This window comes from Roseovarius sp. MBR-51 (genome assembly GCF_053628575.1).
Genome location: NZ_JBRJGQ010000015.1, coordinates 1 through 55,075 on the forward strand (window position 1 = coordinate 1; position 55,075 = coordinate 55,075).

The following is a 55,075-nucleotide window of genomic DNA, read 5'->3' on the forward strand; positions in this document are numbered from 1 at the left end:
GAGGTCGGTTCGAAGCCCTATTGTTGCGGTTTCCGTCGGGGTGCCATCATTTTGCCACAGGTGCGGTGAGGGGCGGGAAGGGGGACTCACATGTCGCAGAATTTGAAACAATTACACGCTATGCGTGTGGTGTGTGGCGGGTGCGATGGTGGTTGTTCGGGTTTTCTCATATTTTTAGAAATCAGCCTAATCGGCTTGGGAAACAGTATATTACCATAGGGTGAGTGCTGTGTGGCAAAAACAAGGCACGCGTTAACAAGCGTGACGTAATTTTGGCGCTTTTGCGCCAGATTTCCCTTGGGCCAGCCTATTCAAATGGATAATGTCTAGTCAGCCCAACTGGGGGGTTATGTCTGTAGGTCGCGGGGGCGGCCGCACAAAACCATCGCGTTTATCCGTACTGCGCTCGCGCTGCCTACGGATCTGCCTAAACGCGATATTTGGAAGTTTTGGGCTGTCTTGCCCCTAAGTGTAGTGCCATGTTGGTATTGCTTCCCCTTTGGTTCTGTGCTGGCCGCTCCTGTCTTGCATCGTCAGGAATGGCGCAGGCGTTTTTGAACAGGGTCGCAAGCATGTGCTTTTGAAGCACGGGAGATGGAACATGGCAATTAATAGAATTGACGGTGATAACACCGAAAACCGCATTGATATAGCTTACGCGGCTGATCCCGAGGGGGATCGTATTGACGCGAATGATGCACCGGATGGTTCCAACGATGATGTGGTCGATGGCCTGGGTGGGGATGATACGATCCTGTCCGGCGATGGTGATGATCGGGTTTTTGCCGGATCCGGCAGCGATTCTGTCGAGGGCGGTGCGGGAAATGACCTGCTCGTCGGCGACACGCCCGATCCTGCAGCGGGCGGACGGGAGGTGTTTCAGTGGAGCGAGGCACCCGATCCCAACGATGCAGACCCGATTGATGCGGGCGATCCGATCACAGGGTTCACGCAGAATACCGGCTCTGTTGATGTCACGTTCTCGGTGCTCAAGACCTCGGTGACAAATGATACGACCTTTGGGGCGAACACGCAGGACGTTTCGGGCGTCGTGACGGGTGGCGCATCAGCGGATGCCAACAGTTCGCTCTCGGCGGACCTCACTGCGGCGGGAAAAACCGATCTCAAACTTCAGTTCTCGTCAGAGGTGGAGAATGTGTCGTTCAAGATCAACGATCTGGATGGCACTGAGCATGTCCAGATCTTTGCCCTCGATGCCGATGACAATCTCATCCCGGTGACATTCACGGCGGGATCAGCTGTGACCGTCCTGAGTCCGGAAGAGGCGCTCGGTGCCGGGTCCGGTTCAGACGATAATCCGACGCATGGTTTGTTGGTTGAAATCGCGGGCCCCGTGTCACAGCTTGTCATTCGGTATTCCGATGAGGCCGGAACTTCGGACGGCATTAACGTGACGGATGTTTATTTCGGCTTGCCGGGCAGCGTGATCGACACCGGGCTTCCGGGCGATGACACGCTGATCGGGGGCGACGGTGATGATACGCTCCTCGGTGAGATCGGAGACGACTCCCTGATTGGTGGCGATGGGGCGGACAGCATCCTTGGCGGCGCGGGAAATGACACGATCGACTCCGGGTCTCCGGTATCGACAGGTCCGCTTCCCGATCTGGGCTTTGGCACAATTGTTCCGGCTGATCCTGATCCTGAAAACGACCGGGATTTCGTATCCGGTGGAGATGGCGATGACGTGATCCTGACCGGCGACGATGCCGATACGATCACAGGCGGCACGGGTGCGGATATCATCGACGGTGGTATTGATGCTGACCTGATTGATGGTGACGAGGGGAATGACACCCTCATCGGGGGCGAGGGATCGGATACGATCAATGGCGGCGCCGGTGATGATGTGATCTATGGCGGTCTTGATCCGAGATTTCCCGATGAGTTGAACATTCCCGACGCGACCGATCCCGAGCCTGACAATGGTCGGGACTTGATTGACGGTGGCGACGGAAATGACACGATCTTTGGTCAGGATGATGACGACACGATCTTTGGTGGGGCCGGAGATGATGTGATCGACGGCGGCATCGACAATGACTCGATTGATGGCGGGGCTGGGGCGGATGTCCTGACCGGTGGTCAGGGCGACGACACGGTCACGGGAGGCACCGGCAACGACACGCTAAGCGGTGGCGATGGCGCCGATAGTCTGAGCGGTGGTGATGATCGCGATGTATTCCTCGCGGCTGGTGCGGGCGATGTGATTGACGGCGGCACCGGTGACAGCACGGATGACGGGGTCAATGACGATTTCGATACGCTCGACCTGCGCGGTCTTGGGCGCTTCGACATTGTTGGGCAAACTGTTGATCCGGATGGTGATTCGACCTCGGGGACTGTCAATTTCCTTGGCAATGACGGCGCGGTCACAGGGTCGCTGCAATTCACCGAGATCGAGAACCTCATTCCTTGCTTTACCCCCGGCACGGCGATTGCCACGCCGCGTGGCGAAAAGCTGGTGGAAGAGTTGAAGGTCGGCGACAAGGTGATCACCCGCGACAACGGCTTGCAGGAGATCCGCTGGATCGGTCAACGTGTTCTCAGCGGGGATGACTTGATGCGCTCGCCGCATCTGCGCCCGATCCTGATCCGTGCTGGTTCTCTTGGGCATGGTCTGCCCGAGCGGGATATGCTGCTCAGCCCGCAGCACCGGATTTTGCTCAATTCAGACCGGGCCGCGCTTTATTTCGAAGAGCGTGAGGTTTTGGCGGCGGCCAAGCATCTGATGGGAATTGAGGGTGTCGAACAGGTCGAGACGCGGGCGGCCACCTATATCCACTTCATGTGCGATCAGCATGAGGTGGTTCTGTCCAACGGCACCTGGACCGAGAGTTTCCAGCCCGGTGAGCAAGTGTTGGACGGGATGGGGGCTGCACAGCGGAACGAGATCTTTGATCTCTTCCCGGAGCTGCGTGCGATTGAGGGGATTGACGCCTATCAGGCAGCGCGGCGCTCGCTCAAGCGGCATGAGGCACAGTTGCTGGTGCGCTGAACGGCGGGCGTGATTGCTGTGAAAACGTGGACAATCCCGGTGTAGTGCCGGGATTGTTTCGTTTGATGGGGCGTTGCGTCTGATCGGCTTCACCCTAGCTTGGGTGTCCACGCTGCCTCGGCGAGGTCCCGGGTCAAGCCCGGGACGGGTGTGGTTTCGATGGGGCGCAACACGCTCAAGGCTGCCAGAAACCGGGCGTTTGCGCGGGCAGAGTCACCCCTTCGCGGACGCCGCGCAGCAGATCAGTGATGTTGGGGAATGTCAGCAGGATCAAGGGGGTAAATGGCGGACCGAGGAGGATTCGAACCCCCGACCCCTTGATTCGTAGTCAAGTACTCTATCCAGCTGAGCTATCGGTCCGTGGAGGCAGCAATTAGACTCTGGCGCAGAGCATTGCAAGGGCGTTTTGGCAGAAATCAGGCGGAGAGGTCGAAATTTCCCTTGGGAAAGGTGATGCAAAAGGCGGTGCCGGTCTGATCGCTGCGTTCGAGCGTGAGGGTGCCGCCATGACCGCGCACCAGCTCTGCGGCGATGGTCAGACCAAGGCCACTGCCGCCCTTAGTGGTGCCGCCCTGAAACGGTTTGAAGAGATGCTCGCGCGCGCGCGCGGGCAGGCCGGGGCCGGTATCGGCGACGCGGATATACCATTCGCCTGCATCCTCATCGGCCATGACGCTGATTTCGCCGGGGCGACCGCTGTTCACGATGGCCTGACGGGCATTGCGCACCAGATTGCCGATGATCCGGTAGAGTTGTTCGGCATCGGCCAGCAAGATCAAGGTGTTGGGAACGTCCTCGGCAAAGCTGACATTGGCCTCGCCTGCGGCCAAGCGTTCGCTGTCGATCACATCGGCCACGACATCCGCCAGATGCAGGCGAGCCAAGGTCGGTCCGGGCTCTTCGGCCTTGCCATAGGCGAGGGTCGCTTCGCAGAGATGCACGGCGCGGGTCAGGGAGTTCAACAGTTTGGGGGCGAGGCGCTTGACGGTCGGATCTTCGCTGGTCTCGATCCGATCGGTAAAAAGCTGGGCGGAGGTGAGGATATTGCGCAGGTCGTGATTGACCTTGGCGACGGCACCGCCAAGTTGGGCGAGGTGCTCCTTTTGTTTGAGCGCGCTGGTGAGCTGGGTTTGCAGCGATTGCAGCGTTTCCTCAGCCTCACGCAGTTCTATGACGCTCGACCTGGGGCGGATCACGAGCCTGGCATCTTCTGGGGAGGCGGCATAGGCCTGCATCGTGCTGACCACGCGTTTGATCGGTTTGACCAGAGTGACGCGCACCGCCAGAAAGAGCAGGACGGCGGTGAAGATGGAAATGACCAGCGAGAGCCAGAGGATGCGCAGACCATAGTCGATCATCGCGGCGCGCAGGCCGGTGGTGTCGAGCGTGATTTCGATCAGCAGCCCGCCCATGCGCACGGGCTGGCCTATGATGCGGATCACTTGTGGTTCGGGGGTGGCGAGGCGCAACATGGCGTCACGGATCAGGGTAAAGGCGGGGGCATTGCGCAGGTCGAAGGTCTTTGTGATCGGTTGCGGGACGGGCGACGAGAGCATGAGTTGCCGGGCATCGTCGCGACGCAGAACAACGTTGAACACCTCGGCGTTGCGCAGGAGTTCTTCTTGCAATTCGGGTGTCACCTCTTCGGAGGCGAGCAGGACGAGCGAGGCGATCTGTGCCCGCTCCAGTCGGGTCATCAGATAATCTTCGCGAAAGCGTGCGATGGAGGGCACAAAGATCAGCACCTCGGCCAGCATCACAAAGATGGCCGTCAGGATCAGAAAGCGTCCTGAAAGTGAGTTGAGCAAAATGTCCCCTCCCGAGGATGGCTGCGATCAGGGCAGCCAGCGTTGCACGAAGCCGACGATACGTTTCACGCCTGCGCTGTCAAATAGGCGTGGTGAAAAATAGGCCCCGGCGGCGCGTTTGTTGATCTCGCCTATCGTCGGGTAGGGGGCGACCATATTGGCCACATGTTTCATCTTGAGCTTGTTCGCGAGCACCAGCGCCCAGAGGTTGATCAACTCGCCCGCCTGCGCGCCTGCGATGGACACACCGACGGGACGCCCGCGCACGACCATGACCTTGATCAGACCGGCGGTCTTGCGTTCGGCGATGGCGCGGTCGTTGTGGGTATAATGGAAGCGGACGACCTCGAGATTGCCACCGTGTTCCTTGCGCGCCTGTGCCTCGGTCTGACCGACCTGCGCCAGTTCAGGATCGGTATAGGTGGCCCATGGGATATGGTCGGTGCGATTTTTCGCGGGCAGGCCCAAGAGCGCCTGACGGATGATGAGGCCCGCGTGATAGCCTGCCACATGGGTGAATTGCAGCCCGCCTGCGACGTCGCCTATGGCATAAACGCGTTTGTTTGTGGTGCGCAGTGATGCGTCCACCTTGATGCCGCGTTTGGTGGTCTCTATCCCCGCAACCTCAAGATTGAGGCGTTGGGTATTGGCCTTGCGACCGACAGCCATGAGCAAATGGGTGCCTTTGAAAATGCGCCCGTCCTTGGTCTCGATCTCGATCGCCCCGGCAGTGCCACGAATTTCGGCAGCAAGCGCGTCTTCGGCAATGTCGATGCCTTCGGCCCGGAATTGGTCGATCACCACGGCGGCCATTTCGGGATCGTCATTGCCCAGCACCTTAGCCCCTTCGATCACCGTCACGCTGCAGCCCAAGCGACGATGGGCCTGTGCCATTTCCATGCCGATGGGACCACCGCCGATGATCAGAAGATGCCCCGGCTTTTCTCGGAGATCAAAAAGAGTTTCGTTGGTCTCAAAGGGCACGGAGTCGAGCCCCGGAATAGGGGGGACCAGGGGGGACGAGCCGGTGGCGATGACGATGCGGCGGGCGGTAATGATGTGCTCGCCGGCCTTGACCTCTGTCGGGGAAAGGAATTCGCCATACTCACGGATGACGCGCACGCCCAAGCCTTCGAAGCGCTCTTGGCTGTCGACCGGTTCGATCTGGGCGATCACATCGGCCACATGATCCTTGGCTGCGGCGTAATCCACTTGCGGTGTTTGATCCGCGACGCCGTATTGCACGGCATGGGATTGGGCATAGGCGGCCTTGCCGCTGGCAATGAGCGCCTTGGACGGCACGCAGCCGAAGTTGAGGCAGTCTCCGCCCATCTTGTGGCCTTCGAGCATGATGACGCTGGCGCCCATCTGCACGGCCCCCGCTGCGAGGGATAATCCGCCCGAGCCAGCCCCAATGACCAGCAGATCGGTTTTCAATCGTGTCATGTTCAAAGTTCCTTCTTGCCACGAATGGCCTTGATGATCATTGGAAGGGCCGCAAGGGCGCATAGACCAAGGATAGGCCCGATGATCTGGGGTTCCCACAAGAGGGAAAGATCGGGGGTTTCGCCCCGGTCGAACACTTCGCCCAAGCCCACGCCGATCCAAGTAAACACAATGGCGCCGGGAATGATGCCCAGCACGGTGGTGAAGGCGAAGTTGACGAATTTGACGCCAACCAGCGCAGGCAGCAGATTGGCGACGAAGAACGGCACCGCAGGCACGAGGCGCATGAGAAAGAGGACGCTGATTTCGTTGTCGTGCAGCCCCTCCTTGAGGCGCTTGAGCGTGCCGTCGGAGGTTTCGATCTTGGCGGCAAGGGTCTTGCCCAGCCCGGCGCGCGCCGCGAGAAAGATGGCGCACGCACCCAGCGAGGCGGCGATGACATTGAAGCCGGTGCCCAGCACGAGGCCGAAGAGAAAGCCGCCCGTGACCGAGGCCACCGCCGCACCGGGCAGGGAAAAGGCCACGATGACGAAATAGATCGCGATGAAGGCCAGTGCCATCAGCGCAATATTGGCATCCCGATAGGCAATCAGCGCCTCGCGATTGTCGCGCAGCGTGTCAAAGGTGATGTAATCGCGCAAGGTGACAAAGCCCACCACCGCCACGATCAGAATGATCGCCAAAGGCACGTGGCGCGTCCAGGAGGAAGGTGTCGTCGATTTTGTCTCACGGGTGCTCTGATCCATGGTCTCGCTCTGTTTCAGGACGGTTGTGCTCTAGGTGCCCTGTCCGAGGTGCTTGCGCCAGTGGCCTCACGCGGGGGTGATCAAGGGTGATGGTTTGCGTCGCGTCACAGCCGTGATACAAGCGACTTGTAACATTGACTGCGCAGGCGTGCAGGTTTTTGTTGCAAAAGCCGGGGCTGGGGTTTGACTTGTGAAATAGGGGCCTCTATAGACCGGGCTTCGGATACACATAAATGCGGCGCGATTCCTGATATGCGCGGCCAATTAAGTCGGAGACGGAGCGATGAAACGCACCTTTCAACCCTCGAACCTCGTTCGCAAGCATCGCCACGGGTTTCGTGCGCGCATGGCCACCAAGGCCGGTCGCAAGATCCTGAACGCGCGTCGCGCACGTGGCCGCAAGTCTCTCTGCGCGTAAGCGCTGAGGCAAGGTGACGAAAATGACACCGCCGGAGGCCCCGCGCAGCGATGCAGGGAGGATGCCACCGGCGGTTTCGTCATGTCCGGGGATCAAGACCTCGCCCAAGATGAGCGTGTTGCGCAAACGGTCTGATTTTCTGGCAGCGGCGCGGGCGCAGCGTCAAGGCACCGGGTCGATGATGGTGCAGGGGCGCGACCGACGGGATGGCGATGGGGCGATCCGGGTGGGGTTCACCTGTTCCAAGAAAGTGGGCAATGCGGTGGCGCGCAACCGTGCCAAACGGCGGCTCCGGGCCGTGGCGCGGGAGCTGCTGGCCGCAGAAGGCAAGTCTGGTTGGGATTATGTGCTGATCGGACGCGCAGACGAGACGGTCGCGCGCCCCTTTGAGGCGTTGAGACGTGATCTTTGCTATGCGCTGCGCAAGCTGGCGGGGCAGGGATGAGCCCGCTGGCGCATGTGCTGGCGTTGCCAATTCGCGCCTATCGTCTGGTCCTGAGCCCCTGGGTGGGCTGGCATTGCCGCTATCATCCGACATGCAGTCACTATGCGCTCGAGGCGCTGGAAAAGCACGGCGCGTTGCGCGGGGGGGCGCTGGCGGCATGGCGCATCCTGCGCTGCAACCCCTGGGGGCAATGTGGACATGACCCGGTGCCCGAACCGGGACACCGCCGCGACCCTTTGGAATAAAAGGTCGAATCGCCCTTTTACCTCGGGGGCATCCATGCAATAGGGAAGCGCCAAACGAGCTGTCCATGGAGATGTGAAATGGAGATTCGCGAGGCCCTCACCTTTGATGATGTTCTGCTGGTACCGGCGGCGTCCAATGTCTTGCCGAACACGGCGGATACGCGCACGCGGGTGACCCAATCTATCCTGCTGAACATCCCGCTGCTGAGCTCTGCCATGGACACGGTGACCGAGGCGCGCATGGCCATTTCCATGGCGCAGTCGGGCGGCATGGGGGTGATCCACCGCAACCTGACCATCGAGGAACAGGCCCGCGAGGTGCGCCGCGTCAAGCGGTTCGAAAGCGGGATCGTCTATAATCCCATCACGCTCACACCCGATCAGACGCTGGCGGATGCCAAGGCCTTGCAAGAGCGTTACAATGTCACCGGCTTTCCGGTGGTGGATGAGACCGGCCGCGTGGTGGGGATCGTGACAAATCGCGACATGCGCTTTGCCGAGGATGACCGCACACCGGTGCGGGTGATGATGACGAGCAACGATCTGGCGATCCTGCAAGAGCCTGCGGATCGGGACGAGGCCAAGAGCCTGATGAAAGCGCGGCGGATCGAGAAATTGCTGGTGACGGACAAGGCGGGCAAGCTGACCGGCCTCTTGACGCTGCGCGACACCGAACAGGCGGTGCTCAATCCGACGGCCTGCAAGGATGACCTGGGTCGGCTGCGGGTGGCGGCGGCGTCGACCGTGGGCGATGCCGGGTTCGAGCGGTCGCAGGCGCTGATTGATGCCGGCGTGGATATGGTGGTGATCGACACCGCGCATGGCCATTCCGAGGGCGTGGCGCGCGCCGTGGAGCGGATAAAGGCGCTGTCCAATGCCGTGCAGGTGGTGGCAGGCAATGTCGCCACTGCCGAGGCCACGCGCGCCCTCATTGGGGCCGGGGCCGATGCGGTCAAGGTCGGGATTGGACCCGGCAGCATCTGCACCACGCGGATGGTGGCGGGCGTTGGCGTGCCACAGCTGACGGCCGTAATGGACAGTGCGCGCGCGGCGGGCGATGTGCCGGTTATCGCCGATGGGGGGATCAAGTTCTCGGGCGATTTCGCCAAGGCGATTGCGGCGGGTGCCTCTTGTGCGATGGTCGGCAGCATGTTGGCGGGCACGGATGAAAGCCCCGGTGAGGTGATCCTCTATCAGGGGCGGACATTTAAGGCCTATCGCGGCATGGGGAGCCTCGGCGCCATGGCGCGCGGCTCTGCGGATCGGTATTTCCAGAAGGATGCGGCGAGCGACAAGCTGGTGCCCGAGGGCGTTGAGGGACAGGTGCCCTACAAAGGGGCTGCGGGTAGCGTGATCCATCAGCTTGTGGGCGGTCTGCGGGCCGCGATGGGCTATACCGGCTGTGCCACGGTCGAAGAGATGCGGCACAATTGCCAATTCGTGCGGATCACCGGCGCGGGACTCAAGGAAAGCCATGTGCATGATGTGCAGATCACCCGTGAGAGCCCGAACTATCGGATTGGCTAGGGTTTTCATGCTGTTGTGCGGTGCTCTTGAGGTGGTGCGATGACGCCCGGCGCGCGGGTTTCGGCCGCGATCGAGGTGTTGGACCGTATCAGCGCGGGCGAGCCTGCGGAAAAGGCGCTGACCAACTGGGCGCGGGGCGCACGCTATGCCGGGTCCAAGGATCGGGCGGCGTTGCGCGACCATGTGTTTTCTGTGCTGCGCTGCTGGCAGTCCTGCGCCGCGCGCGGTGGCGGTGCGACGGGGCGTGCCTTGATGCTGGGGGCGCTACGGGATCAAGGGATTGATCCTGATGAGTTGTTTACTGGAGATGGGCATGCACCGGAGCCTTTGACAGAGGCGGAGCGTGTCTTGGGTGAACCGGATGCCGCGGCGATGCGGGATCTGCCAGAGTGGCTCTGGGAGCGGTTTCAGGCGTCGCTCGGAGCGGACGCGGAGGCCGCAGCGCGCGCGCTGCGCGCGCGCGCACCGATCATGCTTCGCGTGAACTTGCGCCGTGCCGCGCGGGATGAGATCATTGCGCGACTGGTGAATGAGGGCATTGTCGCGCGACCCGTGGGGATTGCGAAGAGTGCTCTGCAAGTTATTGAAGGCGAGCGAAAAATAGCGGGATCACACTGCTATTCCGAGGGCTGGATTGAGCTTCAGGATGGCAGCAGCCAAGCGGCGATGGAAGCGGTCGAGGTGCCGGAAGGGGCGCGTGTGCTGGATTATTGTGCCGGAGGTGGAGGCAAGGTTCTGGCCCTTGCGGCGCGCATCGACGCTGAGTTTTTCGCCCATGACGCTGCCCCTTCGCGGATGCGCGACCTGCCCGCGCGGGCAACACGTGCCGGCGCCAAGGTGCGGTGCGTTGATCGACCCGACGGACGGTTCGACCTCGTTCTCTGCGATGCGCCCTGTTCTGGCAGCGGCACGTGGCGACGCGCGCCCGAGGCAAAATGGGCGCTGACGCCGGGCAGGCTGACGGAACTGACCGAGATTCAGGCGCAGATTTTAACGGATGCCGCGCCGCTTGTGACCGTCGGAGGACAGTTGGTCTATGCAACGTGTTCGGTCTTAAATGAAGAAAATCAATTTATTATTGAGAGTTATTCAAGTAAACATCCTGACTGGTCTCTCGTTGGGATGCAGCACTGGCCGATTTCCGACGAAGGGGACGGATTCTTTCTCGCGCAACTTCGGCGTGATTGCTAAAATTTGAGCAACCTTGACGTGATTTCCGCCCCGTCGTTAAGTCTCACTTAAGGCTTTCACCCGATAAAGAGGTGGAAGAAGTGTAAAGTGAGGGACCGACGTGGCGTTCATCCCCTATTCGGGTGGTCCCTTTCATCAGGCCGCTCAGCGGCTTGGGCCGCGTGCAGGTTTCATGATGCTGGCGGCGGTTCTTTTTGGGGCGACTGCTCTCATTGTCCCGCGGGGGCAGGCGCAATGGCTCTTGTGGCTGGTCGGCGCAACCTTGGGTCTCGTGGCGCTTTGGGTTGTGATGATCAACCGCTATGCGCAGGGGCATCGGCGTGATACCTCAGATCAAGCGGCGCTGATGCTGGAGGCAGACCCGGTGCCCTCGGTTCTGGCAGAGGTTGAGGGGCGTGTGCTTTACGTCAATGCCGCGGCGCGCCGGACATTGGATGCGGAGCGGGCAACGACGCTGACGAGCGCCTTGCGACAGTTTTTGGCAAATCCGGGAGCCATTCTATTTCGGATGGAAACCCGCGCTTTGGCCAAGGGGGCGGCGGTCGAGGATCTTGTGACGCGCGCGGGACATGTGCGGATCAGTGTGCACCGCAGCGGCGAGTCGCATTTCCTGTGGCGGATCGAGAGATCGGCGGATCATGCACACCGAGAGGCCGAGGGGCATCCTTTGCCGATGCTGACGGTGGGGCGCAACGATGCCGTCCTTTACATGAACTCTGCCGCTCGTGATCTGGTAGGTGAGCGGGCGCGCGCGCTCAGCCGGATTTGCGTAAACCTGCCTCTGAAGTCCGGACAGATCAATGACATCGCGACGCCGGACGGGCCGATGCCCTGTCTTGTGGTCGAACGCGAAGGCATGGCCGGGCGGCGAGAGGTGTTCCTGTTGCCCGGCGTGCAGGGACCAGAGCGGCCACCGGATGGCTGGGCGTTCTTTGACGACCTGCCGGTGCCCCTTCTGAAACTGGCTGCAGATGGCACGATCCAGTTGTCCAACCGACCAGCCCGAGAGGTATTGGGGGTCGAGAGTATTGCTGGGCTTGCCTTGGGCGATATGTTGGAGGGCTTGGGCCGGTCGATCACGGATTGGCTGAGTGATGTGGCCACGGGACGCGGCTCTGTTCATTCCGAGTTTTTGAGGGTTCGGCGCGAAGACCGAGAGATGTTCGTGCAGGTGACGCTGAACCGGGCGATGGACGCCGGTGCAGTTGTGCTGATTGCGGTGTTGACTGACGCGACGGCCTTGAAATCGCTCGAGGCGCAGTTTGTACAGAGTCAGAAAATGCAGGCAATTGGGCAACTCGCCGGCGGCATTGCGCATGATTTCAACAATCTTTTGACGGCTATTTCCGGGCATTGTGACCTGTTGCTCCTGCGCCATGATCAGGGTGATCCGGATTACAGCGATCTCATGCAGGTCAATCAGAATGCCAATCGCGCGGCGGCGTTGGTGAGTCAATTGCTGGCCTATTCCCGCAAACAGACGCTGCGGCCGCAGGTGATCGACCTGCGCGATACCCTGTCGGATCTCACGCATCTGCTCAACCGATTGGTGGGGGAAAAGGTATCACTCTCGCTCAGCCATGATCCGACCTTGTCGCCGATTCGCGCGGACAAGCGGCAATTGGAGCAGGTCCTGATGAACTTGGTGGTCAATTCGCGTGATGCGATGCCAATGGGGGGGGAAATTCGCATTGTGACTCGGAATCTGGTGCTGACGGAACCGATGATGCGGGACCGGGCGGTGGTGTTGCCAGGAAGCTATGTGTCTGTCCAGGTCAGTGATGCAGGGGTCGGCATTGCCCCGGACAAGTTGCAAAAGGTGTTTGAACCTTTTTTTACAACCAAGCGCACCGGAGAGGGGACGGGCCTCGGTTTGTCTACGGCCTATGGCATCGTGAAGCAAACTGGTGGGTTTATCTTTGTTGACAGCAAGCAGGGGGAAGGCACCTGTTTTCAACTGCTCTTTCCGGCGCATGTGGGCGCGGAAAAGGTTGTGATGCAAGCCTCTCCGCCGTTGGCGTCCGAGTCGCAAGGCAGCGGGGTGGTTCTGTTGGTTGAGGACGAGGCCCCGGTACGCGCCTTTGCCAGCCGGGCGCTACAATTGCGCGGTTTCACGGTGATGGAGGCCGAATCCGCCGAAGATGCGCTCGAGATTCTCGAGGATGCGACCCTTCATGTGGATGTGTTTGTCACCGACGTGGTCATGCCCGGGATTGACGGACCGGGCTGGGTGCGCCGCGCTTTGACCTCACGGCCAGAGGCGCGCGTTGTCTTCATGTCCGGCTATGCTGAGGAAACCTTTGGTGACACGCAGGCGCGCATTCCCAATTCCGTCTTCCTGCCGAAACCGTTCTCTCTCAATGAGCTAACGGAAATCGTGCTGCGCCAAATGATGTGAGTGAGCGCGTCTCGCTCTTGTTGGACCAGGCGCAGACGACCGAAGCAGCTGTGGCGCAGCGGGCGTCAGGCGGGCGTATCCGGCTTTGATCTGGCACGCATCGGCGTATAGGCTCCGGCTGAGCCAATCCCATCCCAAAGTGAGAAATCATCAGAAAATTTGCAGCGCAACCGTGCCTCAATGTCAGGAGAGAGCGATAGCGGCACTTTGGGAGAGAGATTGAGGGTCTGGGGCGCAATGCTTGTGCCTAGTCGCGTATCAAGAAAGTGGCGCAGACCCGATTGGTCCTCGTAGCGGAACAGATGTGTGACACAAGCACCGTTGCGCTGTGGTTCAAGAAACTTGGCCTGGCTGCCGACGCGCGCGAAATCGGGCTGATCGCTGGAGCAATAAGCGCTAACGAAATCGTCAAAGGAGAGCCCTTGGGTGCAGTTGGGATGGCCTGTCATTTCGGGCCGTTGGCGATATCGATACCAGCTTCCGAGCCAGTCAAGCGGCTGGCGCATGACCGCAGCGACGTCAAAGCTTCCTTCGAAAAAGCGGTCGATCAACGGGCGAAAGAATCGATTGTAGCGAAACACGGGCGCGTGTTTGAGTTCGGGCGGGGCCGACACGACGATCGCGGCCAGAGGAGCGAGCGCCGCTTCATAGGCGGTGCTTCCGGTCTTGGGCACCGACAAGAGCACCAGCCTTGCTTTGGAAAACACCAGCATATGCGCCTCTTGGGGTCAGTTTCGCCAATTTGGATCCGCTTAAACTACTTGTTAATCGTTCTGCGGGAAAGTGGGGTCATCAGAATTTTCTTGAAATGTTCTCTTTTTGTGCTCATAAGGTGCTGGAACAAGAGGCGAACACAGGCAACCATTGCCGCCCCCGACAGGGTGTGGAATAAGGGACCGAACAAATGGCAACGGCAGATCTTCTCTCCATGGATAACAAGCGGAACGCGGACAAGCAAAAGGCGCTGGACAGTGCGTTGGCGCAGATCGAACGGCAGTTCGGCAAAGGCTCTATCATGAAGTTGGGAGGCGACAATCCCATCAAGGATATCGAGTCGACATCAACCGGATCACTGGGGCTGGACATCGCTCTTGGGATCGGCGGCATTCCCAAGGGCCGGATTGTCGAGGTTTACGGACCTGAAAGCTCTGGCAAGACCACGCTAACACTGCATTGCGTGGCGGAAGAGCAAAAGAAGGGCGGGGTTTGCGCCTTTGTGGACGCAGAGCATGCACTGGATCCGATCTATGCCCGTAAGCTGGGAGTTGATCTGGATGAATTGCTGATTTCGCAGCCAGATACCGGTGAACAGGCGCTGGAGATTGTCGATACATTGGTCCGTTCGGGCGCGGTCAGCATGATCGTTGTGGATTCGGTTGCCGCTTTGACTCCGAAATCCGAACTGGAAGGCGAGATGGGCGACAGCAGCGTGGGCGTACACGCGCGTCTCATGAGCCAAGCGATGCGCAAATTGACCGGATCCATCAGCCGGACGAACTGTACTGTGATCTTTATCAATCAAATTCGCATGAAGATCGGCGTGATGTTCGGCAGTCCCGAGACCACCACGGGCGGAAATGCGCTGAAATTCTACAGTTCGGTGCGGCTTGATATCCGGCGTATCGGGGCGATCAAGGATCGAGATGAAATCGTGGGCAATGCAACCCGGGTCAAGGTCGTCAAGAATAAGGTTGCACCTCCGTTCAAGCAGGTTGAATTCGACATCATGTATGGCGAAGGCATCAGCAAGACGGGTGAATTGGTCGACATGGGCGTCAAGGCGGGTGTGGTCGAGAAGTCTGGCAGTTGGTACAGCTATGGCGATGAGCGGATTGGGCAGGGGCGGGAGAATGCCAAGACCTATCTTCGCGACAATCCCGCCACCGCTCTTGAGATCGAAGACAAGATCCGTGCATCGCATGGATTGGACTTTCACATGTCCGAAGGGACGGATGACGGTGATATCATGGAGGCCTGATCGCCTCTGCCAAGAGCACCACGGGGCCCAGGCGATGCTTGGGCCTTTTTCTTGCGGTGGACATGGTCCGGCGGCCCCGTTAAATCAGCAAGACGCAGGCCACACACTCGCCCCGGAAAGAGATACCCATGCCCACGCTGAATGAAATCCGTTCGACCTTTCTGAGTTTTTTCGAACGCAACGACCACCGCGTTGTTGAGAGTTCGCCCTTGGTGCCGCGCAACGATCCGACGCTGATGTTCACCAATTCCGGTATGGTCCAGTTCAAGAACTGTTTCACAGGGGTGGAGCATCGCGAGTATGTGCGGGCCACGACCAGCCAGAAATGCGTGCGCGCGGGCGGCAAGCACAATGATTTGGACAATGTGGGCTATACGGCGCGGCATCACACGTTTTTCGAGATGTTGGGCAATTTCAGTTTTGGCGATTATTTCAAGGAGCAGGCGATCCCCTATGCGTGGGACCTGCTGACCAAAGACTTCGGGATCGACAAATCAAAGCTTCTGGTCACGGTTTATCATACGGATGACGAGGCGGCGAACATCTGGAAAAAATACGCGGGCCTCAGCGACGATCGGATCATCCGGATCAAGACGGATGACAATTTCTGGTCGATGGGACCGACCGGTCCCTGCGGCCCTTGCACCGAGATTTTCTATGATCACGGGGACAGCATCTGGGGCGGCCCTCCGGGGAGCGCGGAGGAGGATGGCGACCGGTTCATCGAAATCTGGAACCTCGTTTTCATGCAGAATGAGCGTTTCGAGGACGGCACCATGCGCGCGCTCGACATGCAGTCGATCGACACGGGCATGGGGCTAGAGCGGATCGGGGCGCTCTTGCAGGGCAAGCACGACAATTACGACACCGACCTCATGCGCAGCCTGATCGAGGCCAGCGCGCATGCCACGAGCCAAGATCCGGATGGACCGGGCCGCGTGCATCACCGGGTGATTGCGGATCACCTGCGCTCGACCTCATTCCTGATGGCGGATGGCGTCATGCCCTCGAATGAGGGGCGCGGTTATGTGCTGCGCCGGATCATGCGTCGCGCGATGCGGCATGCGCATATGCTAGGCGCCAAGGATCCGGTGATGTACCGGCTTGTGCCGGCCTTGGTTGCGCAGATGGGACAGGCCTTTCCAGAATTGGGTCGCGCACAGGCGATGATCGAAGAAACGCTGCGGTTGGAAGAGACGCGCTTCAAACAAACGCTGGAACGGGGTTTGCGCCTGCTTGATGACGAGTTGACGGCGCTGGATGACTCCGCTGCCCTGCCGGGGGCGACGGCGTTCAAGCTCTATGACACGTATGGGTTTCCGCTTGATCTTACGCAGGATGCACTGCGCGAAAAAGGGCGCGAGGTGGATACTGCCGGGTTCGACGCGGCAATGGCCGAGCAGAAGGCCAAGGCACGAGCGGCGTGGTCGGGCACGGGTGAGGCTGCGGATCAGGCCGTATGGTTTGATATTTCCGAGCAGGTGAGCGCTACGGATTTTCTGGGCTACGATACCGAGGTCTCTGAGGCGCAGGTGGTTGCCATTGTCTCCGAGGGGAAACGGGCGGATGCGATTGAGCCGGGTGGAACAGGGTGGGTGATCTTTAACCAGACCCCCTTTTACGCGGAATCCGGCGGGCAAGTCGGTGACCAAGGGCGTTTGGTTGGAAAAGGGGTGAGCGGAGCGATTTCCGACACAAAGAAGTTTCCGGGTGGTCTCTTTGGTCACTTGTTTGCGCCGGACGAGGGACGGCTGGGCGTTGGGATGAGTGTCAAGCTGGAAGTGGATCACAGCCGACGCAACGCGATCCGGGCCAATCATTCGGCGACGCATTTGCTGCATGAGGCGCTGCGCAAGGCGCTTGGGGATCACGTGGCGCAGCGCGGATCGCTGAATGCCGAGGATCGGCTGCGGTTCGATTTCAGCCATGCCAAGGCGTTGAGTACCTCCGAGTTGCAGCAGGTCGAAAGCGAAGTGAATGAGTTCATCCGCCAGAATGCACCGGTCGAGACGCGGATCATGACGCCAGATGATGCGCGGGCGCTCGGGGCGCAGGCGCTCTTTGGCGAGAAATACGGCGATGAGGTGCGCGTCGTGTCGATGGGGGCTGAGGCGGGATCGGGCAAGGGCGCCGATGGGCGAACCTATTCGATTGAGCTTTGTGGCGGAACGCATGTGCGGCGCACGGGTGATATAGGCGTCTTTGTCGCGCTCGGAGACGCGGCGTCGAGTGCTGGCGTGCGGCGAATCGAGGCGCTGACCGGAGCGGCGGCATTTGATTATTTGAGTGGTCAGGCAGCGCGTCTGGGGCAGGTGGCCTCAGAGTTGAAAACCCGGCCAGAGGACGTGGCGGACCGTGTCAAGGCGCTGATGGACGAGCGCCGGGCGCTGGCCAATGAGGTGGCGCAGCTGCGCCGCGAATTGGCAATGTCCGGAGGTGCGGCACAGGGCGGCGTCGCCGAGGCGCGGGACGTAGGCGGTGTCAAGCTGATCGCTCAGGTGGTGGTAGGCGTGCAGGGCAAGGATTTGCCCCCCCTGATTGACGAGCATAAGGCGCGGCTTGGCTCCGGTGCAGTCTTGCTTATTGCCGATACCGGCGGCAAGGTGGCAGTTGCGGCGGGTGTGACCGACGATTTAACCGGTCGGCTCTCGGCGGTCGAGATGGTGCGCGCGGCGGTGGTCGAACTGGGCGGCAAGGGTGGCGGTGGGCGACCCGACATGGCACAGGGCGGCGGCACGAGCATGGAGGGGGCCGAGGCCGCGATTGCGGCGGCCACCGGGATCATAGAGGGGGTCTTTACCTCCTAGGGAGGTTGAATGAGCGCCTATATCATTGCCCGTATCACGGTGACGAATCCGCAGGATTATCAGACCTATGCCAGTCAGACCGTGGCCACAGCCGAAAAGTTTGGCGGGCGGTTTCTGGCCAAGGGTGGGGTTCAGGATGTGCTGGAAGGGATTTGCCCGGACCGGCATGTGATCATCGAGTTTCCCGATCGGGCGACCGCACTGGACTGGTATGGTTCTGACGCCTACCGGCGGATACTGCCAATTGCGATGAGCAGCAGCGAACGCGATATCGTCCTTGTGGATGGTATCTGACTTTAGACACAGGAGTTTCACCCTATGCCAGCCCTCTGGATTGCCCATGTGACCGTGACCGATGCCGAAGCCTATGGCCGCTATGCGGCGCTTGCTGGTCCGGCGATTGCCAAACATGGCGGGGAATTCATCGCGCGAGGGGGCCGGTTTGTGCAACTTGAAGGTAAGGAACGGCCGCGGAATGTGGTGGCACGTTTTCCGAGCGTTGAGGCGGCGGAGACGTGCTATCACAGCTCCGAATATCAAGCCGCGCTGGATCATGCGCGCGGAGCATCCGAGCGGGAGTTGGTGATCGTCGAAATCACCGAATAGTCTGGACCGCCTGCCGTCCGGCCCTACCTCTTGGCGCGAGACAGGAGCAGGCGATGCGGATTTTATTGACAGTTTGGTTGATGGTTGCGGGCAGTTTAACGGGCGCGCAGGATCTGTCTGCGCTCAAGGCTCGGGGAGGTGTGGCGCTGATGCGGCATGCCTTGGCGCCGGGAACGGGCGATCCGGCGGCGTTTCGTTTGAGGGATTGTGCGACGCAACGCAATCTGGATGCGCGGGGGCGGGCGCAGGCGCGGGAGACCGGAGAGATGTTGCGGGCAAATGGCGTCGCCTTTGATTACGTTTGGTCAAGCCGTTGGTGCCGGGCTCTGGAAACTGCCGAGCTTTTAAAGATGGGGGCGGTGCTGGAACAGCCGCCACTTGATTCCTTTTACGCAGGGCAGGGCGATGCGGAAGGGCAGACAGCGGCGACGTTGCGCCTGATCGACGCGCTACCAGAGGAGGCGCGGGTGCTGATCGTGACCCATCAGGTCAACATTACCGCGCTGACAGGGCTCGGTGTGGGATCTGGCGAGATTATCATGACGCGGCGTGGGCCAGAGGGGCTGATCCCCGTGGGGCGTTTCAGCATCGCACCCTGAAAGCAAAAGCCCCGGCGCAGGGCCGGGGCGATCAGGATTTAGTCCTTTTTTGACATGCGCTTGCGCTCGTGCGGGTCGAGATAGCGTTTGCGCAAGCGGATGGATTGCGGCGTCACCTCCACCAGTTCGTCGTCATCGACATAGGCAATCGCCTCTTCCAAGCTCATGGTGATCGGAGTGGTCAGGCGCACCGCCTCATCCGTGCCGGAGGCGCGGACGTTGGTCAGTTTTTTGCCCTTGAGGGGATTCACTTCAAGGTCGTTGTCGCGGCTGTGTTCACCAATAATCATGCCGGTATAGATTTTGGCCTGCGGGCCTAGGAACATGCGGCCGCGTTCCTCTAGGTTCCACAGGGCATAGGCCACAGCCTCGCCATTCTCCATTGAGATGAGCACGCCCGCGCGACGTCCGGGGATCGGGCCGCGATGCGGTGCCCAGGAATGGAACACGCGGTTGAGCACGCCGGTGCCGCGCGTGTCGGTCAGGAATTCCCCGTGATAGCCGATCAAACCGCGCGAGGGCACATGGGCGATGATCCGGGTCTTGCCCGCGCCCGAGGGTTTCATCTCAGCCAGATCGCCGCGACGCGGGCCGGTAATTTTTTCGATCACGGCGCCGGTATACTCGTCGTCTACGTCGATTGTGACTTCTTCGATGGGTTCCAGACGCTCGCCGTTCTCACCTTCACGCATCAGAACCTGCGGGCGGGAAATGCTGAGTTCAAAGCCTTCGCGGCGCATGTTTTCGATCAGCACGCCCATCTGCAATTCACCGCGCCCCGCCACCTCGAAGGCGTCGCCACCCGGTGTGTCGGTGACTTTGATGGCGACGTTTGATTCGGCCTCTTTCATCAGACGTTCGCGGATCACCCGGCTCTGGACCTTTTTACCTTCGCGCCCGGCGAGGGGGCTGTCGTTGATGCCGAAGGTCACGGTGATGGTGGGCGGATCAATCGGTTGTGCCTTGATCGGGATTTCGACGGCGAGTGCGCAGATCGTGTCGGCGACGGTCGCCTTGGTCATACCTGCAAGGCTGACGATGTCGCCAGCGGTCGCTTCTTCGATGTCTTGGCTGGCAAGGCCGCGGAAAGCCTGGATGCGGGTCACCCGAAACTGTTCGATTTTTTGGCCGATGCGGCTCAGGGCCTGAACGGTCTGGCCCACTTTGAGGCGGCCCGATTCGACGCGGCCGGTGAGCAGGCGGCCAACAAAGGGATCGGCCCCGAGCGTTGTGGCCAGCATGCGGAAGTCTTCGTCTATATGTGCAATCTGCCGGGGCGCAGGCACATGATTGAGGATCAGATCGAAGAGGGCGGTCAGATCCTTGCGTGGGCCGTCCAACTCGTGATCGGCCCAACCGGAGCGGCCCGAGGCATACATATGCGGAAAGTCGAGCTGATCATCATTGGCGTCGAGCGACGCGAAGAGATCAAAGCATTCGTTGAGCGCACGGTCAGGCTCGGCATCGGGTTTGTCGACTTTGTTGAGCACGACGATGGGGCGCAGCCCGAGGCGCAACGCCTTGGCGGTGACGAATTTTGTTTGCGGCATCGGGCCTTCGGCGGCATCGACCAGCAGGACAACGCCATCGACCATGGATAGAATCCGCTCCACCTCGCCACCGAAATCGGCGTGGCCGGGAGTGTCGACGATATTGATGCGGGTCTTTTTGTAGAGGACGCTGGTCGGCTTTGCGAAAATCGTGATGCCCCGCTCGCGCTCCAGATCGTTGCTGTCCATGGCACGTTCATCGACGGATTGGTTGGCGCGGAACGAGCCCGACTGTTTCAGCAATTCATCCACAAGCGTGGTTTTGCCGTGGTCGACGTGAGCGATGATGGCGATATTGCGCAGATCCATGGGGGACGTGTCCTGATATTGTTCGCCTGCGCCCTATACGCCGCAGCGCGGAATGACCAGAGGCAAAGCGCCCCTGTGGCCGTATCATGCCGCATGCTTGTGTCGCTTTGGGAACAGATGCACAGCGCGGGGCCACGCCAGCATACTCGGCCCGAGGCGCTGTGCCAAGGCACCGCTGCCAAGTTTGAAGCGGGTGAGGCCGGGTGATTGCACACTGTCGGCGGGACCGAGATCGAGCCGGACGATGCCCCGGTCTGCCAGTGCATTCGCAGCCTCCCAAAGCAGGAGTGTATGCGCCGAGAGGCGGCGCCCCTCTGAGCCGCTCCAGCCGATGTGATAGGTGGCGGTGTCGCCATGGGTGAGGATCAGCAGATGTGCGATGCTCTCAGCCTTGTGGTGGGCGGACCAGACCTGAACAGCGCCCGGGTTTTGCGCCGCATAGGCGAGGGTAAAGGCCAGTGGCAGGGCGCGGTAACGGCATGTGCGCTGCTGAACGGCCTCTTGTCGCAAGAGCGCGCTGTGCCGATTGGGGTCAAACGAGGTTTCGATGATCATAAGCCCGGCCGCTTGCGCGTGGCGCAGTCGGTTGCGCCATTTTCCTTGCTGCGCGGCCAGTCGCATCGCCTGTGGCGGGCGCAGGTCCAGTTCGGCGAGTGTCTGACCGGGGATGAGTGCCCGGTAACCTTGGGCGGCAAGGTGTTCGCCGGCTGCCTCGGTCGCGGCATTGGCGAGCCATAGGCCGCGGGGCAAGGCCCGTGGCAAGGCGGAGAGAATGGCATGACAGGAGGCAGGGGGAAGATTGCATCGCCAGATCGGGCCGCGCGGCATCCAGTGAAAGGTGAGAGGGCCGATGCGCCGCTCAACCACCTGCGCCTGTGCCAAGGTGTGACCGTCCTGAACGGCGCGCAGAGTCTCCACGGTGACGCCCAAGGCCCGAAGCGCGCGCGCGTACTGCGGCTGCTGGTGCAACGGTGCCGGAGCAGGGGGGGCAGAGAGGTCCGTTAAGAGGATATCCATGCGCCCTACATAAGCGCATGGTTCGTTAAGTCTGGGTTAAGCCGTGCGGTGTCAGAACGGGATTTCGTCATCCATGTCGCGCGAGGGGCGGCTGCCGCCAGAGGCCGGGGCGTTGGCTGGTGCCGATCCGTAGTCGCCACCGTAATCACCGCCGTAGCCCTGATCCTGACCGCCACCATAGCTGCCACCGCCACCACCAGCCCCGCCCTCAGCGCGGCCATCGAGCATGACCAGCGTGGCGTCAAAGCCCTGAAGCACGATTTCGGTGCTGTATTTGTCCTGCCCTGACTGATCCTGCCATTTTCGGGTCTGCAGCTTGCCCTCAAGATAGACCTTGGAGCCTTTGCGCAGATATTGCTCGGCGACGCGCACCAGCCCTTCGGAGAAGATGGCGACGGTGTGCCATTCGGTGCGCTCGCGGCGTTCGCCGGTGGCGCGGTCCTTCCACGTCTCGGAGGTGGCGATGCGCAGGTTGCAGACCTTGCCGCCGTTCTGAAAGGTCCGGACCTCGGGGTCGCGGCCCAGATTGCCGATGAGAATTACCTTGTTGACAGAGCCGGACATCGCGCCCTCCTTGAATCATGTCGTGGTTCGCGTTTGACGGTTACACCACCGCATTGGCGTGAAGGAAAGGTTAAAATTGTCGATAAATGCGGTGAAACTTGCCGATGTGGCGGAAAGCGCGAAAAGAAATGCTCGAATTCCGCGCCGGATTGCCTATAGTGCCGGGCAGAGACACGGATGGGGACAGTACCGGAATGCAGCGGATCGCAAGCGCGCTTGTGGCCTTTGGGCTTGTTTTGCCGGGTGTGGCAGAGGCAGACGTGCTGTCGAGCAAGAGCCGGGTCAGCCTTTTCAAATCGCAAACCAGCGTTCTGGATAATCGGGCGCGACAGCAATACAACAATTCGGTGCGATTGCAGCCGCAGCGCGTCAAAACTCCGACAATGTGGGATGATCTGGCCCCGACCTTTCGGGGGGCCTATCGCGGTCCTTATCTCGAGATGGCGAAACAGGCGGCGCGACGCTACCGCGTACCCGAGGATCTTTTTCTGCGTTTGGTGCAACAGGAATCTGGCTGGCGCGCCGATGCGCGGTCGCACAAAGGAGCGATTGGCCTTGCTCAGTTGATGCCACAGACGGCGCGCAATCTGGGGGTCAATCCGCATGATCCGCTTGAGAATCTCGAGGGCGGGGCGCGCTATCTGGCCGAGCAGTATCGCATGTTTGGATCGTGGCGGCTGGCCTTGGCGGCCTATAATGCTGGGCCCGGCGCCGTGCAGAAATACGGCGGTGTGCCCCCCTATAAAGAGACCCGGAATTACGTGAAGGTCATTCTGGGAAGCTGACCTGTCCGTTTCAGGCCGCAAATCCGATTTTGTACAGGTGGATTTCGTTGGCGGGATGCTTAGCGGCATTTACCAGCCCGGGTCGATGATGATTATAGAGCGCGCGCCAATATGGTTGGATGATGACGCCCTCGTCGCGCAGGGTGGTTTGTAGCCGGGCCATGATCCCGCGGCGGCGATCGGGATCGTTGAGGCGATTGGCCTCGTCGAGAAGGGCATCGAACTCTTCATTGGCAAAGCCGCTTTCGTTCCACGCCGCGTTTGAGCGGTAGGCGAGGCTCAGCACCTGCACGTCGAGCGGGCGGTGGTTCCATTGGGTCGCTGAAAAGGGAAAGTCGCGCCAGTTGGCCCAAAACTCGGGGCCGGGCAGGATACGGCGGCGCACGGTGAGACCGGCGTCGCGCAATTGCGCCGCAACCGCATCGCCGGTGTTGCGCTGCCATTCGTCATCGACGGTCACAAGTTCATGCTCGAATCCCAGAAGGCCAGCCGCCTCAATCTCGGCGCGGGCGCGGCCGGGATCGTAGGGAGCCGGGCCAATATCGGCGTAGGCAGGGTGGATCGGGCTGACATGGTGATTGGCTGCAACTGTACCGCGCCCGCCATAGCCAAGTTCGAGACAGATCTCATTGTCCACCGCCAATGCCAAGGCACGCCGTACGGCGCGGTTCAAATACGGGTTGGTGCCCACCATACGCGCAGTCTGAGAGGCGCGGATCACGGTGGTGGCGGCGGTTTCGGTCCGGGTGCCGATCCAGCCAATGGCGTCCATCGCATCAATGAAATCGCCAACGGTTTCGTAGAGAAGGTCGATGTCGCCACGCTCTGCCGCGCTGAGCCAGCCCGAGGGGTTGGTGCCAAAGTCAATGAATTCCACCCGGTCGAGCCACGGCCCGCCAAAAATCTCGGTGCCCCACCAGCTATGCTCGGGGTGACGTTCCAAGATGCAGCGCTCACCGGGCACGAGGCTGACGGGGCGGAATGGACCGGTGCCGATGCCATGTAGAAAAGGATCGCCGCCCTCGTAGCTCTGATGCACGATCGCCGCGGGATAGTCCGACATATTGGCGATGACCGAGATGTCAGGCTGTGAGAGGTTGAGCGCGACTGTCAGATTATCCAGCACGGTGATGCCCCCGTCGCGGGCCTGGCCCGTGTCGGGGTCGATCAGACCGGCAAAGCGTCCGGCCATGGAATTGCCCACCGCAGAGGTGTCGCACCAGCGCGCTATATTGCGGGCCACATCCTGTGCAGTGAAGAGATCGCCATTGTTCCAGATCACACCGGGGCGCAGGTGCAAGAGGTAGCGGGTGGCATCCTCATTCACCTGCCAGCGCTCGAGCAGCATCCCGGTGAATGTTCCATCGTTCTGATATTCCACCAGATACTCGAGAAAGCCGCGGGTCTGATTGGCAAGCTCGCTCCAGTCATAGCTGCGCGGATCGGTGAGGGCTTTGACACTCTGTTGAATGCGAAGTGTGCCGCCCTGAGCGGGCGCCGGCTGAGCCTGCGCGGGGCGCGTGAGGCCGCCCAGCGCATAGGCGGTGCTTGCGCTGAGGCCCGAGGCGGTGGCGCGACTCAGGAACTCCCGTCGACTCATCTGACCGTCACGCAGGGCGCGGGCGTCGGTGAGCGTGGCGGTGTGAGGAAACTGGCGCGGCATCGGAGGCTTTCGCAGAGTGGAGACTCGTCGGGCTGGTTGGTCGGATCCTGAACATTAGATAATGCGTGCGGCCAAAGCGCAACCCGTTGTGGGCCAGGTGAGGCTCAGGTTGCGAGGGCGTTGGGCTTGCGCGTGGATGCACCAGCGCGGAGTGCAGACGGAGTAAGGCCGGTATGCTGCAAGACGAAGCGCGAGAAATAGGCCGCGCTGCCAAAGCCAAGGGTCGCGGCGATCTGGCCAATCGGTAGATCGCCTGCCTCCAACATGTCGCGCGCCGCGTGCAAGCTGCGTTCGGTGAGAAGATCGGCGGCGGTAAGGCCGGAGGCCTGCTTGCAGACCCGCGTGAGATGGGTCGGCGTGACGCCCAGCGCACGGGCATAGACCGCCATCGCGCGCCCACTGGTGAAATCGCGGGCAACGAGGGCGGCGTAGGCCTGCATCAGACGGGTGCTGGAACTGGGTCGCTCTTGCGGTCCTTGGGCAATCATGGCGCGGCGCAGCCAGACGGTCAGCATCCGCGCCTGCGCATTCAGCGCCTCGTCCATAAAGTCGCGGCGGGCAGATTGCTCGCGCTGCATCGCCTCGAGAATTGCGGTCAATTCGTTCTGGCTAGTAACGTCGCGGATGCGCAGATGCTGGGCGGTATCCGGCAAGAGGATTGGGCCACCAGCAGGGAGGATGCAGACCTGTCCAAACCCGGTCTTGCCCAGATCGAGCGCGAACATGGTCCCGGCTGGAATGGCCAGTGCATTGTGCACACCGACGCCGCGCCGCACCCCGTCGATAATGGCGATTCCCTGACCACGCGTGATCCAGACCAACGCGTGATGGTCACAGCTATGCTGTAGCGTGAGGCGCCAATCGGTCCCTTTCGCCCATTGCACCACGGTCTTGATCTCGGCATGCGCCATGTTCGGGGCCTTAAAAAAGTTGCGTTTTCACAAGTATTGCATGCTGAATAAGGCAAGTCAGGGGTGAAAGTCTGGGATTTCTAAAATATCGGACTGGGATCGGCGGTGTGACGCCTAAGGTTGGAAATTTGCGACGATTGACGGATGGAAATCCTTGAGTGTATAAAATGAACAAGTGTTCAATAAATCCGTTTCGGAGGAGGAAGCGCGATGTTCAATGCGGTCATGCAGTTTGATCTGGGCGAGGATGTGAATGCCTTGCGCGAGATGGTGCATCGTTGGGCGCAAGAGCGCGTCAAGCCGATGGCAGCAGAGGTTGATCGCAGCAACGCCTTTCCCAATGCGCTCTGGCGGGAAATGGGGGATCTGGGCCTTTTGGGGATCACCGTGCCCGAGGAGTATGGCGGGGCGGGAATGAGTTACCTCGCCCATGTGATCGCGGTCGAGGAAATTGCGCGCGCCTCTGCCTCGGTCTCGCTGAGCTATGGCGCGCATTCCAATCTCTGCGTCAATCAGATCAAGTTGAATGGCACGTCTGAGCAGAAGGCCAAGTACCTGCCGGGGCTCGTCAGCGGGCAGCATGTCGGCGCGCTGGCCATGTCCGAGGCGGGCGCGGGCAGTGACGTTGTCAGCATGAAGCTGCGAGCCGAGAAGCGGAACGATCATTACAAGCTGAACGGCAGCAAATACTGGATCACCAACGGGCCGGATGCCGATACATTGGTGGTTTACGCCAAGACCAACCCGGACGCCGGATCAAAGGGGATCACGGCCTTTCTCATTGAAAAGACGATGAAGGGGTTCAGCACGAGTCCGCATTTCGACAAACTGGGGATGCGCGGCAGCAATACCGCTGAGCTGATCTTTGACGACGTCGACGTGCCGTTCGAGAATGTCTTGGGCGAAGAGGGCCGGGGTGTGCGCGTGCTCATGTCGGGTCTCGATTACGAGCGCGTCGTTCTGGCGGGCATTGGTACCGGCATCATGGCGGCCTGCCTCGACGAGATCATGCCCTATCTGGCGGAGCGCAAACAGTTTGGGCAGGCAATAGGCTCGTTCCAGCTGATGCAGGGCAAGATCGCGGATATGTATACGGCTATGAATTCTGCGCGGGCTTATGTCTATGAGGTGGCCAAGGCCTGTGACCGGGGTGATGTGACCCGGCAGGATGCGGCGGCCTGTTGTCTCTATGCCTCAGAGCAGGCGATGGTGCAGGCGCATCAGGCCGTGCAGGCAATGGGCGGGGCAGGCTTTCTGGCCGATGCGCCGGTTGCGCGCCTTTTCCGCGATGCCAAGCTGATGGAGATCGGGGCGGGCACGTCTGAGATTCGGCGCATGCTGGTGGGACGCGAATTGATGGGGGCGATGGGGTGAGACTGGCTTTGGTCCTCATGGTCCTCGCGGGCTCTGCCCTTGCTCAGGAGGCCGTTGTCGATGAGGCCATCGTGAAGGCGTGTCATGCCGAGGCTGGGCCGGGAGAGGATCACCTATCCTGCGTCGGCGCGGCTGCAAGGGCGTGTCAGGCGCAACCCGGGGGCGATACGACCTTGGGGGTCACAGAGTGTCTCATGGCGGAAACGGCGGTTTGGACAGATCTGATGCACGCGGCCTACGCCGCTCAGGTCGAGGCGTTGGACAAGGGCGAGGGCAACCTTGAGGCACAGTTGGCCGTCGCGCAGGACGCGTGGAGCGCCTATCGCGAGGCGGAATGTGGGCTGCGCTATGGCTACTGGATTGATGGATCAATCCGAACGATCATAGCTGCGGCGTGCCACTTGGAGAAGACGGCGGCACGCACACAGGAACTGCGCAGTCTGAGAGATATGGAAAGACAGCCGTGAGGGGAGTTCTGGAACTATGTGGCGTGTTGATCTTGAGCGCAACACCTCTTGTCGCACAGGACTTGGTGTTTGACATTGCGCCGGTCGAGGCCTGCATTCGCGCAAACGGTGGCGAGGCCTGCGCGGGCAAGGCGGCTTCGGCCTGTATGGAGGCTACGCCGGGCGGGGGAACAACGGTCGGGATGGGCGGTTGTCTCGACCTAGAGCGGGCGCAGTGGGACGGGTGGTTGAACACCGTCTATCAGCAACTTTACGCGAAACTGGCGGCTCAGGATGCGCAAATCCAATCTTATGCGCCGAAACAAGCCGAGGCGCTGCGCGATATGCAGAGGGCGTGGATCGGGTTTCGCGACGCGAAATGTGGGTATGAGGCGGCGCAATGGGGTGGTGGCACCGGGGCTGGACCTGCGGCGGTGAATTGTCACTTGCAAGCGACCGCGCGTCAGATGCTCTATCTGCAATCCAGTCAACTGGGGCAATGAAGTCATGTCGCGCCGTCTGCTGTTCCTGCCTGTGATTGCGCTCATCGCGGCCGCGGCCGGGTTTGGGCTCATGCTGGGAGGGCGTGCGGCGACGACGACCGAGACCGAGGTGATCGAACGTGTGGTGGCGGTATATCTGGCCGATGCAGGGGCGGGGGCCGCGCGGTCGGATTGTGCTGCGCGCCCGGCGGCGAGCGCCGATCTCTGGCTGGTGGTGGCCTGTGGGCCCTATGAATATTTTGTCGATGCCTATGGCAGACTGGTTCATGTGAACGCGCCCGAGGCTGCGTTATGAGCGGCGCGCGTCCGCTTTTGGAGCGCGCGCCTTATGAGGCGCTCTACGATGGATTCCGCTGGGGTATCCCTGCGCGTCTGAATATGGCGGCGCAGGTCTGTGATGTCTGGGCCGGGTCAGAGCCTGAGCGTGTGGCGATCATCGACCTCTCGGGCGAGGAGCCACAGGAGGTCCGGTACGGTGCCTTGCGGCGCATGGCGGATGGTCTGGCGCAGTCGCTGGTGGCGAGGGGAGTTCGGCGCGGCGATCGTGTTGGTGTTTTGCACGCCCAAGGGGCGTGGTGTGCCGCGTCCCACATCGCAATCTGGAAGATCGGCGCAATCTCGATCCCTTTGTTCAAACTCTTCATGCAGGATGCCTTGAGCAGCCGGGTGGGCGACGCTGGGGCGCGGGTGGTCGTGACTGATCCTGAGGGCGTCAAGATGCTGCGTGCCTTGCCCGAGGTCGCGACATTGGTGCCAGAGGACGAAGGGCTGAGCGAGGCGCGGTTTGAGACGGTGGATACGGGCGCGGACGAGCCTGCAGTGCTGATTTACACAAGCGGCACGACAGGCAGCCCCAAGGGGGCGCTGCATGCGCACCGGGTGCTGACCGGGCACCTGCCGGGGGTCGAGGTCAGCCATGATTTTCTGGGCCAGACCGGCGATTGTCTCTGGACCCCTGCGGATTGGGCCTGGATTGGCGGGCTCTTCGATGTTCTGATGCCAGGATTGGCGATTGGCGTGCCGGTTGTCGCGGCGCGCATGGTCAAGTTCAGCCCACAGGAATGCATTAAAATCATCGAGCAAGGCTCTGTCAAAAACGTATTTTTTCCCCCAACGGCGCTGCGCATGCTCAAAGCGGCCGATGCGCGGATCACCGGGTTGCGGAGCGTAGCGAGCGGTGGCGAGCCTCTTGGGGCGGAAATGCTCGACTGGGGACGACAGGCGTTGAATGTGACGATCAACGAGTTCTACGGGCAGACGGAGTGCAATATGGTCGGGGCGTCCTGTGCCGCGCTGTTTGAGACGGTGCCGGGCTGTCTGGGCCGGGCGGTGCCGGGGCATGCGGTGGCCGTCATTGACGACGCGGGTCACGTCACGGACGGTGAGGGAGAGATTGCCGTGCGGCGTGGATCGGCCTCGATGATGCTGGAATATTGGCAAAAACCCAGAGAGACAGCGGAGAAATTTCGCGGCGAGTGGCTCTTGACCGGGGATCGCGGTGTGATCGAAGGCGGTTATATCCGCTTTGTCGGGCGCGAGGATGATGTAATCACCTCTGCCGGGTACCGAATCGGACCGGCTGAGATTGAGGATTGCCTGCTGACCCATCCAGCCGTGGCGACCGTGGGTGTGGTGGGCAAGCCCGACCGCCTGCGCACCGAGATCGTCAAGGCCTATGTCGTGCTGAAAACAGGTGTATCGCCCTCGGCCGCCTTGGCGACAGAGTTGCAGGATCACGTCAAGGCGCGTCTCTCTGCTTATTCCTATCCCCGGGACGTTGCATTTCTCGATGCCCTGCCGATGACGGTGACGGGCAAGGTGATCCGCAAGGATCTCAGAGCACGTGCGGCGGCGGAGGGGCTGGATTGATGGCCCCAATACAGGAAAAAAGGGCTGGCACGTCGGCCAGCCCCTTCAGTTCGATCCTGTTTGGGAGGGGATCAGAACTTCATCACGTAAGCGGCGTTGAAGACCCAAGGGTCGATCTCGACCTTGCCGATGTTTACACCACCGACTTTTGCGTCGGTTTCGATGTCGATGTAGCGCACGTCGAGGCGAAGCGCGGATTTCTCGCTGATGGCATAGTCCGCACCTGCATGCAGGGCGAGACCCCAAGAGTCGTCGAGGTCGATCGAGACGCCGTTCAGCGGACCCTTGCCCTTTTCATCAAAGAAATAGGTGTAGTTGATACCGACGCCGACGAACGGGGTGAAGGCGCTGGAATTGGTGAAGTGGTATTGCACCGACAGAGTCGGCGGCAGATGCTTGGTTTCGCCAACTGTACCGGCACCGCCAAGGTCGATGTCATGCTCGAAGGGCCAAGAGGCCAGAAGCTCGATGCCGATTTTGTTGGCAACGAAGTATTCGAGCGTGATCGTCGGGCTGAAGGCGCCATCGGCGCTGACCTTGCCTGCGGCTGTATTGCTGCCGTCGCCGGGTTCGATCCAGCCGAGGCCGAGACCGATAAGGAAGTCGCCCTTTTCCTGGGCGAAGGCCGGAACTGCCGCAGAAGCCAGCAGGGCCGAGAGGGTGAGGGCGGTGATATGTTTCATGGTCTGTCCACTCTTGTTCTTACAAGGTGGGGTATGCGCCCATCCGACTCGGAAAACATTGATTTGGGTCAAGTTGCCCGGTCGCAGCGGTGCTGCGGTAAATATGCAACAGTATTGCCCAGCCAAGGGGAAAGTTCATGCGTTTGACATCATCCGTTCTGACGGGGTCCGAGGTCTTCAAGGCCAATCGCGCCGGTCATCTCGAGGCTCTGAGTTTGATACGCGAGGCCGCCGACTGGGCGGCGGCGGGGGGCGGCGCGCAGGCGCGCGAGCGGCATGTGTCCCGCGGCAAGATGCTGCCGCGCGACCGGGTGGCGGGGTTGCTCGATCCCGGTAGCCCGTTTCTGGAGGTGGGGGCCACGGCGGCGCACGGGCTCTATGACGGGGCCGCCCCTTGTGCGGGGGTGATTGCGGGCGTGGGACGCGTCATGGGGCGCGAGGTGATGGTGGTGTGCAATGACGCCACTGTCAAAGGCGGCACCTATTATCCTATGACCGTCAAGAAACATCTGCGCGCGCAGGAGATTGCCGAGGAATGTCATCTGCCGTGCGTCTATTTGGTGGATAGCGGTGGCGCGAACCTGCCCAATCAGGATGAGGTATTCCCCGACCGCGACCATTTCGGACGGATTTTCTACAATCAGGCGCGGATGAGCGCCAAAGGCATCGCGCAGATTGCTGTGGTGATGGGAAGCTGCACCGCAGGCGGCGCCTATGTGCCCGCAATGAGCGATGTCACCATCATCGTGCGCGATCAGGGCACGATTTTTCTGGCAGGTCCGCCCCTCGTCAAGGCCGCGACGGGCGAGGTTGTCAGTGCCGAGGATCTGGGCGGCGGCGATGTCCACACGCGCCTGTCGGGCGTGGCGGATTATCTGGCCGAGGATGACGGGCACGCGTTGGCCTTGGCGCGGCGGGCGGTTGGATCGTTGGGGCTTGGTGCGGCCCCGACCCGAGAGTGGCAGTCGCCCGAAGAGCCTGCCTATGATCCTGAGGAATTGCTGGGTGTCGTGCCCGCCGATCTGCGCACGCCCTATGACATCCGCGAGGTCATTGCGCGTGTCGTCGATGGCTCGCGCCTCGATGAGTTCAAGGCGCGGTTTGGCGAGACGCTGGTGACGGGCTTTGCCCATATCAAGGGCTGTCCGGTGGGGATCGTGGCCAACAATGGCGTCTTGTTCTCTGAGGCCGCGCAAAAGGGCGCGCATTTCGTGGAACTGTGCAGCCAGCGGCGCATCCCGCTGGTGTTTCTGCAAAACATCACCGGTTTCATGGTTGGGCGCAAATACGAGAATGAGGGCATCGCGCGGCACGGGGCAAAGATGGTGACAGCGGTGGCGACAACCTCTGTGCCCAAGATCACCATGGTGGTGGGCGGGTCCTTTGGCGCGGGCAATTACGGCATGGCGGGGCGCGCTTATCAGCCGCGCTTCATGTGGTCATGGCCCAATAGCCGCATTTCGGTGATGGGGGGCGAGCAGGCGGCGGGGGTGCTGGCGACGGTGCGCCGTGACGCGATCGAGCGCAAGGGTGGCACCTGGTCGGCCGAGGACGAGGCCGAATTCAAGCGCCCCACGGTCGAGATGTTCGAGCGGCAGGCGCATCCGCTCTATGCCAGTGCGAGGCTCTGGGATGACGGGATCGTGGACCCGCGCAAAAGCCGCGATGTGCTGGCGCTGTCCTTGCGCGCGGCGCTCAACGCGCCGGTTGAAGAGACGCGCTTTGGCGTGTTTCGGATGTGAGGGGGCGGGCCTTGGGATTTGAGTATTTGAAGAACGATGAAAACGGGAGCGCGGGCCATGTTTGAGCGGATATTGATCGCGAACCGGGGGGAGATTGCTGGCCGGGTCATGCGGACGGCACGCAGCCTGGGCGTCGAGGTGGTGGCGGTTTATTCCGATGCGGATCGGGGCGCCGCGCATGTGGCGCTGGCCGACAGGGCGGTGTGGATCGGAGGAGCGGCCCCTGCTGAGAGTTACTTGCGCGGTGAGGCGATCATCGCGGCGGCGCTCGAGACGGGGGCGCAGGCCATTCACCCCGGCTATGGTTTCCTGAGCGAGAACCCTGATTTTGTCGAGGCGGTGGAGGCGGCGGGGCTAGTCTTTATCGGCCCCTCCTCGGCGGCCATTCGGGCGATGGGCCTCAAGGATGCGGCGAAGGCGCTGATGGAAACGGCGGGCGTGCCCGTGGTGCCGGGCTATCATGGCGCGAACCAAGACCCCGAGCATCTTGCCGGGGCGGCAGAGGCGATAGGCTATCCGGTGCTGATCAAGGCCGTAGCTGGGGGCGGCGGCAAGGGGATGCGGCTGGTGGAGCGGCCAGAGCAGTTTGCCGACGCGTTGGAGAGTGCGCAGGGTGAGGCGCGCACGGCCTTTGGCAATGCCGCCGTTTTGATCGAGAAATATATCCAGAAGCCCCGGCATATCGAGGTGCAGGTGTTTGGCGATGGTCGCAAGGCGGTGCATCTTTTTGAGCGCGATTGCTCACTGCAACGCCGGCATCAGAAGGTGATTGAAGAGGCCCCCGCCCCCGGCATGACGCCAGAGGTTCGCGCCGCCATGGGGCGAGCGGCGGTGCGCGCTGCGGAGGCGATTGGCTATTCGGGGGCCGGCACGGTCGAGTTCATCGTCGATGGCTCGGACGGGCTGCGCACCGATCGGTTCTGGTTCATGGAGATGAACACGCGCCTTCAGGTCGAGCATCCGGTGACGGAAGCGATCACTGGTGTCGATCTGGTGGAATGGCAGTTGCGCGTGGCGGCCGGTGAGGGTCTGCCCGCGCGCCAAGAGGATCTGACGATCAACGGCCATGCCTTTGAGGCGCGGCTTTATGCCGAGGATGTGCCCAAGGGGTTTTTGCCTGCCACGGGGCGGCTGACGCATCTGGAGTTTCCGGCGGGTGTTCGCGCCGATAGCGGCGTGCGGGCGGGCGACGAGATCAGCCCGTGGTATGATCCGATGATCGCCAAGGTGATCACCCATGGCCCCACGCGTGCCGTGGCGCTGAGGCGTCTGGCGGCGGCACTGGAGGGGACGGAGGTGGCCGGAACGGTGACGAACCTCGGGTTTCTGGGGGCCTTGGCGCGGCATCCGGGCTTTGCGGCGGGCGAGGTCGATACCGGGCTGATCGCGCGCGATATCGAGGCGTTGGTGGTGGCCTCCGAAGCGGGGCCGCGCGAGGTGGCTCTGGCGGCGCTGGCGGGTCTGGGGCTGCTTGGGGACACGCCGCGTGATGCGGGATTTGTCCTGTGGTCGCCGCTGGAGCGCGAGGTGCGGCTGATCCATGGCGGCGAGGAAATCGTCGTCCGGCTGGTGACGCAGGGCGCTGACGCGCATGATCTGCGGGTCGGGGACGCGCTGGTCGAGGTGCGACGCGTCGATGGTCGCTGGCGGCTGGATGGGCAGCCCGCGCCCGGCGTCGCCGTTGATGGCAACCGGATCACGGTCTTTGCGCGCTATGGGCTGAGCTTTGATCTGGTTGATCCCTTGGCGAGAGAGGGTGCCGCCGGGGGCGATGCCACCTTGATCGAGGCGCCGATGCCGGGGCTGGTCAAGGCGGTCTATGCCGCGCCGGGGCAGGCGGTGGCCAAGGGCGACCGGTTGGCGGTGCTGGAGGCGATGAAGATGGAACACAGTCTCTTGGCGGCGCGCGACGGGGTGGTGGCCGAGGTCTTGGTCTCGGCCGGTGATCAGGTCAGCGCCGGTGCGGCGCTGGTGCGGTTGGAGGAGGAGAGCGCATGATCCGGCTGCATCATGTGCCGCTGGCGCGGTCGCTGCGGGTTATGTGGCTCTTGGAAGAGCTGAGGCTGGACTATGAGGTCGCGTATTATTCGATCCGCGACGGCTCGATGCGCAGCGCGGAGTTTCTGGCGCTGTCGCCTGCGGGGCGCGTGCCGGTGTTGGAGCATCACGGCGCGGTCTGGTTCGAAAGTGCCGCGATTGTGCAGCTTTTGTGCGAGACCTATCCTGAGGCGGGGTTGATGCCCGCGCCGGGCCGTGCGGAGCGGGCGCGGTGTCTGGAGTTATTCGGCTATGCCGAAACGGTGGGCTGTCTCTTGGAGAACCTCAATCTCAATCAGGTGTTTTTGCGCCCGCCCGCGCAGCCATCTCCGGTGGTGGTCAAGCTGCTTAACGCGCGGCTGCGCACGAGCCTTGCGGCGATGGAGGCGCGGATGGAGGGGGATTACCTCTTGCCCTCAGGCTTTTCTGCGGCGGATGTGATGTTCGCCTATGGGTTTGAATTGGCGCGCTATTACGTGGACCTGAGCGCCTATCCGCGGCTCATGGCCTATTGGGCGCGGTTGCGTGCGCGGCCTGCCTATATCCGGGCCAAGGCGCGGGACGGGGTGCAGGATATCTACACCCAAGAGTTTTATACGGTGTCGGAGGGGGCGTGATGGCAGAGCATGTCGAGATTTTCGAGGTGGGACCGCGCGACGGGTTGCAGAACGAGGCGCGGCACATTCCCACGCGGGACAAGATCGCGCTGGTGGATTGCCTGAGCGGCGCAGGATTCTCGCGGATCGAAGTGGCGAGTTTCGTCAGCCCCAAATGGGTGCCGCAGATGGCCGACAGCGCCGAAGTGCTGCGCGGTATCCGGCGCGCGCCGGGGGTGCGCTATGCCGCGCTCACGCCGAATATGCGGGGGTTGAGTGACGCGCTCGAGGCGGGGGCAGATGAGGTGGCGATCTTTGGCTCGGCCTCGGAGGGGTTTTCGCGCGCCAATATCAACGCCTCGATTGACGAGAGCCTTGCGCGGTTTGCGCCGGTGATGGAGGCGGCAGGGGCCGAAGGGCTGCGCGTGCGCGGCTATGTGTCCTGCGTGGTTGAATGCCCCTATGACGGGCCGGTGGCCCCGGCAGAGGTGGCGCGGGTGGCTGAGGCGCTTTGGTCCATGGGCTGCTACGAGATCAGCCTTGGCGATACGATTGGGCAGGGCAGGCCCGAGGCGGTTGCGGCGATGCTGGCGGCGGTCACGGATGCGGTGCCGGTGGATCGGCTGGCGGGGCATTTCCATGACACGTCGGGGCGCGCGCTCGAGAACATCGAGGTGGCCTTGGCGCAGGGGGTGCGGGTGTTTGACGCCGCCGCGGGGGGCCTCGGGGGGTGTCCCTATGCGCCGGGAGCAGCCGGAAATGTGGCGACCGAGGCGGTGCAGGCGCGTCTTACCGACTTGGGCTATGAGACCGGGCTTGACCAAAGCATCTTGGCCAAGGCGGCAGCGATGGCGCGGGCGATGCGTGGCGGGGGACTAAAATCGTGAAGCGATTATTGATAAATTTCTTTTCAAGAAATTTGACGTGAAAGGAGATGGCGATGAGCGAGACGATCAGCATCGAGACAGACGCGCGGGGGGTGGCTGTCCTTACGCTTGAGCGAGCTGAGAAACATAATGCCATGTCCGCGCAGATGATTTTAGAATTGCATGAGGCAGCTAAGCAATTGGGCGCGGATGCTCAGGTGCGGGTGGTCGTGCTTGCCGCGCGCGGCAAGACATTCTGCGCGGGCGGTGATCTGGGCTGGATGCGGGACCAGTTCGAGGCGGAGCCTGAGGCGCGCGGGCGTGAGGCTGCAAAACTGGCGTATATGCTTCAGGCGCTCAATACCCTGCCCAAGCCGCTGATTGGCCGAGTTCATGGTAATGCCTTTGGCGGCGGTGTCGGCCTGTTGAGCGTATGTGATGTGGCGATTGGTGCGGGTCATGCGCAGATGGCCTTGACCGAGACCCGGCTGGGCTTGATCCCCGCCACAATCGGCCCCTATGTCGTTGCGCGGATGGGGGAGGCGCGGGCGCGGCGTGTCTTCATGTCGGGACGCCGGTTTGACGCCGCCGAGGCGGTGCAGCTTGGCCTTTTGGCGCGGGCAGTGCCCGAGCGCGATTTGGATGCCGCCATCGAGGCTGAAGTGGCACCCTATCTGGACTGCGCACCGGGGGCGGTGGGACAGGCCAAGGCGCTGGTGCGCGCCCTTGGTCAGCAGGTCGATGACGCAACAATAGCGATGACCATAGCGGCGCTCACAACCTGTTGGTCAGGGGACGAGGCCCGCGAAGGCATTGGCGCATTCTTTGACCGGTGCAGACCGGGCTGGCAGGTCTGAGTCGCGCGCTTTTGCCGCGCTGCGTGAGTGTCTGGTCAGGGAACATGGCCAATTTAACCCATTTTCGGCATGCTGCTGCATGCATAACAAGAGAATCCCGCTGTCTAGAGGGTCAAACCTGCGCGCGCTCGGTTGACCCCTGCCAAGGGCGGGTTTAAACCCGCGTAAGTCATGCAGCCATCTTGATGCGCCGATCCTCGCGCATGAAAGGAGCCACCCCGTGGAAGAGATGCTGAGGGAATACCTTCCCATCCTCGTTTTCCTGGCCGTTGCCATTGGATTGGGCCTTGTTCTCATCCTTGCCGCCGTCATTCTGGCCGTACGCAACCCCGATCCTGAGAAGGTCAGCGCCTATGAATGCGGGTTCAATGCATTCGACGACGCGCGGATGAAGTTCGACGTGCGATTCTATCTGGTGTCGATCCTCTTCATCATCTTCGATCTCGAAATTGCGATGCTCTTTCCATGGGCGGTGGCGTTTCAGGATCTGAGCATGGCCGCGTTCTGGTCGATGATGGTGTTTCTGGGCGTGCTGACCGCAGGGTTCGCCTATGAATGGCGCAAAGGAGCGATGGAATGGCAGTGATGACAGGTGCCAATACCGCGGGGCCGGACCGTGAGGTTGCAACGCAGGCACTGAACGCCGAGTTGCAGGACAAGGGATTCTTGCTGACCTCGACCGAGGATATCATCAACTGGGCGCGCACCGGGTCGCTGCATTGGATGACCTTTGGTTTGGCGTGCTGTGCTGTCGAGATGATGCATACCGCCATGCCGCGTTATGATGTCGAGCGCTTTGGCTTTGCGCCGCGCGCCAGCCCGCGCCAGTCGGACGTGATGATTGTGGCCGGCACGCTGACGAACAAGATGGCCCCGGCGCTGCGCAAGGTCTATGACCAGATGCCGGAGCCGCGCTATGTGATTTCGATGGGAAGTTGCGCCAATGGTGGCGGGTACTATCATTACAGCTACAGTGTTGTGCGCGGCTGCGACCGGATTGTGCCGGTGGATATCTATGTACCGGGCTGCCCACCAACGGCAGAAGCGCTGGTTTATGGCATCCTGCAATTGCAGCGCAAAATTCGCCGGACGGGGACAATTGTCAGATGAGCGCAACACTCAAGGAACTTGGCGGCTATATCGAGGCGAAGCGCGTGGATTGCGTGCTGGGCTGGGAGGTCGCGCATGGCGAATTGACGGTCGATGTGGCGATCAATCATATCGCGGGGCTGGCCGAGTTTTTGAAAACCGACCAGAACTGCGCCTTTTCCTCGCTGGTTGATATTACGGCGGTGGATTACCCCGAGCGGGCCAAGCGGTTCGACGTGGTCTATCATTTTCTTAGCATGTACCAAAATCACCGAATCCGCTTGCGGGTGGCGGTCCGCGAAGAGGATATGGTTCCCTCGATCACCGAGCCCTATCCGGCGGCCAACTGGTTCGAGCGTGAAGTGTTCGACATGTTTGGCATTCTCTTTTCGGGCCATCCCGATTTGCGCCGTATCCTGACCGATTACGGGTTTCGCGGGCATCCGCTGCGCAAGGATTTCCCGACCACGGGCTACACTGAGGTGCGATATGACGAGGTGCAGAAGCGCGTCGTCTATGAGCCGGTGAGCCTTGTGCAGGAATACCGGCAGTTCGATTTCATGAGCCCTTGGGAGGGTGCCGAATACATCCTGCCGGGTGATGAGAAGAAAGCTGAGGCTAAAGGATGATCCCCTTACTGCAAGTGCAGTTTTGGAACGTTCTGGCGCAACCCACCTCGTGGTTTGCGTTGTTGTTCTTCTTCGCCCACGGCGCAGCCCGACCGTTGAAAACCGGCTTGGGGCTGATCGCTGCAGTCGCCGCTTTGCTGTTTGTAGGCAGCGCGGTTGGGATGTGGACTGGAATTCTGGACACAAAGATCCCGGCACGTGCGGGTGATTTCGGGTTTGCTTTCTTTCAGTCTCTTCTTTTTTCGGCGGCACATGGTTTAACTATCATCATGGCCGCGAGCATCGGATATACGGCGCGGCTCGTTGTCCTGAGACATCGCAATGAAAAGGAGGCTTTCTGATGGACGGCTCCAAAGGTTTTGAAGACGCCCTGACCGGTGAGCAGAAAATCCGCAATTTCAACATCAACTTTGGCCCGCAACACCCTGCGGCACATGGTGTTTTGCGTCTGGTGCTGGAGCTGGACGGGGAATTGGTGGAGCGCTGTGATCCGCATATCGGCCTGCTGCATCGTGGCACCGAGAAGTTGATGGAAAGCCGGACCTACCTGCAGAACCTGCCCTATTTCGACCGGCTGGATTACGTGGCGCCGATGAATCAGGAACATGCCTGGTGTCTGGCCATCGAAAAGCTGACCGGTGTCGAGGTGCCGCGCCGCGCGAGCCTCATTCGTGTGCTCTATTGCGAGATTGGCCGTATCCTCAACCACCTCCTGAACGTCACCACGCAGGCGATGGACGTGGGCGCGCTCACGCCGCCGCTCTGGGGCTTTGAAGAGCGCGAGAAGCTGATGGTGTTCTATGAGCGCGCCAGCGGTGCGCGCCTGCATTCGGCCTATTTTCGCCCCGGTGGCGTGCATCAGGACCTGCCGCCCGAGTTGATCGACGATATCGAGACCTGGGCCAATGAATTCCCCAGCGTGCTGGATGACATCGACGGTCTCTTGACCGAGAACCGGATTTTCAAGCAGCGTAATGCTGATATCGGCGTGATCAGCCAGCAAGAGGCTCTGGATTGGGGCTTTAGCGGTGTGATGGTGCGCGGCTCTGGTATGGCGTGGGATCTGCGACGCGCGCAGCCCTATGAATGCTATGACGAGTTTGATTTCCTCATTCCTGTGGGTAAGAATGGCGACTGCTACGATCGCTATCTCTGCCGGATGGAAGAAATGCGCCAATCGCTGCGGATCATCCATCAGGCGATTGAGAAATTGCGCGCCCCCGAAGGGCAAGGCGAAATTCTGGCACGGGGCAAGATTACCCCACCCAAACGCGCCGAAATGAAGCGTTCGATGGAGGCGCTGATCCACCACTTCAAGCTCTATACCGAAGGATTCCACGTGCCCGCAGGCGAGGTTTACGCTGCGGTCGAGGCGCCCAAGGGTGAGTTTGGCGTGTATCTGGTGGCCGATGGCACCAACCGCCCGTATCGAGCCAAGATACGTGCGCCCGGCTTCTTGCATTTGCAGGCGATGGATCATGTCGCCAAGGGTCATCAACTGGCCGATGTCGCTGCGATTATCGGTACGATGGATGTCGTATTTGGGGAGATCGACCGATAATGAGTTGGGCAAGCCTTGCCATAGCACTTTCGGGTGCGGGTGTGCTGGTGACGGGGCTGTTTGCGGTCCTGTTCCTGCGCGACCCGGTGACAGGGATGGCCACAACGGCGCATCGCGCCGAACAGTTGCCGCAGGTGATGGCAAACCGATATGTTGCCATGCTCATCCTGACCGTTGGGGCGACGATTTATGGTGATGTCAAAGTGATTGCGCTGCTCTTTGTGGCCTTGTCCTACATGGCGTTTCACGATGCCTGGATCTATAGCCGAGCAGGACAATCGGTGGCCAAGCATGTCGGGGCCGGGGTTGCGGCTCTGAGTGTGGTGGTTGTGGCACTCTTGGCAGTGGGGCGGGGCGCATGAGGGTTATCGTTTCGCTTTTCGTTTTGGCGCTACCTGCATTGGCACAGGCGCAGGCCGTGCCGTCAGAGCGGATCGAGGAATTCGTTGGCGTAATGGCCGAGCACGCCTGTCGGATGTCCCCCTATCAAGCAGACAAAGTCATGCCTGATGCTGGGTTCGCTGACAAGGATGAGACCAAGGCGATCACTGAACAGCTCATCACCGAAGAGCGCGCGCGCATTCTGGATGGGCAGTTGGTGGTCTTTGGGGGCGTCTGTGGCGGCAAGCTGGATTATTCGGGGCGCGAGCGGTTCTTTGCCGCGATTGCAGACAATAATTGCGCGATGACGATTGATGAAGCCAAGCTCTTGTTGCCGCGTGTGGGGGTCGAGATGGCCGAAGTGCAGCTCTTGATGGACAAGATGGAGCGGATGTCGGAAATCCGCGTGTCTGACGATCAAAAGGCGGTATTCTTGGAGCAGAGCCTCTGCGACAAATTCAAGGGTCTGTCGGCGGATATGATCAAGAGCAATCCCGAAACCGCCGTCGCTCCGCGTAACCCCGCGCAATTGCGCACAGATTTGATCGCTTATATGAAGACTGTCGATTGCAAACTTGGTCGAACAGACGCTGATAGCCAACTTCCCGCCGCTGGATTCACCACCAAGGAATTGCGCCCCGTGATTGGCAAAATGATTGCGGACGGCGAGGCCGTGATGAATGTTGATGACGATTCCCTGACCCTTTCGCAAGAGGTGTGTTCCGAATGATGCATGCACGTGTCGCAGCGCTCGCCGCTTTGGCCTTGGTTGCGGGCTGTGCCCTGCCACCGCAGGGAGTGACCCAACAGGATATCGCGCTCTATGATGCTGCTGCCGCTTCATTGGGGTGCTCCATGGTGACCGAACCTGACTATCTGGCTGCCGAGATCCAGACCGGGCTGGAGCGGCAGCAATTACTTGATATCACTGCCTATAAATTGTCCTCGGGCGGAGCCGTTCGGCTGCCTGATGGGGGCGTGAAACTGACTACAGGAGCCTGTGCCTGAGAATGCTACGTCGTCTCTATCATAAACAGCCCGAGAGCTTTGCCTTCAGCCCCGCCAATCAGGCCTGGGCTGAGGGGCAGATCAGTAAATATCCCGAAGGCCGACAAGCCAGCGCGATCATCCCGCTTTTGTGGCGGGCTCAAGAGCAAGAGGGCTGGTTGAGCCGTCCGGCGATCGAGCATGTCGCGGATTTGCTTGGGATGGATTACATCCGCGCGCTCGAGGTGGCGACGTTCTATTTCATGTTCCAATTGCAGCCCGTGGGCAGCGTTGCACATTTCCAGATTTGCGGCACGACGACCTGCATGATCTGTGGTGCCGAGGATCTGATAGCGGTCTGTCAGGACAAGATCGCACTCAAGGCGTTCGAGCTGTCGTCGGATGGTAAGTTTTCCTGGGAAGAGGTTGAGTGTCTGGGGGCTTGTGCCAACGCGCCAATGGCGCAAATTGGCAAGGATTATTACGAGGATCTGACTGCCGCGCGCTTTGCCGAGATCATCGACGAACTGGCAGCAGGCAAGGTGCCGGTGCCGGGGCCGCAAAATGGCCGCTACGCCGCTGAACCGAAGTCGGGGCTGACCAGCCTCAAGGAGTTTGAGAGTGCTCGGGCACAGTATAACGCCAGCGCGCAGGCAGCGGTGGATATTGGTGATACGGTCAAACGGATTGATGGAACTGAGGTTCCGCTTCTGACGCCGTGGCGCGACAAGGGTGCGATGCACAAGCCCGCGCCCTCTGAGGTACAGCAAAACGCCGAACCGGTGGCGATCGTGCCCAAGGTCGCAGCCGGCACGCCTGCAGATGCAACCGGGGCTACCAAGGCCGAGGCGCAGGCGACGGCTACTGCGAAACCGGCGGTGGAACCGGCGGCCAAGCCCGTGAAAGCGGCGGCTGAGGCAGAGGTCACGCCGGGCAAGAAGCCCAAAGTAATGAAATCACCACGGAAATCCGGCCCGGACGATCTCAAGATGATCAAGGGTGTCGGTCCCAAGCTGGAGCAGCTTTTGCACAGCATGGGCTTTTACCACTTTGATCAGGTGGCAAGTTGGACGGAGGAGGAGATCAGTTGGGTCGATCAGAACCTTGAAGGTTTCAAGGGACGGGTCAGCCGGGACAACTGGGTAGAGCAGGCAAAGTTGCTGGCTGACGGCAAAGAGACGGAGTTCTCTGCCCGGGCCAAGAAAGGCGGAGTTTACTGAACACGCCTGCTTGAACAAAACAGGGGGTTACTGTCATGTCTGATACGTCGAAATTGAGCACTTGCCAGATCGTAAGTTGGGGTCTCGCGGCCCTATCGGGGATACTGGTGGTTTGGTCAACCACGCCTGCCGTCGGTTTCTTTGCAGCGCTGCTGCTGGGCGTGGCGTGCGCGGTGTTCTTTGGTCTGGTGCTGACCGGGCTGGTCTGTACCGGCTATAACGCGGAGGACCGTGGGATCGCGGTCAGCGATGTCGAGGCAACGTTGCGCGGCGTGACGGGCATTACGGGCTACAAGGCCCCCGATGTTGAAGACGACGCTCCGGTCGCGGCATCACCGGCACAATCCGCGCCGGTGCCGACACCCCAAGCCCAACCGAAATCGGGGGGCACCGACACGGGGCCAAGCAGCGCGACGCGGGCCAATGATGGCGACGACGAGGCGGTGGGTACGCAACCTGAGGCATTGGCCAAACCACGCGGAGGTAAGGCGGATGATCTCAAGCAGATTAAGGGCGTGGGGCCCAAGCTCGAAAAACTCTGTAACGCGATGGGCTTTTACCACTTTGACCAGATTGCAGGCTGGTCGGCAGACGAGATTGCTTGGGTTGATGCTAATCTCAAAGGGTTCAAGGGGCGGGTGACACGCGATAACTGGGCCGCACAGGCCAAGACGCTCGCCGCTGGTGGCGAGACCGAGTTTTCCAAACGCGTCGCAAAGGGCGGCGTTTACGAGGAATGATGCAAGCGATGAGCGCGCAGGACAGAGACAGGCAAATGGCACGCAAGGGCCGCACCGTGGGTGTGGTGATTGCGGCGACCATGCTGATCTGGATGGCCGCTCAATGGCTGGGCGCACAGATGGAATGGCCGATAAGGTTCGTTTTTTTGTTCGATCTGGCCGCCATTGCCGCCTTTGTATGGGCGTTGGTGGTGACTTATCAAATCTGGCGCATGCGCCGGGACAATCAGGGGTAGCGGAATGCTCAAGGACCAGGACCGTATCTTTACCAATCTCTACGGGATGCATGATCGCAGCCTAAAGGGTGCCTTGGCGCGGGGGCATTGGGATGGCACGGCCAAGATATTGCAGAACGGCCGTGACTGGATCGTGAACCAAATGAAGGCGAGCGGGCTGCGCGGCCGTGGCGGCGCGGGCTTTCCTACGGGCCTGAAATGGTCGTTCATGCCCAAGGAAAGCGACGGGCGCCCATCCTATCTGGTGGTCAATGCCGATGAATCCGAGCCGGGCACCTGCAAGGACCGTGAGATCATGCGCCATGATCCACACACGCTGATCGAAGGCTGTTTGATTGCAAGTTTCGCGATGAATGCGCATGCCTGCTACATCTACATCCGCGGGGAATACATCCGCGAAAAAGAGGCGCTTCAGGTCGCGATTGATGAGGCGTACGCGGCGGGACTGGTTGGCAAGAATGCTTGCAAATCCGGCTGGGATTTCGACATCTACCTTGCTCATGGGGCAGGCGCTTATATCTGCGGCGAGGAAACGGCCCTCCTTGAAAGCCTTGAGGGCAAAAAGGGTATGCCTCGGATGAAGCCGCCCTTTCCGGCGGGAGCGGGCCTCTATGGCTGTCCGACCACGGTGAACAACGTGGAATCGATTGCCGTGGTTCCAACCATCCTGCGCCGTGGCCCTGAGTGGTTTTCAAGCTTTGGTCGTCCGAACAATTCGGGTACCAAGCTCTTTGCGATTTCCGGCCATGTGAACAATCCCTGCGTGGTTGAAGAAGCGATGTCGATCAGTTTTGAAGAGCTGATTGAAAAGCATTGCGGCGGGATTCGCGGTGGCTGGGACAACCTTAAGGCTGTGATCCCCGGTGGCTCCTCCGTGCCGTGCATTCGTGGCGAACACATGCGCGAGGCGATCATGGATTTTGATTACCTGCGCGAACAACGCTCGGGCCTTGGCACGGCAGCGGTCATCGTGATGGACAAGTCCACCGATATGATCAAGGCGATCTGGCGGCTCTCAAAATTCTACAAGCATGAAAGCTGCGGTCAATGCACACCCTGCCGTGAAGGCACAGGCTGGATGATGCGGGTCATGGACCGGCTGGTGCGTGGCGATGCCGAGGTCGAGGAAATCGACATGCTTCTCGACGTGACCAAGCAGGTCGAGGGCCACACGATCTGTGCGCTTGGTGACGCGGCGGCTTGGCCCATTCAAGGCCTCATCCGCAATTTCCGCGACGAGATTGAGGATCGGATCAAGTCGAAACGCAGCGGACGCGTCAGCGCCGTGGCGGCGGAATGAGCGCGTTGCGGACATATCGTCTCGCAGGGATTGCCCTGATTGCGATGACCGTGCTCGCAGCCTGTGCAGAGCGCGAGGAACGGGTGTTGTTCAACGGCAACTACTATCCCGGCAAGGCGCGGGCACAAAAAGAGGACCGGCGCAATTTCACTGCCTCGGTGCGGCGGGCCGGTCGTGGAATCGAGGGCGCGCAACAGGCCGTTCTGTATGAGGCAACCCGGTATTGTCTGACCAATTTCGGCACCTCCGAGATTGCATGGTCCGGCGTGCCTGTCGGGGCTGAAGGACCGGTTTATGGGCGCTCCGGGGACACGGTATCAGTCAGGGGACGCTGCATTATATGGTCATAAACCGTTTCATATCAGGGGTTTGGGCTGTTTGCTATTGCATAGCAGACACCATGAAACCCATCTGCAGAGCAGATGGGCGCGCCATGTTGGTGATGCCCCGTACTGATATGAAGGGAATGATCTGATGCGTACGATCCTGTCTTTTATCCTGAGCGTTGGACTGGGTGTATCCGGGAGTGTGGCGTCGGCCAGTGCCGGCTCGCTCTCTCAGGAGGCTGATATAAATCAGGGGCTTTTCTATATGGCTGTCGCCGATGAAATCCGCAAACGCTGTGAGACGATCTCGCCGCGTGTGATACCGGCCATCTCCTATATGAAGTCCCTCAAAGCCGAGGCGCGTGCGCGTGGGTACACCGAAGCCGAGATTGACGCCTACATCACCGACAAGGCCGAAAAGAGAAAGATACGCGGGCGGAGCGACGATTACATCCGGTCGATGGGGGCCATGCCCAATGACGGCCCGAGTCTGTGTGAACTGGGCCAATCGGAAATCGCGAAGCAAAGCCCGATCGGCAAGTTTCTGAAAGCAAAGTGAGATAATATGTCTGACCTACGCAAGATCATCATCGACGATCAGCAGATCGAGGTAGAGGGCGCAATGACCCTGATTCAGGCCTGTGAGCAGGCTGGGGTCGAGGTGCCGCGCTTCTGTTATCACGAGCGGTTGTCGATTGCCGGGAATTGCCGGATGTGTCTTGTTGAGGTCGTGGGTGGTCCGCCTAAACCGGCGGCAAGCTGTGCCATGCAGGTCAAGGATCTGCGTCCCGGCCCGGATGGCCAGCCGCCGGTTGTCAAGACCAACAGCCCCATGGTCAAAAAGGCCCGCGAGGGGGTGATGGAGTTTCTGCTCATCAACCATCCGCTTGATTGCCCGATCTGTGACCAGGGCGGCGAATGCGATTTGCAGGATCAGGCCATGGCCTATGGTGTGGATTTCAGCCGCTATCGCGAACCCAAGCGGGCAAGCGAGGATCTGGACCTTGGCCCGCTGGTGGAGACCCATATGACGCGTTGCATCTCTTGCACGCGCTGTGTGCGCTTCACCTCTGAGGTGGCCGGGATCATGCAGATGGGTCAAACCGGACGTGGCGAGGATTCCGAAATCACCAGCTATCTGGGGCAAACGCTCGACAGCAATTTGCAGGGCAACATTATTGATTTGTGCCCGGTTGGCGCGTTGGTCAGCAAGCCCTATGCCTTTACCGCGCGCCCTTGGGAATTGACCAAGACCGAAACCATCGACGTGATGGATGCGCTCGGCAGCAGTATTCGGGTGGATTGCAAGGGGCGTGAGGTCATGCGCATCCTGCCGCGCAACCATGACGGTGTGAACGAGGAATGGATTTCCGACAAGACGCGCTTTGTATGGGACGGCTTGCGGCGTCAGCGTCTGGACCGGCCGTATATCCGTGAAAACGGCAAGCTGCGGGTGGCCACTTGGCCAGAGGCGCTCGCAACGGTCGCGCAGGCCATCAAGGGTGCCAAGAAAGTCGCTGGTTTGGTTGGTGATCTTGTTCCCGTCGAGGCGACCTTTGCCCTCAAAGGTCTGATCGAGGGGCAGGGTGGGCATGTGGAATGCCGCACAGACAAGGCCCATCTGCCCGCAGGCAATCGCAGTGGCTATGTGGGCAATGTGACGATTGAGGATCTGGATACGGCAAAGAACGTCGTACTGATCGGCACCGATCCACGAGTTGAAGCCCCGGTTCTGAACGCGCGTCTGCGCAAGGCGTGGATCAAGGGCGCCAATATCACTCTGATCGGTCCCAAGGTTGATCTCACCTATGAGTATACCCACGCGGGCACGGATCGTGCCGGGCTCGATGCACTCAAAGTGCCGGAGGATACGATTGTCATTGTCGGTATGGGCGCGCTGCGCGAGGCTGATGGTGCGGCGGTTCTGGCCGCAGCGATGGCGCTCTCGGGTCGGATGCTGGTGCTCCATACAGCGGCGGGGCGTGTGGGCGCGATGGATGTAGGTGCCGTGACCGATGGCGGGCTAGAGGCCGCGATTGACGGTGCTGATGTGATCTACAATCTCGGCGCTGACGAGATTGAGATCGCTTCGGGTCCGTTTGTGATCTATCAGGGCAGCCATGGGGATCGCGGCGCGCACCGTGCCGATGTGATCCTGCCGGGGGCTGCCTATACCGAAGAACAAGGTCTGTTTGTCAACACCGAAGGCCGACCCCAATTGGCGCTGCGCGCGGGCTTTGCACCGGGTGAAGCCAAGGAAAACTGGGCCATTCTGCGGGCGCTCAGTGGCGAATTGGGTGCGGTATTGCCCTATGACAGCATCGCGCAACTGCGGCAGGCGCTGGTCAAGGCCGTACCTCATCTGAAAAAGATTGATCATGTGGCGCAGAATGACTGGCAACCGCTGACCAAGGCAGCACTTGGCAAGGCCGATTTCCGGCTGGCGATTGCGGATTTCTACCTGAGCAACCCGATCGCCCGCGCCAGCGAATTGATGGCGGAACTCAGTGCAAATGCAAAGGCGCGCGACACGCAACCGATGGCGGCAGAGTGAGAATGGTTGTGGCCCTCATATCGCCTCTGGCGCTTGGGCTGGCGGGCTGTACCGAGAGCGCGGCCCCCGCGCCCTTTGCGCCCGAATATCAGGGCATTGAGACGCGGCTTTTGGATGGGGATCTGGTGAATTTCCACGTTCGCATGCGTGGCGCGCGCGACGCCACGGATGTGGAGCGCTATGCCGAATGCGCCGCCGCGCAATATGCGCTGATCCGGGGCTATGGCTTTGCCCGTCACTTGCGCACCAGTGTTGCGGAACAGGCTGGCATCTGGCAAGGCGATGCGGTTTATACGATCTCGGCGGCTCTGCCCCGAGGACTACTGACAATCGACGCCGAAGTCGTCGCCGCGAATTGTGCGGAAAACGGAATACCGATGGTGTGAGGACCTGATGGCTGAATTTTTTACAACCCCGCTCGGGATTCTTGTGATCATCTTTGCGCAATGTCTTGCGGTGCTTGGCTTTGTCATGGTGTCGCTATTGTTCCTGGTTTACGGTGATCGCAAGATCTGGGCTGCCGTGCAGATGCGCCGGGGTCCGAACGTGGTGGGTACATGGGGCCTGTTGCAGACGGTTGCGGATGCTCTGAAATACGTGGTCAAAGAGGTCGTGGTGCCCGCAGGGGCCGACAAAACGGTGTTCATGTTGGCCCCGATGACGAGCTTCGTGTTGGCGGTGCTGGCTTGGGCCGTGATTCCGATGAACGAGGGTTGGGTCCTGTCGGACATCAACGTCGCCGTGCTCTTTGTCTTCGCCATTTCCTCACTTGAGGTCTACGGTGTGATCATGGGGGGCTGGGCATCAAACTCCAAATACCCGTTCCTTGGATCGTTGCGCTCTGCGGCGCAGATGATTTCCTACGAGGTGTCGCTGGGCCTGATTATCATCGGCGTGATCATCTCGACCGGCTCGCTCAATTTCAGCGAAATTGTCCGGGCACAGGATACCGATTTCGGGTTCTTCGGCTGGTATTGGCTACCGCATTTCCCGATGGTTTTCTTGTTCTTCATCAGCGCATTGGCCGAAACAAACCGGCCGCCATTCGATCTGCCAGAGGCTGAATCGGAGCTGGTGGCGGGGTATCAGGTGGAATATTCCTCGACGCCGTTCCTATTGTTCATGGCCGGCGAGTATATCGCGATTTTCCTGATGTGCGCGCTGATGAGCCTTTTGTTCTTTGGCGGCTGGCTGTCACCCATTCCGGGGTTGCCCGATGGGGTGTTGTGGATGATCGGCAAGATGGCGTTTTTCTTCTTCATCTTCGCCATGGTCAAGGCGATCACACCACGTTACCGCTACGATCAGTTGATGCGGATTGGCTGGAAAGTGTTCCTGCCAATGTCTCTGGGATGGGTCGTTATCGTGTCCTTCCTTGCGAAATTCGAAGTGCTGGGCGGCTTTTGGGCCCGCTGGGCGATTGGAGGCTGAACCATGACCAAGATAGATTACGGACGCGCGGCGGGGTATTTCCTGCTCTCCGATTTCATCAAGGGGTTCCGGCTCGGCTTGAAATACTTCTTTGCCCCCAAGGCCACGCTGAACTATCCGCATGAAAAGGGCCCGCTTTCAGTGCGGTTCCGGGGTGAGCATGCGCTGCGTCGTTATCCCAATGGCGAAGAGCGCTGCATCGCCTGCAAACTCTGCGAGGCAATCTGCCCGGCGCAGGCCATCACCATCGACGCGGAGCCGCGCGACGACGGCAGCCGCCGCACAACGCGCTATGACATCGACATGACGAAATGCATCTACTGCGGCTTCTGCCAAGAGGCCTGCCCCGTGGATGCTATTGTCGAGGGGCCAAATTTCGAGTTTGCCACCGAGACACGCGAAGAGCTGTTCTATGACAAGGCCAAACTGCTCGCGAATGGCGACCGCTGGGAGGCCGAGATTGCCCGCAACCTCGAGATGGATGCACCCTACAGATGAGCGATCCAACCAACCCCTTTGAGATGATGATGCGTCAGGCTCAGGAAATGGCCAAGGCGATGAACCCGGCACTTGAATCCTTTTCTCCCAAAGGGTTCGAGTCGTTATGGCCAACCATGCCCAAGGAATTCATGGAAATGAGCTTTGGCAAGGGGTTGAACAAGGAGGGGCTGGATGCCAAGACGCGCCTGCTGATCACATTGGCGGGCTTGACCATGCTGGGCGCGCAGAGCGACACCCAGATCCGCATGACCGTCCGCCACGCGCTCGAAGCGGGGGCCACCCAGGACGAGATCGCCGAGACCATTGCGCAGATGGCGATGTTTGCTGGCATCCCTTCGATGACCCGCGCGATGGATTTCGCCCGCGAGGTCATGGACGAGGCCGATAAGGAAGGAAAAGACAAATGACGTTTTCGGCCATGGCTTTTTATCTTTTTGCTGTGTCACTTCTTACCGGGGGGCTCTTTACCGTCATCAGCCGCAATCCGGTGCATTCGGTGCTCTGGCTGATCCTGTCCTTCATCAGTGCCGCTGGTCTCTTCGTGCTTCTTGGTGCCGAGTTTGTCGCGATGCTCTTGATCATCGTCTATGTGGGTGCGGTTGCGGTGTTGTTCCTCTTTGTCGTGATGATGCTCGACGTGGATTTTGCCGAATTGAAAGCAGAAATGGCGAAGTATATGCCGCTTGCCCTGCTGATCGGGGTGATCCTGCTCATGCAATTCGGACTGGTCTTTGGCAATTGGCAGATGGCGGATGGCGCGGAGGCCGCGCGCCGCTCTGTCACCCCGGACGGGGTCGAGAATACTGCGGCCTTGGGACTTCTGCTCTATGACACTTATTTCATTCTGTTCCAATTGGCGGGCCTGATCCTGTTGGTGGCAATGATCGGGGCGATCGTTCTAACGCTGCGGCACCGGACCGATGTCAAACGGCAGGATGTGCTGGCGCAGATGTACCGCGACCCTGCTAAAGCGATGGAATTGCGCGACGTGAAGCCGGGGCAGGGTCTTTAATGGCTGACATCGCGCATCAGGTATTATCAACCCTCGGTGTGGCGGGTTTGGCCGCACTTTGGGGACTAAAGGCGCTTTTGGGTTTTGCCACCCTGCGCGTCATGAAAAGAAGAAAATTGAGGGTCAGAGGGTGAAACGATGATCGGACTTGAACATTACCTGACGGTGGCAGCTGCGCTGTTCGTCATCGGTATATTTGGCCTCTTCCTGAACCGTAAGAATGTGATCATCCTCTTGATGTCCATCGAACTTATGTTGCTTTCAGTGAATATCAACCTTGTTGCCTTCTCGTCTTTTCTGGGCGATCTGGTCGGGCAGGTTTTCACCCTTTTCGTGCTGACCGTCGCAGCGGCAGAGGCTGCGATCGGCCTCGCGATTCTTGTCTGTTTCTTCCGTAATCGCGGCACCATTGCTGTCGAAGACGTCAATGTGATGAAAGGCTGAAGCCATGGAAACCATTCTCCTCTTCGCGCCTCTCGTCGGGGCGCTTCTCGCGGGTTTTGGCTGGCGGATCATCGGTGACAAGGGCGCGCAGTGGCTGACCACCGGCCTTTTGTTCCTCTCCTGTCTCCTAAGCTGGGTTGTGTTTCTTGGGCATGATGGTGTCCTGGAAAAGGTGCATCTCCTCGATTGGGTGCAATCTGGCACGCTGGATACGGCCTGGGCGATACGGATGGATCGCCTGACTGCGATTATGCTGATCGTGATAACGACCGTGTCGGCGCTCGTGCATCTCTATTCCATGGGCTACATGGCGCATGACGAGAATTTCCGGGAGAACGAGAGCTATCGCCCCCGCTTTTTCGCCTATCTGTCGTTCTTCACATTTGCGATGCTGATGCTGGTGACCTCGGACAATCTCTTGCAGATGTTCTTTGGTTGGGAGGGCGTGGGCGTTGCCTCTTACCTCCTGATCGGGTTCTACTATCGCAAGCCGTCTGCCAATGCCGCTGCGATCAAGGCGTTTGTGGTCAATCGGGTCGGCGACTTTGGCTTTGCGCTTGGCATCATGGCGCTCTACTTTCTGGTCGATAGCATCAAGCTTGATGATATTTTCGCGGCTGCGCCTCAGTTGGCCGAAACACAATTGACCTTTCTTTGGTCTGAATGGAACGCGGCCAATCTGATTGCAGTGCTTCTTTTCATAGGCGCCATGGGTAAATCGGCGCAGCTTTTCTTGCACACGTGGCTGCCCGATGCGATGGAAGGTCCGACACCTGTGTCCGCGCTCATTCATGCGGCCACCATGGTGACAGCAGGCGTGTTCCTTGTCTGCCGCATGTCGCCGTTGATGGAATATGCACCTGAGGCAAAGACCTTTATTGTCTTTCTCGGAGCCTCGACGGCGTTCTTTGCCGCCACAGTCGGGCTGGTCCAGAATGACATCAAACGCGTGATTGCCTATTCGACCTGTTCTCAGCTTGGGTACATGTTTGTGGCCGCTGGTGTGGGCGTCTATTCGGTGGCGATGTTCCACCTCTTCACACATGCGTTCTTCAAGGCGATGTTGTTTCTTGGAGCGGGTTCCGTGATCCACGGCATGCATCACGAACAGGACATGCGCAACTATGGCGGGTTGCGAAAGAAACTTCCCTATACCTTTTGGGCGATGATGATCGGCACACTGGCGATCACCGGCGTGGGCATCCCGCTCACCCATATCGGCTTTGCGGGTTTCCTCAGCAAAGACGCGGTGATCGAGAGCGCATGGGCGGGCACTCAAGGCGGCTATGCCTTTTGGATGCTGGTGATTGCGGCGCTCTTCACCTCGTTTTATAGCTGGCGCCTGATCTTTCTCACCTTCTTTGGCGAGGCGCGCGGCGACAAGCACACACATGAGCACGCGCACGAAAGCCCGATGGTCATGGTGGTCCCGCTCGGGGTACTGGCGCTTGGCGCGGTCTTTGCCGGTATGATCTGGTTCAACAGCTTCTTTGGGAGCCATGACGCCGTCAACAAGTTCTTTGGCATTGCCGCGCATCACGCAGAAGCGTCTGAGGGACATGGCGCAAATGTAACCGGCGAGGCAGCAGCCGGAACCGACCACGCCGAAGAAGTCGCGACCGAAGGCGACGCCCCTGTCGCAGCCCATGGTGAGGCTCCGCAAGGTGCCATTTTCATGCATCCCGACAATCACGTCATGGATGATGCGCACCATGCCCCCACCTGGGTCAAGGTCAGCCCGTTCTTTGCGATGCTGATCGGGTTTGTGATGGCATTCTGGTTCTACATCCTTGACCCCTCAATGCCGCGTAAAGTGGCAGATACACAGCGCCCGCTGTATCTCTTTCTGCTCAACAAGTGGTATTTCGACGAGATCTTCGACTTTCTCTTTGTCCGGCCTGCCAAGGCGCTCGGAAACCTCCTGTGGAAGCGCGGCGATGGGGACGTCATCGACGGGTCGATCAATGGTGTGGCGATGGGGCTCATTCCTTGGGTCACCCGCCTCGCTGGTCGGGCACAGTCCGGCTACATCTTTACCTATGCCTTTGCCATGGTGATCGGGATTGCGGTTCTGGTGACTTGGATGACGATCTTCGGGGGAGCCAACTGATGGACAACCTGCTTTCCATTGTGACCTTCATCCCGGCGGTCGCGGCGGCAATCCTCGCGGTTTTTCTTCGTGGTCAGGATGCAGCGGCACAGCGCAATGCCAAATGGGTGGCTCTGATCGCCACCACGCTGACCTTTATCGTGTCGCTGTTTATCCTCTTTCAGTTCGACCCCTCCGACACCGGGTTCCAGATGGTCGAAGAGCGGGAATGGCTCTTGGGCTTGCAATATAAGATGGGCGTTGACGGGATCAGTGTGCTTTTCGTTATGCTGACCACCTTCATCATGCCGCTGACCATTGCGGCGTCTTGGACTGTGACCAGCCGCGTCAAGGAGTATATGATCGCCTTCCTGTTATTGGAGACGCTCATGTTGGGCGTATTCATGGCGCTTGATCTCGTGCTCTTTTACCTCTTCTTCGAGGCAGGGCTTATTCCGATGTTCTTGATCATCGGGATTTGGGGCGGCAAGGAGCGTATCTACGCGTCGTTCAAATTCTTCCTCTACACCTTTCTTGGCTCCGTGCTGATGCTTGTGGCGATGGTCGCAATGTTCTCGGATGCAGGGACCACCGATATTGCGGACCTGCTCAAGCATGAGTTCGAGAGCGAGACGTTCTCGATCCTCGGTTTGACTGTGATCGGCGGAATGCAGACGCTGATGTTCCTCGCGTTCTTTGCCAGCTTTGCGGTCAAGATGCCAATGTGGCCGGTCCACACATGGCTGCCGGACGCCCACGTTCAGGCGCCCACGGCTGGCTCTGTTGTGCTGGCAGCGATCCTGTTGAAGATGGGCGGCTATGGCTTCTTGCGCTTTAGCCTGCCAATGTTTCCCGTTGGCACTGAGGTGCTGACGCCTTTGGTGCTCTGGATGTCAGCCATCGCCATTGTCTACACCTCGCTGGTGGCACTTGCCCAAGAAGACATGAAGAAACTGATCGCCTACTCCTCGGTCGCCCATATGGGTTACGTCACAATGGGCATATTTGCGGCCAATCAACAGGGCGTGGATGGTGCGATTTTCCAGATGATCAGCCACGGATTTATCTCGGGCGCGCTCTTTCTCTGCGTCGGCGTGATCTACGATCGGATGCATACCCGGGAGATTGATGCCTATGGCGGTCTCGTAAATCGGATGCCCGCCTATGCGCTGATCTTCATGTTCTTCACCATGGCCAATGTCGGCCTGCCGGGCACCTCTGGCTTTGTCGGGGAATTCCTGACGCTGGTCGGTGTGTTTCAGGTCAATACATGGGTAGCAGCGGTTGCGACATCGGGTGTGATCCTGTCGGCAGCCTACGCGCTCTGGCTCTATCGTCGGGTGGTCTTTGGTGATCTGATCAAGGAAAGTCTCCGCACCATCACAGATATGACCAAACGCGAGCGGGCGATTTTCGCGCCGCTGGTGGTGATGACGCTCTTGCTCGGGGTTTACCCCCGGCTTGTGACTGACATCACCGGCCCCTCGGTCGAGGCGCTGATTTCCAACGTTGAGACGGCACAGGCCGTGGCGCAAGCTGCGACACAACTTGCCGAAACCTCGCATTGAAC

Annotated in this window: 57 protein-coding genes and 1 tRNA gene; 47 read left to right on the forward strand and 11 right to left on the reverse strand. The window is 60.4% G+C overall.

Annotation, left to right across the window (positions count from 1 at the left end):
- Positions 1-601: 601 nt before the first annotated feature.
- Positions 602-3,019 (forward strand): Hint domain-containing protein, encoded by a 2,418-nt coding sequence (locus ACSSVY_RS18160; protein ID WP_454271098.1) that lies wholly within the window; start codon positions 602-604, stop codon positions 3,017-3,019.
- Between the two features lie 283 nt (positions 3,020-3,302).
- On the opposite strand, the gene ACSSVY_RS18165 is transcribed toward ACSSVY_RS18160, so the two are convergent.
- The 4 genes from ACSSVY_RS18165 to ACSSVY_RS18180 form a co-directional block, all read right to left on the reverse strand.
- A tRNA-Arg gene (locus ACSSVY_RS18165) sits at positions 3,303-3,379 on the reverse strand.
- A 56-nt stretch (positions 3,380-3,435) separates the two neighbouring features.
- Positions 3,436-4,827 carry a sensor histidine kinase gene (locus tag ACSSVY_RS18170; RefSeq protein WP_454271100.1) on the reverse strand — a complete coding sequence of 464 codons (1,392 nt, stop codon included), beginning with the start codon at positions 4,825-4,827 and terminating at the stop codon, positions 3,436-3,438.
- Between the two features lie 27 nt (positions 4,828-4,854).
- Positions 4,855-6,273 carry a dihydrolipoyl dehydrogenase family protein gene (locus tag ACSSVY_RS18175; RefSeq protein WP_454271102.1) on the reverse strand — a complete coding sequence of 473 codons (1,419 nt, stop codon included), beginning with the start codon at positions 6,271-6,273 and terminating at the stop codon, positions 4,855-4,857.
- A gap of 2 nt (positions 6,274-6,275) precedes the next feature.
- On the reverse strand, positions 6,276-7,019 hold the full coding sequence (locus ACSSVY_RS18180; protein WP_454271104.1) for a TVP38/TMEM64 family protein: 744 nt from the start codon (positions 7,017-7,019) through the stop codon (positions 6,276-6,278).
- 283 nt (positions 7,020-7,302) lie between these two features.
- Here ACSSVY_RS18180 and rpmH point away from each other — a divergent pair, with 283 nt between their 5' ends.
- From rpmH to ACSSVY_RS18210, 6 genes are all read left to right on the forward strand, one after another.
- Positions 7,303-7,437, forward strand: a complete 135-nt coding sequence (rpmH, locus tag ACSSVY_RS18185) for a 50S ribosomal protein L34 (protein WP_008281032.1) — start codon at positions 7,303-7,305, stop codon at positions 7,435-7,437.
- A gap of 22 nt (positions 7,438-7,459) precedes the next feature.
- A complete protein-coding gene (gene rnpA / locus ACSSVY_RS18190) occupies positions 7,460-7,882 on the forward strand; it encodes a ribonuclease P protein component (protein WP_454271107.1) in 423 nt (140 codons plus the stop codon).
- Positions 7,879-8,127, forward strand: coding sequence for a membrane protein insertion efficiency factor YidD (gene yidD / locus ACSSVY_RS18195; RefSeq protein ID WP_454271109.1), 249 nt, complete (start codon positions 7,879-7,881; stop codon positions 8,125-8,127). The genes rnpA and yidD overlap by 4 nt, the downstream gene beginning before the upstream one ends.
- Positions 8,128-8,205: 78 nt before the next feature.
- Complete coding sequence (gene guaB / locus ACSSVY_RS18200; RefSeq protein WP_454271111.1) at positions 8,206-9,654, forward strand: IMP dehydrogenase; 1,449 nt, start codon at positions 8,206-8,208, stop codon at positions 9,652-9,654.
- 39 nt (positions 9,655-9,693) lie between these two features.
- A complete protein-coding gene (locus ACSSVY_RS18205) occupies positions 9,694-10,845 on the forward strand; it encodes an RsmB/NOP family class I SAM-dependent RNA methyltransferase (protein WP_454271113.1) in 1,152 nt (383 codons plus the stop codon).
- A 100-nt stretch (positions 10,846-10,945) separates the two neighbouring features.
- Positions 10,946-13,243 (forward strand): ATP-binding protein, encoded by a 2,298-nt coding sequence (locus tag ACSSVY_RS18210; protein WP_454271115.1) that lies wholly within the window; start codon positions 10,946-10,948, stop codon positions 13,241-13,243.
- Between the two features lie 65 nt (positions 13,244-13,308).
- Here ACSSVY_RS18210 and ACSSVY_RS18215 read toward each other — a convergent pair whose 3' ends face one another.
- Complete coding sequence (locus tag ACSSVY_RS18215) at positions 13,309-13,956, reverse strand: gamma-glutamyl kinase (RefSeq protein ID WP_454271117.1); 648 nt, start codon at positions 13,954-13,956, stop codon at positions 13,309-13,311.
- A gap of 191 nt (positions 13,957-14,147) precedes the next feature.
- Between ACSSVY_RS18215 and recA the strand changes: the two genes are divergently transcribed.
- From recA to ACSSVY_RS18240, 5 genes are all read left to right on the forward strand, one after another.
- Positions 14,148-15,221, forward strand: a complete 1,074-nt coding sequence (gene recA / locus ACSSVY_RS18220; RefSeq protein WP_454271119.1) for a recombinase RecA — start codon at positions 14,148-14,150, stop codon at positions 15,219-15,221.
- Between the two features lie 128 nt (positions 15,222-15,349).
- A complete protein-coding gene (gene alaS, locus ACSSVY_RS18225; RefSeq protein WP_454271121.1) occupies positions 15,350-18,028 on the forward strand; it encodes an alanine--tRNA ligase in 2,679 nt (892 codons plus the stop codon).
- Between the two features lie 9 nt (positions 18,029-18,037).
- On the forward strand, positions 18,038-18,322 hold the full coding sequence (locus ACSSVY_RS18230) for a DUF1330 domain-containing protein (RefSeq protein WP_009818985.1): 285 nt from the start codon (positions 18,038-18,040) through the stop codon (positions 18,320-18,322).
- Between the two features lie 24 nt (positions 18,323-18,346).
- Positions 18,347-18,634, forward strand: a complete 288-nt coding sequence (locus ACSSVY_RS18235) for a DUF1330 domain-containing protein (RefSeq protein WP_454271122.1) — start codon at positions 18,347-18,349, stop codon at positions 18,632-18,634.
- Positions 18,635-18,687: 53 nt separating this feature from the next.
- Positions 18,688-19,233 carry a histidine phosphatase family protein gene (locus tag ACSSVY_RS18240; protein WP_454271123.1) on the forward strand — a complete coding sequence of 182 codons (546 nt, stop codon included), beginning with the start codon at positions 18,688-18,690 and terminating at the stop codon, positions 19,231-19,233.
- 38 nt (positions 19,234-19,271) lie between these two features.
- Here ACSSVY_RS18240 and typA read toward each other — a convergent pair whose 3' ends face one another.
- The 3 genes from typA to ACSSVY_RS18255 form a co-directional block, all read right to left on the reverse strand.
- The gene (gene typA / locus ACSSVY_RS18245) at positions 19,272-21,092 is read right to left on the reverse strand and encodes a translational GTPase TypA (protein WP_454271125.1); all 1,821 of its coding nucleotides are present in this window, start codon (positions 21,090-21,092) and stop codon (positions 19,272-19,274) included.
- Between the two features lie 84 nt (positions 21,093-21,176).
- Positions 21,177-22,109, reverse strand: a complete 933-nt coding sequence (locus ACSSVY_RS18250) for a GNAT family N-acetyltransferase (RefSeq protein ID WP_454271127.1) — start codon at positions 22,107-22,109, stop codon at positions 21,177-21,179.
- 51 nt (positions 22,110-22,160) lie between these two features.
- Entirely contained in the window at positions 22,161-22,673 is a 513-nt protein-coding gene (locus ACSSVY_RS18255) for a single-stranded DNA-binding protein (RefSeq protein WP_454271129.1), read from the reverse strand.
- Between the two features lie 194 nt (positions 22,674-22,867).
- Here ACSSVY_RS18255 and ACSSVY_RS18260 point away from each other — a divergent pair, with 194 nt between their 5' ends.
- Positions 22,868-23,458: a lytic transglycosylase domain-containing protein gene (locus tag ACSSVY_RS18260; RefSeq protein WP_454271131.1), complete on the forward strand. Its 591-nt coding sequence runs from the start codon at positions 22,868-22,870 to the stop codon at positions 23,456-23,458.
- A 10-nt stretch (positions 23,459-23,468) separates the two neighbouring features.
- Here ACSSVY_RS18260 and ACSSVY_RS18265 read toward each other — a convergent pair whose 3' ends face one another.
- On the reverse strand, positions 23,469-25,121 hold the full coding sequence (locus ACSSVY_RS18265) for an ABC transporter substrate-binding protein (protein WP_454271133.1): 1,653 nt from the start codon (positions 25,119-25,121) through the stop codon (positions 23,469-23,471).
- Positions 25,122-25,225: 104 nt separating this feature from the next.
- Positions 25,226-26,032, reverse strand: coding sequence for a helix-turn-helix transcriptional regulator (locus tag ACSSVY_RS18270; RefSeq protein WP_454271135.1), 807 nt, complete (start codon positions 26,030-26,032; stop codon positions 25,226-25,228).
- A gap of 210 nt (positions 26,033-26,242) precedes the next feature.
- Here ACSSVY_RS18270 and ACSSVY_RS18275 point away from each other — a divergent pair, with 210 nt between their 5' ends.
- Genes ACSSVY_RS18275 through ACSSVY_RS18295 form a run of 5 tightly spaced genes read left to right on the forward strand, consistent with a single transcriptional unit; the run spans position 26,243 to position 30,224 of the window.
- A complete protein-coding gene (locus tag ACSSVY_RS18275; protein ID WP_454271137.1) occupies positions 26,243-27,406 on the forward strand; it encodes an isovaleryl-CoA dehydrogenase in 1,164 nt (387 codons plus the stop codon).
- Positions 27,403-27,873 carry a lysozyme inhibitor LprI family protein gene (locus ACSSVY_RS18280; RefSeq protein WP_454271139.1) on the forward strand — a complete coding sequence of 157 codons (471 nt, stop codon included), beginning with the start codon at positions 27,403-27,405 and terminating at the stop codon, positions 27,871-27,873. Before ACSSVY_RS18275 ends, ACSSVY_RS18280 begins: the two co-directional genes overlap by 4 nt.
- 23 nt (positions 27,874-27,896) lie before the next feature.
- Complete coding sequence (locus tag ACSSVY_RS18285; RefSeq protein ID WP_454271233.1) at positions 27,897-28,355, forward strand: lysozyme inhibitor LprI family protein; 459 nt, start codon at positions 27,897-27,899, stop codon at positions 28,353-28,355.
- Between the two features lie 4 nt (positions 28,356-28,359).
- Positions 28,360-28,650 (forward strand): hypothetical protein, encoded by a 291-nt coding sequence (locus ACSSVY_RS18290; RefSeq protein ID WP_454271141.1) that lies wholly within the window; start codon positions 28,360-28,362, stop codon positions 28,648-28,650.
- Positions 28,647-30,224, forward strand: coding sequence for an AMP-binding protein (locus ACSSVY_RS18295; protein WP_454271142.1), 1,578 nt, complete (start codon positions 28,647-28,649; stop codon positions 30,222-30,224). The genes ACSSVY_RS18290 and ACSSVY_RS18295 overlap by 4 nt, the downstream gene beginning before the upstream one ends.
- 71 nt (positions 30,225-30,295) lie before the next feature.
- Here ACSSVY_RS18295 and ACSSVY_RS18300 read toward each other — a convergent pair whose 3' ends face one another.
- The gene (locus ACSSVY_RS18300) at positions 30,296-30,907 is read right to left on the reverse strand and encodes an OmpW/AlkL family protein (RefSeq protein ID WP_454271144.1); all 612 of its coding nucleotides are present in this window, start codon (positions 30,905-30,907) and stop codon (positions 30,296-30,298) included.
- 137 nt (positions 30,908-31,044) lie between these two features.
- Here ACSSVY_RS18300 and ACSSVY_RS18305 point away from each other — a divergent pair, with 137 nt between their 5' ends.
- The 29 genes from ACSSVY_RS18305 (at position 31,045) to ACSSVY_RS18445 (ending at position 55,073) form a co-directional block, all read left to right on the forward strand.
- Positions 31,045-32,649, forward strand: a complete 1,605-nt coding sequence (locus tag ACSSVY_RS18305; protein ID WP_454271146.1) for a carboxyl transferase domain-containing protein — start codon at positions 31,045-31,047, stop codon at positions 32,647-32,649.
- Positions 32,650-32,706: 57 nt separating this feature from the next.
- Positions 32,707-34,647 carry an acetyl/propionyl/methylcrotonyl-CoA carboxylase subunit alpha gene (locus ACSSVY_RS18310; RefSeq protein WP_454271148.1) on the forward strand — a complete coding sequence of 647 codons (1,941 nt, stop codon included), beginning with the start codon at positions 32,707-32,709 and terminating at the stop codon, positions 34,645-34,647.
- Positions 34,644-35,303, forward strand: a complete 660-nt coding sequence (locus ACSSVY_RS18315) for a glutathione S-transferase family protein (RefSeq protein ID WP_454271150.1) — start codon at positions 34,644-34,646, stop codon at positions 35,301-35,303. The genes ACSSVY_RS18310 and ACSSVY_RS18315 overlap by 4 nt, the downstream gene beginning before the upstream one ends.
- Positions 35,303-36,169, forward strand: coding sequence for a hydroxymethylglutaryl-CoA lyase (locus ACSSVY_RS18320; protein ID WP_454271152.1), 867 nt, complete (start codon positions 35,303-35,305; stop codon positions 36,167-36,169). Before ACSSVY_RS18315 ends, ACSSVY_RS18320 begins: the two co-directional genes overlap by 1 nt.
- A 53-nt stretch (positions 36,170-36,222) precedes the next feature.
- Positions 36,223-37,005 (forward strand): crotonase/enoyl-CoA hydratase family protein, encoded by a 783-nt coding sequence (locus ACSSVY_RS18325; protein ID WP_454271154.1) that lies wholly within the window; start codon positions 36,223-36,225, stop codon positions 37,003-37,005.
- Between the two features lie 220 nt (positions 37,006-37,225).
- Positions 37,226-37,591, forward strand: coding sequence for an NADH-quinone oxidoreductase subunit A (locus ACSSVY_RS18330; protein WP_040650684.1), 366 nt, complete (start codon positions 37,226-37,228; stop codon positions 37,589-37,591).
- Complete coding sequence (locus ACSSVY_RS18335) at positions 37,582-38,115, forward strand: NuoB/complex I 20 kDa subunit family protein (protein ID WP_454271156.1); 534 nt, start codon at positions 37,582-37,584, stop codon at positions 38,113-38,115. Before ACSSVY_RS18330 ends, ACSSVY_RS18335 begins: the two co-directional genes overlap by 10 nt.
- On the forward strand, positions 38,112-38,723 hold the full coding sequence (locus ACSSVY_RS18340; protein WP_454271157.1) for an NADH-quinone oxidoreductase subunit C: 612 nt from the start codon (positions 38,112-38,114) through the stop codon (positions 38,721-38,723). Before ACSSVY_RS18335 ends, ACSSVY_RS18340 begins: the two co-directional genes overlap by 4 nt.
- Positions 38,720-39,064 carry a hypothetical protein gene (locus ACSSVY_RS18345; protein ID WP_454271159.1) on the forward strand — a complete coding sequence of 115 codons (345 nt, stop codon included), beginning with the start codon at positions 38,720-38,722 and terminating at the stop codon, positions 39,062-39,064. The genes ACSSVY_RS18340 and ACSSVY_RS18345 overlap by 4 nt, the downstream gene beginning before the upstream one ends.
- Entirely contained in the window at positions 39,064-40,284 is a 1,221-nt protein-coding gene (locus tag ACSSVY_RS18350) for an NADH-quinone oxidoreductase subunit D (RefSeq protein ID WP_454271161.1), read from the forward strand. The genes ACSSVY_RS18345 and ACSSVY_RS18350 overlap by 1 nt, the downstream gene beginning before the upstream one ends.
- Complete coding sequence (locus ACSSVY_RS18355) at positions 40,284-40,646, forward strand: hypothetical protein (RefSeq protein WP_454271163.1); 363 nt, start codon at positions 40,284-40,286, stop codon at positions 40,644-40,646. Before ACSSVY_RS18350 ends, ACSSVY_RS18355 begins: the two co-directional genes overlap by 1 nt.
- Positions 40,643-41,395: a hypothetical protein gene (locus tag ACSSVY_RS18360; RefSeq protein ID WP_454271164.1), complete on the forward strand. Its 753-nt coding sequence runs from the start codon at positions 40,643-40,645 to the stop codon at positions 41,393-41,395. Before ACSSVY_RS18355 ends, ACSSVY_RS18360 begins: the two co-directional genes overlap by 4 nt.
- A complete protein-coding gene (locus tag ACSSVY_RS18365; RefSeq protein ID WP_454271166.1) occupies positions 41,392-41,673 on the forward strand; it encodes a hypothetical protein in 282 nt (93 codons plus the stop codon). The genes ACSSVY_RS18360 and ACSSVY_RS18365 overlap by 4 nt, the downstream gene beginning before the upstream one ends.
- 2 nt (positions 41,674-41,675) lie before the next feature.
- Positions 41,676-42,872 (forward strand): NADH-quinone oxidoreductase subunit E, encoded by a 1,197-nt coding sequence (locus ACSSVY_RS18370; protein WP_454271168.1) that lies wholly within the window; start codon positions 41,676-41,678, stop codon positions 42,870-42,872.
- 35 nt (positions 42,873-42,907) lie between these two features.
- Positions 42,908-43,612, forward strand: coding sequence for an NADH:ubiquinone oxidoreductase (locus ACSSVY_RS18375; protein ID WP_454271169.1), 705 nt, complete (start codon positions 42,908-42,910; stop codon positions 43,610-43,612).
- Positions 43,609-43,848, forward strand: a complete 240-nt coding sequence (locus tag ACSSVY_RS18380; protein ID WP_045685730.1) for a DUF5337 domain-containing protein — start codon at positions 43,609-43,611, stop codon at positions 43,846-43,848. The genes ACSSVY_RS18375 and ACSSVY_RS18380 overlap by 4 nt, the downstream gene beginning before the upstream one ends.
- A 4-nt stretch (positions 43,849-43,852) precedes the next feature.
- The gene (gene nuoF / locus ACSSVY_RS18385) at positions 43,853-45,148 is read left to right on the forward strand and encodes an NADH-quinone oxidoreductase subunit NuoF (protein ID WP_045685729.1); all 1,296 of its coding nucleotides are present in this window, start codon (positions 43,853-43,855) and stop codon (positions 45,146-45,148) included.
- A 44-nt stretch (positions 45,149-45,192) separates the two neighbouring features.
- Positions 45,193-45,498 carry a hypothetical protein gene (locus tag ACSSVY_RS18390; protein ID WP_454271172.1) on the forward strand — a complete coding sequence of 102 codons (306 nt, stop codon included), beginning with the start codon at positions 45,193-45,195 and terminating at the stop codon, positions 45,496-45,498.
- 124 nt (positions 45,499-45,622) lie between these two features.
- Positions 45,623-46,033, forward strand: coding sequence for a DUF5333 domain-containing protein (locus ACSSVY_RS18395; protein WP_454271174.1), 411 nt, complete (start codon positions 45,623-45,625; stop codon positions 46,031-46,033).
- A 6-nt stretch (positions 46,034-46,039) separates the two neighbouring features.
- Positions 46,040-48,028 (forward strand): NADH-quinone oxidoreductase subunit NuoG, encoded by a 1,989-nt coding sequence (nuoG, locus tag ACSSVY_RS18400; RefSeq protein ID WP_454271175.1) that lies wholly within the window; start codon positions 46,040-46,042, stop codon positions 48,026-48,028.
- Between the two features lie 2 nt (positions 48,029-48,030).
- Positions 48,031-48,414, forward strand: a complete 384-nt coding sequence (locus tag ACSSVY_RS18405; RefSeq protein ID WP_454271235.1) for a hypothetical protein — start codon at positions 48,031-48,033, stop codon at positions 48,412-48,414.
- 7 nt (positions 48,415-48,421) lie between these two features.
- Positions 48,422-49,459 carry an NADH-quinone oxidoreductase subunit NuoH gene (gene nuoH / locus ACSSVY_RS18410; protein ID WP_009818945.1) on the forward strand — a complete coding sequence of 346 codons (1,038 nt, stop codon included), beginning with the start codon at positions 48,422-48,424 and terminating at the stop codon, positions 49,457-49,459.
- Between the two features lie 3 nt (positions 49,460-49,462).
- Complete coding sequence (gene nuoI, locus ACSSVY_RS18415; RefSeq protein WP_009818944.1) at positions 49,463-49,957, forward strand: NADH-quinone oxidoreductase subunit NuoI; 495 nt, start codon at positions 49,463-49,465, stop codon at positions 49,955-49,957.
- Positions 49,954-50,367: a carboxymuconolactone decarboxylase family protein gene (locus ACSSVY_RS18420; RefSeq protein ID WP_009818943.1), complete on the forward strand. Its 414-nt coding sequence runs from the start codon at positions 49,954-49,956 to the stop codon at positions 50,365-50,367. The genes nuoI and ACSSVY_RS18420 overlap by 4 nt, the downstream gene beginning before the upstream one ends.
- Positions 50,364-50,972, forward strand: coding sequence for an NADH-quinone oxidoreductase subunit J (locus tag ACSSVY_RS18425; RefSeq protein WP_454271177.1), 609 nt, complete (start codon positions 50,364-50,366; stop codon positions 50,970-50,972). The genes ACSSVY_RS18420 and ACSSVY_RS18425 overlap by 4 nt, the downstream gene beginning before the upstream one ends.
- Positions 50,972-51,106 carry a hypothetical protein gene (locus ACSSVY_RS18430; protein ID WP_454271178.1) on the forward strand — a complete coding sequence of 45 codons (135 nt, stop codon included), beginning with the start codon at positions 50,972-50,974 and terminating at the stop codon, positions 51,104-51,106. The genes ACSSVY_RS18425 and ACSSVY_RS18430 overlap by 1 nt, the downstream gene beginning before the upstream one ends.
- 4 nt (positions 51,107-51,110) lie before the next feature.
- A complete protein-coding gene (nuoK, locus tag ACSSVY_RS18435; RefSeq protein WP_009818941.1) occupies positions 51,111-51,416 on the forward strand; it encodes an NADH-quinone oxidoreductase subunit NuoK in 306 nt (101 codons plus the stop codon).
- 4 nt (positions 51,417-51,420) lie between these two features.
- On the forward strand, positions 51,421-53,526 hold the full coding sequence (nuoL, locus tag ACSSVY_RS18440) for an NADH-quinone oxidoreductase subunit L (RefSeq protein WP_454271180.1): 2,106 nt from the start codon (positions 51,421-51,423) through the stop codon (positions 53,524-53,526).
- Positions 53,526-55,073 carry an NADH-quinone oxidoreductase subunit M gene (locus ACSSVY_RS18445; protein WP_454271182.1) on the forward strand — a complete coding sequence of 516 codons (1,548 nt, stop codon included), beginning with the start codon at positions 53,526-53,528 and terminating at the stop codon, positions 55,071-55,073. The genes nuoL and ACSSVY_RS18445 overlap by 1 nt, the downstream gene beginning before the upstream one ends.
- Positions 55,074-55,075: the final 2 nt, after the last annotated feature.

Bases quoted from the DNA above. Each gene is read 5' to 3' on its own strand.
- ACSSVY_RS18160 (WP_454271098.1), top strand. From the start codon at position 602: ATGGCAATTAATAGAATTGACGGTGATAACACCGAAAACCGCATTGAT.
- ACSSVY_RS18175 (WP_454271102.1), bottom strand. From the start codon at position 6,273: ATGACACGATTGAAAACCGATCTGCTGGTCATTGGGGCTGGCTCGGGC.
- ACSSVY_RS18180 (WP_454271104.1), bottom strand. From the start codon at position 7,019: ATGGATCAGAGCACCCGTGAGACAAAATCGACGACACCTTCCTCCTGG.
- rpmH (WP_008281032.1), top strand. From the start codon at position 7,303: ATGAAACGCACCTTTCAACCCTCGAACCTCGTTCGCAAGCATCGCCAC.
- rnpA (WP_454271107.1), top strand. From the start codon at position 7,460: ATGACACCGCCGGAGGCCCCGCGCAGCGATGCAGGGAGGATGCCACCG.
- yidD (WP_454271109.1), top strand. From the start codon at position 7,879: ATGAGCCCGCTGGCGCATGTGCTGGCGTTGCCAATTCGCGCCTATCGT.
- guaB (WP_454271111.1), top strand. From the start codon at position 8,206: ATGGAGATTCGCGAGGCCCTCACCTTTGATGATGTTCTGCTGGTACCG.
- ACSSVY_RS18205 (WP_454271113.1), top strand. From the start codon at position 9,694: ATGACGCCCGGCGCGCGGGTTTCGGCCGCGATCGAGGTGTTGGACCGT.
- ACSSVY_RS18215 (WP_454271117.1), bottom strand. From the start codon at position 13,956: ATGCTGGTGTTTTCCAAAGCAAGGCTGGTGCTCTTGTCGGTGCCCAAG.
- recA (WP_454271119.1), top strand. From the start codon at position 14,148: ATGGCAACGGCAGATCTTCTCTCCATGGATAACAAGCGGAACGCGGAC.
- alaS (WP_454271121.1), top strand. From the start codon at position 15,350: ATGCCCACGCTGAATGAAATCCGTTCGACCTTTCTGAGTTTTTTCGAA.
- ACSSVY_RS18230 (WP_009818985.1), top strand. From the start codon at position 18,038: ATGAGCGCCTATATCATTGCCCGTATCACGGTGACGAATCCGCAGGAT.
- ACSSVY_RS18235 (WP_454271122.1), top strand. From the start codon at position 18,347: ATGCCAGCCCTCTGGATTGCCCATGTGACCGTGACCGATGCCGAAGCC.
- ACSSVY_RS18240 (WP_454271123.1), top strand. From the start codon at position 18,688: ATGCGGATTTTATTGACAGTTTGGTTGATGGTTGCGGGCAGTTTAACG.
- typA (WP_454271125.1), bottom strand. From the start codon at position 21,092: ATGGATCTGCGCAATATCGCCATCATCGCTCACGTCGACCACGGCAAA.
- ACSSVY_RS18250 (WP_454271127.1), bottom strand. From the start codon at position 22,109: ATGGATATCCTCTTAACGGACCTCTCTGCCCCCCCTGCTCCGGCACCG.
- ACSSVY_RS18255 (WP_454271129.1), bottom strand. From the start codon at position 22,673: ATGTCCGGCTCTGTCAACAAGGTAATTCTCATCGGCAATCTGGGCCGC.
- ACSSVY_RS18260 (WP_454271131.1), top strand. From the start codon at position 22,868: ATGCAGCGGATCGCAAGCGCGCTTGTGGCCTTTGGGCTTGTTTTGCCG.
- ACSSVY_RS18265 (WP_454271133.1), bottom strand. From the start codon at position 25,121: ATGCCGCGCCAGTTTCCTCACACCGCCACGCTCACCGACGCCCGCGCC.
- ACSSVY_RS18270 (WP_454271135.1), bottom strand. From the start codon at position 26,032: ATGGCGCATGCCGAGATCAAGACCGTGGTGCAATGGGCGAAAGGGACC.
- ACSSVY_RS18275 (WP_454271137.1), top strand. From the start codon at position 26,243: ATGTTCAATGCGGTCATGCAGTTTGATCTGGGCGAGGATGTGAATGCC.
- ACSSVY_RS18290 (WP_454271141.1), top strand. From the start codon at position 28,360: ATGTCGCGCCGTCTGCTGTTCCTGCCTGTGATTGCGCTCATCGCGGCC.
- ACSSVY_RS18295 (WP_454271142.1), top strand. From the start codon at position 28,647: ATGAGCGGCGCGCGTCCGCTTTTGGAGCGCGCGCCTTATGAGGCGCTC.
- ACSSVY_RS18300 (WP_454271144.1), bottom strand. From the start codon at position 30,907: ATGAAACATATCACCGCCCTCACCCTCTCGGCCCTGCTGGCTTCTGCG.
- ACSSVY_RS18305 (WP_454271146.1), top strand. From the start codon at position 31,045: ATGCGTTTGACATCATCCGTTCTGACGGGGTCCGAGGTCTTCAAGGCC.
- ACSSVY_RS18310 (WP_454271148.1), top strand. From the start codon at position 32,707: ATGTTTGAGCGGATATTGATCGCGAACCGGGGGGAGATTGCTGGCCGG.
- ACSSVY_RS18315 (WP_454271150.1), top strand. From the start codon at position 34,644: ATGATCCGGCTGCATCATGTGCCGCTGGCGCGGTCGCTGCGGGTTATG.
- ACSSVY_RS18320 (WP_454271152.1), top strand. From the start codon at position 35,303: ATGGCAGAGCATGTCGAGATTTTCGAGGTGGGACCGCGCGACGGGTTG.
- ACSSVY_RS18325 (WP_454271154.1), top strand. From the start codon at position 36,223: ATGAGCGAGACGATCAGCATCGAGACAGACGCGCGGGGGGTGGCTGTC.
- ACSSVY_RS18335 (WP_454271156.1), top strand. From the start codon at position 37,582: ATGGCAGTGATGACAGGTGCCAATACCGCGGGGCCGGACCGTGAGGTT.
- ACSSVY_RS18340 (WP_454271157.1), top strand. From the start codon at position 38,112: ATGAGCGCAACACTCAAGGAACTTGGCGGCTATATCGAGGCGAAGCGC.
- ACSSVY_RS18345 (WP_454271159.1), top strand. From the start codon at position 38,720: ATGATCCCCTTACTGCAAGTGCAGTTTTGGAACGTTCTGGCGCAACCC.
- ACSSVY_RS18350 (WP_454271161.1), top strand. From the start codon at position 39,064: ATGGACGGCTCCAAAGGTTTTGAAGACGCCCTGACCGGTGAGCAGAAA.
- ACSSVY_RS18355 (WP_454271163.1), top strand. From the start codon at position 40,284: ATGAGTTGGGCAAGCCTTGCCATAGCACTTTCGGGTGCGGGTGTGCTG.
- ACSSVY_RS18360 (WP_454271164.1), top strand. From the start codon at position 40,643: ATGAGGGTTATCGTTTCGCTTTTCGTTTTGGCGCTACCTGCATTGGCA.
- ACSSVY_RS18365 (WP_454271166.1), top strand. From the start codon at position 41,392: ATGATGCATGCACGTGTCGCAGCGCTCGCCGCTTTGGCCTTGGTTGCG.
- ACSSVY_RS18370 (WP_454271168.1), top strand. From the start codon at position 41,676: ATGCTACGTCGTCTCTATCATAAACAGCCCGAGAGCTTTGCCTTCAGC.
- ACSSVY_RS18375 (WP_454271169.1), top strand. From the start codon at position 42,908: ATGTCTGATACGTCGAAATTGAGCACTTGCCAGATCGTAAGTTGGGGT.
- ACSSVY_RS18380 (WP_045685730.1), top strand. From the start codon at position 43,609: ATGATGCAAGCGATGAGCGCGCAGGACAGAGACAGGCAAATGGCACGC.
- nuoF (WP_045685729.1), top strand. From the start codon at position 43,853: ATGCTCAAGGACCAGGACCGTATCTTTACCAATCTCTACGGGATGCAT.
- ACSSVY_RS18390 (WP_454271172.1), top strand. From the start codon at position 45,193: ATGACCGTGCTCGCAGCCTGTGCAGAGCGCGAGGAACGGGTGTTGTTC.
- ACSSVY_RS18395 (WP_454271174.1), top strand. From the start codon at position 45,623: ATGCGTACGATCCTGTCTTTTATCCTGAGCGTTGGACTGGGTGTATCC.
- nuoG (WP_454271175.1), top strand. From the start codon at position 46,040: ATGTCTGACCTACGCAAGATCATCATCGACGATCAGCAGATCGAGGTA.
- ACSSVY_RS18405 (WP_454271235.1), top strand. From the start codon at position 48,031: ATGGTTGTGGCCCTCATATCGCCTCTGGCGCTTGGGCTGGCGGGCTGT.
- nuoH (WP_009818945.1), top strand. From the start codon at position 48,422: ATGGCTGAATTTTTTACAACCCCGCTCGGGATTCTTGTGATCATCTTT.
- nuoI (WP_009818944.1), top strand. From the start codon at position 49,463: ATGACCAAGATAGATTACGGACGCGCGGCGGGGTATTTCCTGCTCTCC.
- ACSSVY_RS18420 (WP_009818943.1), top strand. From the start codon at position 49,954: ATGAGCGATCCAACCAACCCCTTTGAGATGATGATGCGTCAGGCTCAG.
- ACSSVY_RS18425 (WP_454271177.1), top strand. From the start codon at position 50,364: ATGACGTTTTCGGCCATGGCTTTTTATCTTTTTGCTGTGTCACTTCTT.
- ACSSVY_RS18430 (WP_454271178.1), top strand. From the start codon at position 50,972: ATGGCTGACATCGCGCATCAGGTATTATCAACCCTCGGTGTGGCGGGT.
- nuoK (WP_009818941.1), top strand. From the start codon at position 51,111: ATGATCGGACTTGAACATTACCTGACGGTGGCAGCTGCGCTGTTCGTC.
- nuoL (WP_454271180.1), top strand. From the start codon at position 51,421: ATGGAAACCATTCTCCTCTTCGCGCCTCTCGTCGGGGCGCTTCTCGCG.
- ACSSVY_RS18445 (WP_454271182.1), top strand. From the start codon at position 53,526: ATGGACAACCTGCTTTCCATTGTGACCTTCATCCCGGCGGTCGCGGCG.